We start from the raw sequence: 57,671 nt of genomic DNA, 5'->3' as shown, positions 1-57,671 counted from the left end.
GGCTATATATCACTACAAATATCCTAATAGAAGTACTACTGATCCATTTAGTGCTACAGCACATAGTTCTGGATATTTACCTGTGGCTTGTTTAGCAACTACTGCTCATCCTGGTACTGCGGCAACGATTAATAACAGTACAACATTTAATAGAATTACGATCAACGGTACTTCTAGAGTTAATACTGATTTCCTAACAGGTAATGGTACTAATGGTTGGGAGTTTAACTCACCAGCAAACGCGACAACTAATGAGCAATTTGAGACAGCGATCGCAGCCGGACAACCTCTGAGAAGAGCATTAACTAATCTTGCTTATTTTGCTGGCGATCCTTTTGGTGCTTTTCCTGCTAGACAAGATACGACAGCAAGTCCAGCCGTACCTTCAGCAGGGCGACAAATTCATCCGCATCCGGTTTTGACTCAGTGGGGCAATTTTTCTGAGTTGCGAAGAGTCATTAGTTTACTCAACAGTGGGACAACCTATGCAGATCTCAGCCTTGCAGATAAGACGACACTGCATACAGCTTCCTGCATGATGGGAATGTTAAGTTACAACTTACAGAATATCGAAGATGCTTACCTAGAATTCGCTAATAATAATGGTTCTAATGGCATGAATTCTTTAGGAGTGCATTTATTTCAACTGATGGATGGTACTGCTACCCCTGGAAATCCAGAAATTGGTAGACCAGCTGACGGTACTAACCTATGTACAAAAACTGAAGAAGCTGGTTGTCCTCCTAAGACATACGATCCTAATTATTACAGCCAATTTACTATAGATGAATGGATTAAGGCTTACAGAAATGATTCAAAGGCAGGTAAAACAGAAGATAAAGCTGCAATTCTCGCAAGATTACCAGACCTAATAAATTATCAGCAAATATTACGCGATCGCTCACTTGGTTTTGCTGAAGGTGCTTTACCTGGAGATGGTATTGGTTATGACCCTAAAACAGGTACATATACAACTCCAAAAACAATAGGTGGAGATGTTAAAGGTGGTATTACATTCAGGGTAGGTTGCGATCCAAATTCGTTTGATGTTTCGGATAAAGGTCAGTTAGCTTTTGCCGTTACTTTTTGTTCAACACCTGGAAAGCCTAAATATCCTTCATTATTTTACCTGTTTCCAGTAGCAGAACACGATCATCTTGGTGTAGCTACGCCTACTGTGCTCAAGGCTAATCCTAATGCGACTGTACCTCAGCCTGCAAATGATTATGTGAGTAACAGATATATTTTCAACAATGATGTTGCTGTTACCGATGATGTAAATCACGGCTATTTCTACAAAGTTATTGGTGATACTAACGCTAACGGTATTGAGAATGGTACAGAAGATAGTATTGCGGCGATCGCACTTCGTCCACGACTCCGAAATAATTGGCTACTTCCCAATACAACAACAACCACAAATCGAATTAACATCATCAGAGACAACACTACTGCTGTAGGAATTCCCTTCCTTGATAAAGGAATGTTCAACGGTAGGGAAATGATGGGCTTACGGGTTTTAGATATTGATTTAGATCTGTTACGTATAAATACAATCAGTGGTGTGACTGATGATGCTTGGCTACCCAAAGGTGGTATTGTCTACGCCTTCCGCACAGATGCTGTTAGAGAAGATGGTATTTCTAGACCTGCTGGAAGCTTCATGAATGCTAATACACCACAAGATCCGCCAATTACTGCGGCAAATGGTATAACCATTAAACCAGTAGATTACTATGCCGATCCAGATCGTCGTCCTTATGGTTTTCGTCTGCGTAATGGAATTGATTTGAGAAGAATTAATCCTTCTAACAATAGCTTTAATATTCCCGATAATGAGAATGTTCGCGGTATTTCCTTCATTTCCGATAACCCTGTTTACATTCAAGGTAACTTCAACTTACACAGACTTGCTAGCAACACTGGAACGCGATTAGAAGAGTTTACCCAAACACTAAACGACAATTACAGCAATTTTTATTCCCGTAACACACTAGATAGCCGATTTGCCAGACCGAATGATGATGCTTGGCGTCCTAGCGAAATTTTGGCAGATGCGATTACGATTCTTTCCAACAACTTTTGTGATGGCGGTATTCAAGATAGTTTTACAACGGCTGGTAGTGGTAGCGGTGCTCAGATAACTTCTGCTGAATCCACAGACTATGGTTGTCCTTCTGGTAGCAGCCGTCGCACCTCATATTTAAATCAAAACCGCCCTAGAAATAGCCTCGGAGCAGGACAGTATTGGCTAAGAGAAAATAATGAGGCAAACTCGCCTATTAGGATTTCTGTCAATGGCAACCCAATGTACTGTAGTACTAATACTTCACCTTGTCCTGATAGTAATGTCAGAGACTACAGTATAGGCGATAGTAGAAGTTATTACCCCTTCTCGGATGGTAAGTCTCGCAATGATGCCAGTAATGACGATATACGTGTCAATGCAATTATCATCAGCGGTATTGTCCCTTCACAAGCACAGCAATCTTACGGCGGATTGCACAACTTCCCGCGATTTATAGAAAACTGGAATGGTCGAAACCTCTATATTTCCGGCGCTTTCTTGCAGTTAAACTTTAGCACTTATGCAACTGCTCCCTTTGACCAAGATGATTGGGAGTCAAAGCTTGTCAGAGATCCTCAATCTGCTGAACTTATCCAATATTACGCCGCACCTAATCGTCGTTGGGGTTATGACGTTGGTTTGCAATATGCTCCCGCAGGTCCAGTATCGCGGCGATTTGTTACTCCAGGTACTACACGTAGTGAATTCTACCGCGAGTTGGATGTCAACGATCCTTACATTAAACAACTACGCTGTGCTAGGGACAAAGACAAAGAATATATCAATCCGAATGCTAATAGCGTTTGTTCTTAATTCACCCCAATATTTAGTGTAGGACAGCAAAATGCGATCGCCCCTATCTCAATTTATGCATCGTTCTTCTGAAGAAGGACTTACTTTAATTGAATCACTTGTTGCCATTGTGATTATTGGTATTGTGCTTGCGGCGATCGCCCCACCGCTCCTGATCGCCGCAGCCACTCGCGTTCAAAACCAAAGAACCGAGCAAGCAATGCAATTAGCTCAAGGGGAAGTTAATCGAGTTCGGCTAATAGTAGGAAGTGGAAACTACAAAAATACAGATTTACCACCAGTTGTTAGCGAGGATATTAAAAAGATTGAGGATACTCCCGCACCTGCTAAAGGTACTAACGGTTATACACTTGACGATACTCAGGTATCTATAAATAGAGGACTAGCTATCAATGTTAATCGTGAAGTAAAAGGCAACAAACTTGACTGCAAACGCGATAGTAGCAACCAATGTATTCCTGACTTTGTTGTACAAGTTTTCCGCGATGCAGGAGTCACGCCCACAGGAGAAAGTGTTCCAATTGCTTTTCGTATGGGAGTACGGGTATATGACTATCAATCTTTGGTGAATGGCGCAAGTTCTCCACTAAAGAACGAACGTGCTTCTTTGGGACTAACCTCACAGAGAAATTTAGAACGTCCTTTAGCCGTTTTATACACCACAGTATCTAATAGTGAACGTGGAAATATTTCTTTAGAGCAATATCACCAACTTTTAAAACCTTCTAAATGAATTATTTTCAAAAAATATATTTACTTAGTATTCTGTTAAAAATAATATGTCTCATTTTTTATCTAAATATCAATTTCATCAATCTCGTTTCTTTTTACAAAGGCATAGCAATACGGGCTTTACTCTTATAGAACTTTTAGTATCTGCGGTAGTAGGTAGTACTGTTGTTTCAGCTCTTTTAGGTTTAGTAATTAATATACTTGAAACAGATCGACAAGATTTAGTTAGAAATCAGCTTCAGCAAGAAATGCAAAATGCTTTAGACTACATCAGCGAAGACATAAAAGAATCTGTATATGTTTACTCTGGCGAATGCATTCAAGGTCAAGGAACTGCTGCTGATCCTTCTACTTTTTGCCCAGGGATTATCAATCATATTCCTGTGTCTGATAAAAGCGTTCCTGTCTTAGCTTTTTGGAAAGTTGAACTTTTACCAGACGGATGCCAAAGTACATTAGGATTGAGTGAAGTGAATGACCCTTGTTATAATTCCCGTATAGCTAACCGAACTTTTAGTTTAGTTGTTTACTACCTTAGACAGAATCAAGCAAGCGAGTCCAATTCTCCTTGGCAAGGAAAAGCTCGAATTACTCGTTACGTTCTCAGCCAATTTAATTCAGAGTCGCCTCCCAAGCAAAACGCTGGGTACTTCAATCCATTACAAGCTGGTACAAGTTTTCGTTTTTGGCCTTTTACTCGAAATACTAGTGGAGTATTAGAAAATCAACAAACATCAACAAATTTTCCTACTGCTAGTGGTATTAATCCTGCTGTTTTAGTAGACTTTGTTGATGATACACCTGATGCTGAAAATAGTACAACAATCTGTCCTAGTGAATATGTACTCACTCCTAGTAATAAATCACTTGAGGATCGGGGTTTAGCAAAAGTGAGAGGCTTTTATGCTTGTGTAAGAGAACAGCAAAATCAACAACCAGATGTTATTGTCCACCTTAGAGGTAACACACACCGCAGACAAGGAGGTTATGGTGAAGTAACACTTTCTAATTTAAAAGTACACGTTTTAGGTAGAGGAGTTATAGATAAAAAACCTGGCTAGTGTAATTCGTAATTAATTATTCTTTCTATAAATTAGTAGATATTTTATTTCTGTATTTACATAATATCTGACTCTTGAATATGAAAAATAAGATAATTAATAAAAAGGAATTATACGCAAAACTGAATGTCAAAAGTATTTTTATAATTAAAAACAAAGAATTTAACCAATCAGAATTTGGATTTACACTGATAGAAATATTAATTGCTATATTTGTACTAGGAATCTTAGCGGCGATCGCTGCTCCTAGTTGGTTAGAATTTGTTAATGCACGTCGCCTTAACATAGCACAAGAACAAGTATATCAAGCTATGCGTACTGCTCAAAGTAGAGCTAAGCAAGAACGGCAAAATTGGCAAGCAAGCTTTCGTGAAAGGAATAGAAGTGGTGTCATTAATTTAGAATGGGCAGTTCATCCGGCTATTATTGATGTAGATAATGATAATAACGATAGTAATGATTTAGTGAATTGGAATAGTTTTGATCCAAATATTCGTTTTAGCACCGTAACAAGTTTGCAATCAAGAAATAATGTAAGATATATACAATTTAATCATAAAGGTCATGTAAATGGTTTACTAAGACGAATAACAGTAAGCACAGAAAATAGCAGTAGTAAGCGGTGTGTGTTTGCTTCTACTTTATTGGGTGCTTTGCGTACAGCCAAAGATGCTGCTTGTTCGTAAAGTTTACTTGTGTTCAAGTAGTAAATAGAAGTGTAAAAATAGCAATCGCATATTTATTGCTGATTGCAACGTTGGTAAGAACCCAATTATCTACTAAGTTTCGACGAACAGCAAATTTGGAATCAAATTGTCGAAACTTAAATGACTGAAGATCAACGTTTATCTAGCAAAATTACCCCAGTTGTGCAAGCTGCGATCGCCCAAGCAATTGAACGTCACCGTAGGTTAGGAGAATCTATTGCTATCTGGCGCGACGGTAAAGTAGTTATTCTAGAAGCAGATCAAATCCCTGAACTTCAAGTTGAACAACGTCAGGAAACTAGCGATCTAGATTGATGCGGGGTGTTGCATTCATCATTAATGTATCAAACTTACAATAGTTGAAGACAACGATTACCTATGCAAACTATTACACTACACTCTCACGTCGGCGAAGACGGAATTTTGCATCTAGACGTTCCTGTAGGATTAACAGATGCTGACATTGAAGTTACATTAACAGTTCAAGCTGTAAAATCATTACCAGAAGGTAGTTGGTCTCCAGGGTTTTTTGAAAAAACCTTTGGTGCTTGGGAGGGAGAACCATTAGTACGAGAAGACCAAGGCGAATTTGAACAGCGGGAGTCATTTGATTGACTTACTTGTTGGACACTAATACTTGTATCGGATATATTAGTCGCCGTAGCTTACCCATTCTGCATCGATTGACTTCGCTTGCGCCAACTGAGGTGATGCTTTGCGACGTTGTTAAGCTAGAACTATACTACGGCGCTTATAAAAGTTCGCGTAAAGAAAGAAACCTAGAAATTTTGCAAGCCTTTTTTAGCGAGTTTGCTAGTTTGCCTTTTGATGGACGTGCAGCTAACATATGCGGTCAAATCCGTGCTAAACTTGCAGCAATGGGGACACCAATTTGACCATATGATTTGCAAATTGCAGCGATCGCACTAACAAATAATTTAACCTTAGTAACCCATAATACCCGTGAATTTAGCAGATTATCAGATTTAAAACTGGAAGACTGGGAAGCGCAATAAATGTGCGAGAACCCTTATCATACACTCTACAAATTAGGTAAATCCAAGCTTGGCGAATGAATTCGCACACTATAAACAAAGTCCACCTGCGTGGACTTACTAATAAAACTCTGATGAGAGTGTACGAAGGTACACTTTGCTTGGATAGCCCCGACTTTAGTCGAAGGGCTGCGATTTATCTATAGCCAGGAATCGAGCCATTTTGGATTACCTGGATTGATTACGCTTAGCAAGCAGGCGATCGCATATTTCAATCAGATTAAAACTAAGTGTGAACTTCATCTAGCACACTCGTCAAGTTCTTCGTGCTGCGCTTGGAAATAAATCAGCAACCTTTAAAAGAAAATCTGGTAGCAAAGGAGTGATAATTATGCTATCAACCCAAAAAGTCTGTGGTAAGCAATCGCGCTCGAAAACTGTAACTGCTTGCGCCTTAGTATCTACAATCCAAATTTGATCTACCCCAGCAAGTAAATAATCGGTTGCCTTTTGTGTCATTTCCCCGAATGTTTGACCAGGAGAAATAATCTCTACAACTAACTCTGGAATTCCTGGACAAGGTCCCTCTCCATTCCAATCGGCTGAAATTCGACTCCAAGAAATATATGTCAAGTCTGGTACGGGTGCCCAATCAACTCCATAACGTTTTAGGACAACAGTCCATTCAGGGTTAACTTCACCCTGGTGGGTTTGTTCGCACCAATCATCAATAAATCTCAGCAGTCGCTTTTGTACGCGGCTGTGAGGAGTCGTTGGAGCCATTTTGAGAATAAGTTCTCCATCAACAAGTTCAAACCGCTCGTCACTTTCTGGCAAATCCAGAAACTCTTGAAGGCTGAGTTGATTTGCAGTGCGACTCATAGCTTGGCTAGTGTTATGTAGCTACTATTATGCCACCAGCAGAACTAATACTAATTTAAAGCTGAGCAAATTTATTCGCTATTTCTTTATAAACAAAGTCCATCTTTGTGGACTTACTGCTAAAAGTCTTATTTTAGTGTACGAAGGTACACTTTGGTTGGATAGCCCCGAAGGGAGTCGGAGGGCATCTGGAGGTCTAATGTAATGGCGTTGGGTATCCTCTGTTTATTTCTGTAGTTCGTTCAAATCCTCAAGCAAAAATAGATCCCTAAAATACGTATATCTACATATTAAAATCGTAATCAAAAATACACTACGTTAGTGGGGTAACTTAAGTAAAAATACTCTGTAAAGATTTTGTATAAATGCGATCGCACTCACAGCACTTCTTTGTTAAACGCTACAATAACTGTGATTTTCTCTAGCACTAATTTATACTGTTCGATGTAAAGCTCAACATCCCAAATCGCCTTCACAACACACTTGCTATTCAATTCAGCGGTAGAATATTCAACTTGTGGCAAGGAAGCAGTTATGTCAACTGGTAAGCACAACAATGCCATCTTAAATCAATTAAAGCATGGACAGCGGTTGCGCATAGCGCAGCGCCAGAGGCGATCGCAACTGCTAAGACAATGGCTGCTACGTAGTCTAATAGTGATGCGGCATACTACCGCTGGATTTGTCTTGCCAACTGTAGCGATGGTGTCGTTGGTAATTGTTCTGCTGACAACAGCAATTTTAGTGCGATCGTTTGATCGATCGCGTACTGCAAGTAACTTGAGAGTAAGTGAAGCCGCTTTAAATGCTGCAACTCCTGCACTTGATCGCGCTAGGGCAAAAATTGATGCGTTGTTGCTCGATCAGACACTACCACAAGTCACGCCGACTGATGCCGAACTAGAAAACGCCTTAAACCGTAACAGTTACACTCTGGGTGATGAAACTCGTTTAACACTAGCGCAGAATACGAATCGTAACCAAGGTAACACCTTAACAACGGCTTGGAAATTTCCTGTTGATACTGATGGTAATGGTAGATTCGATAGCTATACGCTTTATGGTATCTATTTTCGTAGTAGTACTGCAGAAGAATCCAGAAACCCTTTACAAGCAAGAACGCCACCCATGCGGGGTGAGTTGCTAGGCAGAGAATGCGAAAATGTATTTAATAGTAGCGATCGCTCTTTAGGTGATTCTGGATGGTATCAAGCTGGGGGAAACCTCAGTAAAAGTTTCTTTGTTTACACTGCAACCGTTCCTATTACTAACCCGCTTAATGATAATAATTATGAAGCTTATCGCGGAAATCGCAGCTTTTATGCCTTAGAATTTCAGCAAGATCGCAGTCGCACTCCGTTAAGAAATCATGCGGCGCTGTTTCAAAACGATCTAGAAATTACTCCTGACTCGACGTTTCGCTTGAATGGCAGAATTGCAACTAATGGTAACTTATTAGTTGGCAGTCACAATAACGAAATTACCCGATTTTATCAAGTTAGTAGTCCATATTCTTGTTTTTACGACGAAGAAAACGGCAAAATCACCGTCGGGGGAAATGTTGGTTTAGGAAATGCTGCGGATACCAACGATCGCACAGCAGTCAATATTGATTTATTTAATGGATTTGGCAATAATCCGACAACAGCAGCACTCGATCGCAACGTTAAATCGTCAACAACTCAAGGTGGGACACAAGTTAGTTACAACGATGTGGCTTATAATCACCGCATTGCTCTCATGAAGCAGACAGCGTTGGATTACCACCCAAATTTTGAACGCCGCAACACAATCAATGAGATTCCACCAACCGTAGAAAGTGTCAACTCTGTTAGACAATATCCACCAGAAGTTAAAGCAGGATTTCAAGCAGCGATCGCGGATAGTAATAATCAGCGTGGAAGTAGTTTAAATGCTTGGGAAGTCTTGAGCGAACAAATCGAGACTTATTTAAAAAATATAACTCGTCGCGTGCCTTATGCTGAAGTAGCAACAAGCGATCGCCAAAGTGCTTTAGAACAATATGATTTTGATGATGATGGTATCGATACCAGCGTGTTTACTCGCGATACGATTGAACCACCGCTAGAGTGGCGCGAACCGACACAAACGAATACTCAATTAACACTCAATCAGTACAATTTACCGCAGACGCAACCAGAAAAACAGCAACAAGAAGGTAAAGAAAGTTATATAGGCGATCGCATTGCTGTTGGTAATAATCTGCCAACTTTTTGGAACAAGACAGGGAACTTCTTTTTAGGCTTTAATGAAAAGCAGTTATTTGCTAACGGCGTCAATTGGAATAACCCCAACACTCAACCTCGTTATCGCACAACTCAAACTTTACCACTTCCTGATAGCAGAATCATTGAACGAAATGGTTTTTGGGAAAATGCCGCAGCACAACAACTTTCTACAACTTTAACAGGTGCTGGTGGTTTGCGTATTATTACAGGTGCTGGAATTTACAATGTTACAGACACAGGTACATATGACCGTAATGTTTCTTTTTTACCTGAACCAAGGATAGAAGCAGGTGTCACACAACCACCAGTTTTTACAACTCGTTCTGTCAGAAGTAACAATAGTAATATTATTGTTTGGTCTGATTTGCTACCGATGACGGGAAATGCTGACGATGGCAACAAAAAAGGCGATCTTCAGATGCGGGCGACAGCAGTATACCATTACATAGACTCAAGTTATACCGGCACAGATTATGTTGAAAGAACTCCTACAGCGTGTGTTAGTAGTTACTACGATCCTACAAGTGCAACGACTGCAAGAAATTTAGCTGATCTACCTGATGTTAGTGGGGTTATTAATGGGGTGCAACCTGCAAATGGTAGATCGAATAATGGAGTAGTTTATCCGTCTCCGTATAATGATACTGGCGGTCGAGAAGCCGCAATTAATCAATATCGAGAACAACTGAATATTCAAGCAAGACTAATTTTTCCGAATGGACGAGTTGTTAATCAACCTTTACGCGATGCTTTAGTTAAAATCGATGATAATCAAACGCGATCGCTAGCGGATAATTCAGCAATTGATACAGCAATTTGTGCAATTAGAATTTTAGATAATAGTCTTTCTCCTGTAGGTAATCCTATCATTCCACATGGAGCAATTAAAGAAGCTACTTTTCTAGACGCTAGAGAAATTAAAGCGATTGATCAAGCTCAATCGCTAAGAAACTACGACTTAGAACTAGAAAAACGCCAACCCTTAGAAGTTCGCGTTACTGATATCGATTTAGGTTTACTTGCAGAAACAGAAATTGGTAACGAAAGAAACCCTCAAGAATACCTTTTACCTAATAGTGGTATTATCTATGCCAGCCGCGATGATGCCTTAGCAGATAGAAGTGATATCAGTAACGAATCAAAGTTACTTAGCCCTCATGATTTTATTCTCGATTCAACTCGTCGCCCAAATGGAATTCGATTAATTAACGGTAGCAATCTATCGAGAGACGAGAATTACCGAGAAGTAGAAAAAGGGTTAACTTTTGTCACTAATTTACCTGCATACATCTTGGGAGACTTTAATTTACATCAACAGCCTATTACCCGAACTCCTACCGAAGAATTTTTAGAACGGCTAACATCAAACTGGACGAATTTTTATACTCGTAATACAAGTTTTGATAGAAATTTTGCTTGTAGAAGAGGACAACCTGGGTGTGGAAATACTGGCGATCAATGGCGACCTGCAACTATTGTTTCTGATGCAGTTACAGTATTATCTAATAGCTTTGTTGACGGTTTTCGGAATGATGGAGACTACGATTTAAATAATCATATTGGCAATTCAGTCACTACACAACGTAAGAAAGTTGGCTTTGTCGATAATAGCTTTGCTACCAGTGTTAATAGACAAACTGATAATAGAAGTAGAAATTCTTATTTAAATAATGGTGTGACTCCAATTCAACGCCGGACAACTTTTCCTGAGTACGTTATGGAAATTTGTCGTAAAATTCCCGTATCAGAGTGCAAGCCCGATGATTGGGTAGTAGGATATGAAAATGATAGAAATCTAAAAGCTGCAAGTTTACCTGAAAGAGCAAAAGCCGCTAGCTTAATTGCAGGTACCACAGCTAGACCTGCACTCAATTCTGAAGATAGACGCTATCCACGGCGAATTGCATTTCAACGCAATGAATTAGGGACGTTAGAACTATCAGAATTTAGTAATATTTCTACTCCTATACCAATAGGAATTAATTCTTCTGATGAAGTTGATTTCTTCCCTTATAATACCTACAATACTAAGCGTCCAAAGTCTGTAAACAATGCTTTGTGGTTTAGAGCAACTAGCGCTCCTGAACAACCTGATAGTGCACCGAGTTATCAAAGCGATCAACCATTAGCATATACACCAAATACTCAACTTATTTCACCTTCTACTCCTGAAATTCCTGGTGTTCCTAGTCTCAATCAACCAGAAAATGATCCTGCTTCTAGCTATACAATTTGTACAACGTTAGGTAGATACTTCAATCAATATGAATTTGTCAGTGGAGAACCTCTACAATTACTAGCAGGCGAATGTGGACCAGATGTTCAAAACCAAATTCAAACTGTATATGCGAGTTTAAGAAGTCTCAATCCAGATATTGATGTAACTGATGATATTGTTAAAGCTACTCAACAGGGGAACTTTGAACCAGGAAGAGCAACAATATTAACTGCTAATGATAATATACCTATTAACGTTGTAGATATAAACGTTGAGAGAATACCTACTAATAATGTAGCTGCAACAACAATTAGATTAGTTGGTCAAGAAGACTCAATTTTTATTATTAGAAATGATACAGGAAATTTGCAGTTTGGTACAGGGGGAGAAGATCACCATGGAGTTAATATTGAACTAGTTGGAGTTAGTCCTAATAATATCTTTTGGGTAGTCAATGGAAATTTAGTTTTCAATCAAGTTGCTAATGATAATCGTCATTCGCTAGCAGGAACTTTTTTAAATAATAATGCTGGTACTCCTGTATTAAAAAATGTCGAAATCAACGGTCGTTTACTTGGATTTCAAAACCTACCTGAGAAAGGAGAAAACTTTACTGAAGGAAGCAAAATCACTGCAATTACTTCAGACGAACAACCTCTAGTGATTCCCGTTCTACAAGTTCATAGCCCTAATGGTTCTCCTGGGGGAAGAAACTTAGATCGCGGAAGTGCAGATTTACAAGATGCGTGGTTGCAAACTCCAGAAAATGATACGACTGTCAATGCTGTCTTTGTCTCAGGAAATAGCCCTAGTCGCCCAGGAGAAGAACCCGCAGGTTTACAAAATTTTGTCCGATTACTAGAAAATTGGCGCAATAGAACATTAAATATTAAAGGTAGTTTTATTCAACTACATCGCAGTGCCTATGCTACAGCACCATTTGCCCCTATATTAGCAAGTAAATCTACAGCAAATGACGGCAGTTTAAGCGTTTTTGATTACAACTTTACACAGTATAGAACGAATAATGGTCAATTTGTCGGTACACTACCTTATTTCACTGCACCGAATCGACAATGGAGTTTTGATGTTGCACTTTTATCGCAGTCGCCAGATTTATTTACTCAAAAGTTTACACAACCGCGCTTGAGTTCAGCTAACGAATTTATTCGCGAAGTTAATCGCGACGATCCTTGGATTGAAACGCTGCTGTGTGCAGCAGAAGCGTCAGGAAATAATTATACATATGTTGTAGATGAAAGCGATCGCCCTCGTAGTTGTCCTGCATTAAATGCTTACCAAGACACCCAAACTAACTTCACGCCATGATTTCTCGTTCACAAGATGGGTTCACAATTGTTGATTCTTTAGTCGCGATCGTCGTTGTCGGAATTTTGATGAGTGCGATCGCACCTGTCATGGTACTTTCTGTTGGCAACCGCGTACAAGCCCGTAGAGTGGAACTCGCAACTCAAGCTGCAAAAACCTATCTTGATGGTATCCGAAATGGCACAATTCCACCACCTAATCACACCATTGTGCTAAACGAAGTTGATTCTACCAGTGCTACCCAACAATTCAACGCTCAGCGCGTTACTTTTAACGATGCTGTGGTTCCACCTGCTAGTAGTTTAACAAATTGTACTCCCACAACATCAGATTATCCATACTGTCAAAATTCTCCAAATTTGAGTTTGTACTGTATTAATTTCGATGAAGCAGCAGGTTGTAGTAGCAACAGCGTACGCGATTTGGTTGTTCAAGCATTTCGCAGCGCTACGCCAACATCTACAGATGCAACAAAAGGTTATTTATTAGGTGTGAGAGTTTATCGCGCTGATGCTTTTAGTGATAGTTTATCTCTTGTTAAAAGTGATGCGAATACCCGACGCACCCAAGCAACCTTTACCGCAGGATTAGGCGATCGCAAAGCCCCATTAATGGAAATTACCACCGAAATTAGTACTTCAGAAACACGATTACAAGATTTGTGCGATCGCCTTGGTGGTTGTCAACTTTAGTAGGAATACGAATGGCGATGATAGGACAGCTATGCCATGATTAATTTACCGAAACTACTGCACATTCACACAAAACAAAATTGTGGCTTTACCTTAATTGAACTGCTAGTCGGTATTGTCCTAGCAGGATTAGTTGTTACGCCATTGATGAATTTTATGCTCAATATTCTAGCAACACAGCGACAAGAGGAGGCTAAAGCTAATACCGATCAAGAACTGCAATCAACTATTAATTATATTACACAAGACTTAAGACAAGCAATTTATATTTATGATGCTGATGGTTTAAACAATAACTCAAATAATATATCGCCAGGAATTAGAAATCAAATTCCTCCTTTAGCGCCTGCGCCAGGGTGCGATAATGAAGCAAATTGTACTCCAGTTCTTGTTTTCTGGAAGCGCGAATTTAAACCAGAAGCTTTTTCGCGATGCACAAGTGAATCAATAGATTGTGTAACAAATACTCAACTTGATGATACTTTTGTTTACTCATTAGTTGCCTATTATTTAGTTGCATCTGCTGATTCAACTAATTCTACTACGGCTCGCATTGCTCGATTTCAAATTAATGATGGTGTCAAAGATCCGAGAAATTCTAATAATTATACTGAACCACCACACGATGGTTTCCAGTTTTTTAATTTAAGAGTTCCTGGAGCAACTTTAAAAGATAAAATGAACCGCTGGCAAAAAGCAAATGAAGACTATACTAATAGCGTAGCTACACTCGTTGACTTTATTGATACAAGTGTTAACACAAAGCAAAATTGTCCAGACAATACACAGCAAGTTCCCGCTGTCGCAAGTGGCTTTTATGCTTGTGTAGATTCAACAAATACAACAGCACAAGTTCACCTCAGAGGAAATGCGATCGCGCGGATTAGAAATGATGCAACATGCGATCGCGCTTCTGTATATTGCCCTACTGTCAGCGTGCAAATCCAAGGACGAGGATTACTAAGTCGTAACTAATGAGCCTATAAAAAAGGAACTACAACCCTCATTTTTGTTATTAATACGCAAATATTACCAATTACCAATTACCTTATTTATGATTAAAATATGCCAAATGATAAATTAAATTCAGGTTTTACATTAATTGAAGTTATTGTTGTTACCTTAGTAATTGGCATTTTATCGGCGATCGCAGTACCATCTTGGCTAGGTTTTGTGAATCGCCAACGGATCAGTACTGTAAATGAATCCATTCTACGAACTCTACAAACAGCACAGCAAGAAGCAAGAAAGCAAAAAATTAGCTATAGCGTCAGCTTTAGAACTAACAATCAAATTCCTCAAGTAGCAATTTATTCCAGGGGAACTACACCAAGTAATACAGATTGGAAATCAATAGCTGAAGATATAAACATTAACCCGCAACAAATTCTGCTAAGAACGAATTTAAATGGTGACAGCCAAGTCAATACTAATCCTGATGTCGCAGCTACAGAACAAACAATTAGTTTTGATTTCAGAGGCAATTTACCACGCGATGCTAGTTTTAGCGAAACTAATCCTTTAATTGTCACTGTAGCCTTACCCCGCCCCAATAATGCTACACAACCTCTAGCAGGAACAAGTCGATGTGTGGTTGTCAGAACTCTTCTTGGTGCTATGCAAACAGGGAGGGAAGATCAATGCAACTTTTAATCAAGTGGCGTCAAATTAAAGGAAAACCGAGAAAAAACTTAACATCACTCAGTTATGTGTTACTCAAACGTCAGTAATCTCCACTATGCGATCGCATAGCAGTATCATGTTTGGCAAGTGCGAACTTGAGCTAACTTTGTGTATGTGACATTATTTCTATCTCAGATCCTTATTAAAAGTAAACAAATGGCTCAGTGACATGATATTGATATTAGAGCAGCTTAATCTCTAACTGTCACTTAACTAATCATTCATTATGGGTTTTGCAGATGTGTCCATTGCAGAATTAGCAGCGGACTACAACCTCACAGTAGAAGAAGTATTTTCTTTGTGCGATCGCCTAGGTATTGCTTATAAGTCTTCTAAGACTCGTCTACCCTTAGAGGATGCCAAAGCAATCATCTCTCATGCGATTGAGAAGAATAACTCAGATTCTCAAGGAGAGGTTAGGTCATGACATCACATCAGAACCTAAAATCAAGCAGTTGGAATTTCGCCTTCGCTATGAGTGAAAGTACAAGAAGGGATTGAGTTACCGCTATAAAGCTGTGTTGAGGTCGAAATTTTTAAGAGGAAACAATGTTTAAAAGATTGATCGGGCTTGCGGTGGCTACTATGTTGTTGACATTCGGGTTGATTGTTAACAGTGCAGCCGCAGTGGAACTAAGCGAAGCAGTGCGAACAGTACCGCTGAATGATCAAGGTGATACCACTGTGCTGAGCCTCAAACAAGTCCAAGAAGGTAAACGCTTATTTAACTATGCTTGTGCGCAGTGTCACGCAGGAGGTGTAACTAAGACAAACCAGAACGTAGGGCTTGATCCTGAAACTCTTGCTTTAGCAACACCATCCCGCAACAACATTGAGGGACTTGTAGATTATATGCATAACCCCACCACCTATGATGGTGAAGAAGAAATTGCGGAGTTGCATCCTAGCACCAAAAGTGCGGATATTTACCCAGCAATGCGCAATCTCACTGAAGATGACTTAACGGCGATCGCCGGTCATGTTCTGCTGCAACCAAAAATTGTGGGCGATCGCTGGGGCGGCGGCAAGATTTACTATTAAAATCTTGTCAAGCTAAACCATACTAAAAGTCAGATGCATAAAACTTAAGCACTGTCAAGAAATGAGCGTTCAATTAGCTCACTAAATCTAGACAGTGAAGTTGAGGAGACAGGAGACAGAAGCAGTTAATCGCACTTTCTTTCTCCTAATCCTCTTTTACAGCAATGGTCAATGTTGTTGGAACACTATAGAAGTTCAGAGTCACTACCGAAATCTTGCTTTTAACCCTGATTTCTGACCTCTGAACCCTGACCTCTGTCATAATTATTCTTCAAGTTTTAGTCTAAATAAATGTTAAGTACAAGCTGTGTGCGCCGTTTAGTTATACTTTTGTCTATTGTTGTCGTTTCGTTGTTACAGATGACTCCCTCAGCGACTGCTGCAGGTATTGACCCTTATCTTGCTCGGTATTTGCGTCTGACAGAACCCATCGCCCTAGAAGTGGACGAACAAGGCGCTACTCGCGAGTTTTCCCTCGAAGAAATATCTCAAGGTAAAGTGCTGTTTGAAAACAACTGTTTAAACTGTCATGTAGGTGGTGCGACTCTTCCAGATCCTCAGACATCGCTTGCACTAGACAAGCTCAAAGGAGCAAACCCTCCGAGGGATAATGTCGGCAATCTCGTTGCTTTTCTGCGCCAACCTATGGTATATGATGGCTCGGAAGAAACGTACTGGTGTCGCCAAGTCCCAGAATCTTGGATGACTCAGGAGGAAGTAGAAAGCTTAGCCGCGTTTGTCCTTACAGCCGCACAGAAGGCTAGAGGATGGGGTACAGAAAGCTTTTAACCGCATTTTTTTGATTTTTTTTGATAATAAAAAATGTATCTATGACAACTCGTCGTACTTGGTGTTTGTTTTTATTTAAAATTAAATAGCGACAATAAACCTCTTTGGAGAAAACTATGAAATCTATTGCTGCAACTTTGCGGCGCTTCGGTACAGTTGTCTTAGCACTCGTACTCGTTGTCGGTAGCTTTGCGTTCTTTGCTCCTACAGCAGCAGCTGAAACTTACCAAGTTAAACTAGGCTCTGATAAAGGCATGTTAGTTTTTGATCCGGCAAAACTCACAGTCAAGCCTGGTGACACAGTTGAATGGATAAACAACAAAGTACCTCCCCATAACGTTGTCTTCGATGCAGCTAATAACCCTACTAAGAGTGCAGATCTAGCGAAAGGTCTGTCTCACAAGCAGTTGCTCATGACTCCTGGTCAACAAGTTAAAACGACCTTCCCAGAAGACGCACCCGCAGGCGACTATACCTACTACTGCGAACCTCACCGTGGTGCTGGGATGATTGGCAAAATTACCGTTGAAGGCTAATTATGCTGCTTGCGCGTTCAGTGGCATAAATTAAACCTGCCACATCGCTGTCGGTGCCTCAAGAGTCACAAAATCAACTCTTGGGGCATTTTGATTGCTGAATCAAGCCTGATGAGGAATGACTTGAAAAAATTACTATCGCTTGTCGTGCTAGCGATCGCCATTTTAATTTTTGGTGCAACGCACGCCGCTCTAGCAGAAACTAACGGTGCTAGAATCTTTCAAAATTACTGTTGGGCGTGTCATATGGGCGGTGGTAACGTGATTATTGCCTACAAAACCCTAAAGTTACCAGCCCTAGAAAAATATAAGATGAACTCAATGGCTGCGATTGTGAACCAAGTTCGTAATGGTAAAAGCGCTATGCCAGCCTTTAGAGGTCGATTGAGCGAGCGCGAAATTCAAGACGTTGCAGCCTATGTTCTGATCAAAGCTGATACAGGATGGTAAGGAAATCAGCCTCATGATTATACTTTGTACCATTAGTAGGTTACAGGGTAATCTAACTGCCGACTCGATATACGCAAATGTGCCTTTTGCAAGATCTCTATTCACCAGCCACTAGCCACTATCTACCGGTTACTTACTCTTAGTGAATTGCCAAATCCATCCACTAGTTAGAAGATATAAATTAAAAAATTGGTTATTGTGATTGCCAGTTTCTCACAACAAATTGCATGGTTCCTATTCGAGATAACAATCCTACGTCAATTACGCCTTATGTTACCTATGGGCTAATTGCTGCAAACGTTCTTGCTTTCTTATACGAAGCAAGTTTGCCTCCACAACAACTTGATGCTTTTTTCCATTTAGCTGCAATTGTACCGCGTGAGTTGTCCGCCAGCTTGGCTGGAATTCCGGTAAATCAGCCTGTACCAGAGTGGGCAACATTAATTACATCGCAGTTCCTCCACGGTGGTCTTCTACACTTAGGAGGCAATATGCTGTTCTTATGGATTTTTGGCAATAATGTCGAAGATCGTTTAGGACACTTTAAGTTTTTGTTTTTCTACCTAGTTTGCGGTGTTTTAGCAGGCTTAGCGCAGTGGTTCTTCTCTCAAGGTTCGACAGTGCCTTCTTTGGGTGCAAGTGGCGCGATCGCAGGTGTCATGGGAGCCTATATTATTCGCTTCCCAAAAGCTGAGGTATTGACGTTAATTCCTTTAGGATTTTACTTTCCTGCCGTGCGACTTCCGGCATTTTATTTTCTCGGTTTCTGGTTTCTCCAACAAGCTATTTATGGAGTTGCGAGTTTAGAAGCCCGCACAAATATCGGTATGGAAAGCGGTGGTATTGCTTACTGGGCGCACGCTGGTGGTTTCGTGTTTGGAGCAATTTTAGGTCCAGTATTAGGCTTATTTAAAGACGATTCGCAGCAAGAATATCTCTAAACATAAAATAGAACTCTTGCAAAAGTCGAAAAATTATGAATGTCATTCCCAGCGGAATGTAATGTAGCGCAGAATCTCGCGAGATGTTTCGCTTGGCTCAACATGACAGTTTAAGTACTTTTGCAAGAAGTCTAATGTAAAGGAAACCGTTTTCCTTTTACTTCTGTAAGCAAATTTGAGAAAACACTATAGAGAATAGCTGTTGCAATTGTTGCAGATAGAGAGCATCACAAATAACAAATATATACTCGCTAGCAACAAAGAGGTTAGCTTTTAGTTATTATGACTAAATAGTGGTGGTAAAGGGGCAGACGATACATTAGCATTTGTATTTGACGAATAGGAAGCAAATCTGTGGTACCACTGCGAGATAATAATCCAACATCGATCACGCCCTATGTAACTTATGCGATCGTTGGAGCAAACATATTTATTTTCTTATATCAAGCAACGCTTTCACCGCAAGAACTACAAGCATTCTTTAGCCGCGCAGCAGTCGTGCCATGTCAATTATCCTCAACCTGTCCTGTGCCTGTAGCTCAAGGAATACCAGAATGGTTGACTTTAGTAACATCACAATTTTTGCACGGCGGTCTCCTGCATTTAGGAGGCAATATGTTATTTTTGTGGGTTTTTGGTAATAATATTGAAGACCGTTTAGGTCATCTCAAATTTTTCATTTTTTATATCAGTTGTGGCGTTTTAGCTGCATTGGCGCAGTGGTTTTTCTCGCAAAATTCTGGGACTCCAATGGTGGGTGCGAGTGGTGCGATCGCAGGTGTTATGGGCGCATACATCCTCCGCTATCCTAAAGCCCAGGTGTTAACTTTGATTCCTTTAGGATTTTTCATCACAACATTTCGCATCCCTGCCTATTTTTTCCTTGGATTTTGGTTTGTTCAGCAAGCGTTTTATGGTTTAGTTAGCTTACCTGCACGCACAAATGTTGGTATGGAAGGGGGTGGTGTTGCTTATTGGGCACACGCGGGAGGTTTTGTTTTTGGAGCAATCTTAGGTCCAATGTTAGGGTTAATGCGGCGTGATTAGCACGTACATCGCAATAGAGATGCCCTCCGACTGGCATCGGGGCTACCAAAACAAAGTGTGACAACCGCACACTAAAATAAGAGTTTTATTGGTTAAGTCCACAGCCGTGGGCTTTATTTATCTGGCAACAAATTTATTCGCTAAGCATTCAGACAACACCTTCAAATGAATGTAAATCGCACAAGGCAAATTGCTAGCATTGTAGAAAAACGCCGTCCTTTAGCAGAAAAAATTACCACAGTAGTCGCAAATCTAGAAACTCTTGCTCAAACCCTGCGAGAACTTGAAGCGCATCGCCAACGTATTCTCACAAAAGTTGATGATGTGAATAGCTGGGGACGTTTACAGGAAATCGATCTTTCATCGATACAGAGTCACATTGCAGCGGAACTACAAGCACTAAGACAACTTCAGCAACGTTTTGCGCGTGATACGCTGAATATTGGTGTAGTTGGACGCGCTCGACAAGGTAAGAGTCGCTTACTACAAAGCTTGACAGGACTTACTGCTGCCGAAATTCCTGATGGCGATCGCCAACACTGTACAGGTGTTCGCAGTACAATCCACCATAATCCTAGTATCGATGTTTATGGCGAGGTTTGGTTTCATTCTGAGCGATCATTTTTAGATGAAGTAATTGCGCCCTATTATGAACAGCTACGGCTAGGAACTAAACCAATTACCCTAGCTGAATTCACTAATAATCCGTTACCATCCTTACCCCGCGAACTTCCTGGCTACGCTGAACCAGGAGCAATGCACGAACATTTAGGAAGGTATCACGCCCATATCGACAAGTACCGTCACTTACTGCGATCGCCTTCTCCACAAAGAATCTCAAGATCAGAAATTCGCGAATATGTTGCCCAAGATACAACTGATGGTCAACGCGTGTTTTTCAATTATCTCGCAGTCCGTGAAGTTAAAATTGTTTGTACCTTCCCGCATGCGGATGTCGGACAAATTGCCTTAGTTGATATGCCAGGATTAGGCGATACTGGCGTTGGTGATGCTGAACGACTTGTTAAAACGCTAGGAAACGATGTCGATGTGGTGTTATTTGTGCGCATGCCAAAATCCTCCGGCGACTACTGGGCGGATGTTGATGTGCGGTTGTATGATACTGCACGCGCTGCATTAGTTGACTTGCCACTCGAATTGTGGTCGTTTATGGTGCTAAATCGCACTGATGCTCACTCAAAAAATGGGGATAACTCCAATAACTGTCAAGATTTAGCCGACACATTAACCGAAAAACATTTGAAAGTGGTTGATTGTGTTATTGCTAATTGTGCGGATGCTAATGCAGCCAATCAAGTTTTAGATCAAATTCTTGACTATTTAGCAGCACATATTACGACTTTAGATCAGCAGTATGCAACATCATGCCAAGAGCGATTAAATAGACTTCAGCAGACAGTAACCCTTGAGTTAGAGAAAGCGAATAAAGCTTTAGCGCAGGTAACAGTAGGTGATAGCTGGTTTCCTTTATTTGTTGAGTTATTTGAGCGCTTGTGGAATGAACTCACAAGTGGTTTAGAAGCACTGCTACGACATCTTAAAGCGCAACGCAATGAACAGAATATTGATTTTAAACAACAAGTAGCCGCAGCAATTGCAGCGTGTCGTCAAGATACAGGAATTCCTGAACTTGAACAAATTGAAAAACGGCGCGATCGCACAGGTGGTTATCCTAATGCTTACTATCAATACTTACATGAAATTCGCGCTCATCTGTCACAGCATTTTTTAGCTTTGGATGTTGGTTTGCAGCGATCGCTTATACGAGTGAAATCGCAAGTTGCGGATGTTTTAATTCATCAAGGGCGTTTGGGTGACATCACACCTGCAACAGGTGTAGAATTTCTCCAGGAAATTGCCCAACAGCTACCCGAATCTTTACCGAAGCTACGACTGGGGTTTCAAATTTTGGCTGAATTTGAGATTTCCTATCGAGGGCTAATTCAACACCGGATTCGCAAACATTTAGATGGGTTAACTCCTGATGAAACAACGCTGCAACTTTCTAAATCACCCACTGCAAAAGAAATCTTCTCTAACTTAAAAACACTGCATGCAGAAGCTGTATACGGTTGCGAAACAGCGTTAGAAGACTTACTGAGTGAACCAAGTTTAGCTGCATTTGCCATTGTTGAAGAGTTTGTCGATCGCATTCTGCGCGCTGAAGGTGCAAAATCAGAGTGGCGGATCTTTTTGGAAGAAGTTAGGGCGCAAGTTTGGCAAACAGAGTTTACTGCGTTGGGCGATCGCACGCGACTGCGGCGTGAATGGGTAGATGCGATCGCGCAAGCTACCGCAGCAAATCAATCGAATGCTATGCAATTTTTGAATTAAAGTCAGAGCGATCGAATGCACGAAATTAAAATTACTATGTTAGGTCCTAGTGGGGTGGGTAAAACGACATTACTCACGGCAACTTATGAGCAATTTGAAAGCAATATTGGTAAAACGGATTTACAACTGACTCCTGATGAAGAAAGTTCTGCAATTCTGCAAGAAAGATTGGTGGAACTTAAGACTTTACTTGACGATTTTGAAGCAACTGGGGGAATTCAAGGAACTGAGGGCGAACCTGAAGAGTTGCGATCTTTTATTTTTGGTTTAGGGCAAAAAGGGCAAAAGCCTTCTTTACAATTACATTTTCAAGATTACCCTGGTGGATATCATGCTGCAAAAGCAACAACAGAAAAAAGGCAATTTGTCAAGAATTTGCTGACTGATTGTGTTGCAGTTCTGATTGCGATTGATGCGCCTGCTTTGATGGAACAAAACGGCAAATGGCATGAGTTGATTAATCGTCCGCAACAGATGACTGACTTATTTAAAACTGCATATCAAGATTTAGATTCACCGCGATTAGTGATATTTGCACCAGTTAAATGTGAAAAATATCTCCAAACTGAAGCCTCGGCTAAAGAACTATTGCAGCGAGTTAAAGAAGGATACAGCCGCTTAATTGACTTATTTAATTCAGCTAATTTGTTACCTAAAGTTGCTGTCGTCGTTAATCCTGTACAAACGGTAGGTAGTGTTGTTTTTTCTAGAATAGATACTAATAGTAGCACCCCGCATTTTCGCTTTCGTAAAATTAGTCATGATGCTGTATATAATCCTCAAGATAGCGAACAACCCTTGCGGTATTTACTGCGGTTTATTTTAAAGTTGCATATTGATACGCGATCGCGTAGTTGGGGCTTATTTAGTTTTCTTCGCGATTGGCTAGGAAGAGATTATCATCTCAAGCAAGCTGTGAGTCAATTTGCTAGTGAATGTAAAACAAATAACGGCTTCGCCTTGTTGCAAGGAGAAGACTTATTAAAAATTAGCTAGGGCGTGTAAAAATTTGGATTTCAAGAACTATGAATATTTACGTCCAAAGTCGCGGTGATGCGCCAGATGATGATTATTGCTGGCAGCCTGAAGTTCCCTATATTCTTAAAAAAAATCGCATTAACGAATTGATTCAGAGTGAATCACCATCAGTTATTTTAGCTCGTTTTGATGGTGCTTTATTGTTACTTGTCACCGGTTTAGAATCAAGTGAAAGAAAAGATTTTCAAGGACGTACTATCCGTAATTCTGTTGCTTGGGTAGGTGAAGATACAGAATCAAATGAAATAAAGTTACGCGCGATCGCATCTTGCGCTTTACGTGACGAATTGCGAGAAAATTTAAGAACAGAAATTGACCATGCTGTAACTTTTGGTGGCGATTATGGATTTCAAGTGAACTTTGATGTACTAACTCATTTAGCTATTGAAGAAGTTATTAATGTTTATAATTTTCCGGCTAATTTAGACAAAAAACTTGGCAAAAATTCAAAGCAGCAACGCGATGAACTAGCATACGAACTCGAACAACATAATCTACCAAGAGAGAATGCTCCTTTATTAGTTGTTACAGGGATTAAATCTGAATCAACTTTAATTCAAGCTGGAGTTTGGCGAGGATTATCTAATCTTGTGCAAGCAGGAGGTTGGAAAGACCCTTATAAAAAAAGTTACCCATCCGAAAAAACACTTGCGAACAGTCACCAGGAAGATCAGAAAAACAATAACGTAATATTACTAATTTTATTACTTGTCGGGATAGCGATCGCCATCTTACTTTTATTTCTAGTTGCTGAAACTAAATTACAGTCGCAACCAGAACTTAAACCAACTTCTCAATATATTTCTTATAGATTAAATAAATTGATTATTCTGAACTGATGCTCTTCGACTAAAATCGGAACTACTCAAGCAAAGTGCACCTTCGTACACTAAAATGAAGATTTTAATAATACGTCCATGTAGGTGAAAATTTTATTTAATAGTGGGTAAAAGCTAGTTTTTATAAAAGGATAGAAAAATGTTATTAGAACTAAAAAAACTAAGCGTTCCGCCAGGACAGCACGTGTTATTTCATGAAGTCAGTTGGCAAGAGTTTGAGCTGATTTTAGATGAGTTAGGAGAACATCGCTCAGCACGAGTTGCTTATGATAATGGGACTTTGGAGATTATGACGCCCCTACCAGAACACGAGGCAGCCAAAGAAATTATTGGCGATTTAGTCAAAGCTCTATTAGAAGAATTAGATATTGAATTCTTAACGCTTGGCTCAACAACTTACAAAAATCAAGCAATGCTTAAAGGTATTGAACCAGATCAATGTTTTTATATTCAAAATGAGCTAGCAATTCGCGGTAAGAAACGCCTTGATTTAACTGTCGATCCTCCACCTGATTTAGCATTAGAAATTGATATTACTTCTCGGACGCATCCAAATATTTATCAAGCACTTGGGGTTCCTGAACTGTGGCGCTTTGAGCAAGGCAAATTACAAATTAATTTACTCCAAGCTGGTAAATATATTGTCTCACCAAACAGCATGAATTTTCCAAACATACCTCTAGTTGAGGCAATTCCTCAATATTTAGAGCAAAGTAGAACTGCGGGGAGAAATACCACAATGAAAGCTTTTCGCCAGTGGGTGAGAGTTGCGGGCGATAGTTAATAAAAACCTTTTACTATTTATTCAGGTTGCTGCTAAGTTTTCATAGGTGCAGCTAGCACTTTATCAACGCGATTACCATCCATATCAACAACTTCAATTCGCATCCCTTGCCATTCAAAGTAGTCAGAAGCTGTGGGAATGCGCCCAAGATGGGTAATCACAAAACCACCTAAAGTTTGATAACTACCGCGATGTTCTGCAGGGATTTCTTTAATTGCAAAAAGTTCAAAGAATTCATCGATTGATAACATACCATCCAGCAGCCAAGAACCATCTTCGCGTTGTACGGCTTGGGGTTCTTCTTGATTGTCGTCGGAAGGAACATCACCAACAATTTCAATCAGAATGTCATTGAGTGTGACTAATCCTTGAATCACTCCGTATTCATCAACAACAAGGGCAATATGCGTCCCAGTTTGCTTAAACATTTCCAAAACTTTCAACCCACGAGTACTTTCTGGCACAAACACGGGCTGACGCAGCGAAACGGTTAAATCTAAGGGTTGGTTTGACAAGCAACGGGCAAGTAAGTCACTGACAGGCACAATTCCCAGAACGTTATCTAGCCCTCCTTGACATACAGGAAAGCGCGAGTGACCGCCATCGATAATTCTATGACGATTTGCTTCAAGAGAGTCTTCCAAATCAAGCCAGACAATCTCAGGACGAGGTGTCATCAATGCACTTACAGGGCGATCGCCCAGCCGAAAGACACGCTCAACCATATCTTGTTCAGCAACTTCAAAGGTTCCCGCCTCAGTACCTTGTTCGATTAAAACTTTAATTTCTTCTTCAGTTACCAGCGGTTCAGTTGAAGGACCAATTCCTAAAATACGTAAAACAAAATCAGTCGAAGCACTCAAAAAATAAACAGCCGGAGAAACCATCGCCGCGATCGTACGCATGGGCATTGCAATATTGGCAGCAATTCGTTCAGGGCTATGTAATGCTAGGCGCTTCGGCACAAGTTCGCCGATAATTAGGGAAAGATACGTAATAGTTAAGACGACAATAGCTAATGCGATCGCTTGACTATACGGCGCAAGCCCAGGAATTTGCTGGAGATAATTTGCGAGATTTGTGGCGATCGTCGCCCCGCCAAAAGCACCTGTAAGAACCCCAATCAGTGTAATTCCCACCTGCACTGTTGATAAAAAGTTATTCGGCGATTCGGCAAGTTTTAATGCCGCTCGTGCTTTAGCATTACCTTCATTTGCCAATTGTTGCAACCGTGCTTTACGTGAGGAAACGACCGCTATTTCTGACATAGCAAATATGCCATTAGCGACGATCAGCAGAAAAATGATCAGAATTTCAAAGTTCATGGAGGAAACTTAGAGGAGCTAGGAGCGAGGAGCGAGGGACGTTAGCGCAGCGGGACGAAGTCCGGAGCGAGTGAATCATAAATGTCATTATTATGTCTGAGTTGTCAAGTCGTGGGAAGAGAAAACTGATCAACATTCTGAGTTGACTCAAGATTGGTCTTGTTATACCAATTTTAAAAATGATTGCAATTGATCATAGCTATTAAATCTTAAATCTCCTCTGCACCTGAAGCCCCCCTGCTCAAGCCAGTTTGACGCCACTTGCTACAACGGGGGACACCCCCAAGGGCGCAGTGGCTCACGCGGAGTTCTACAGGGCGCGGGAACCTCCGCAACGAATCCGCTCCTCAATGGGGAAATCCCCGCACGAAAAAAGCGGCTCCTCTGCTTAGCCGTAGCAACATCGAAAACAAAACAGTATAGAGTAGGGAAATCCAACCCTTGCTCATAAAATACCATCGCGTCAGGGACTCTAAAATAGTCAAAGAACGTATGTTCAGCGCATTGTGTTAAGCAGAAGACATCAATAAGACAGCGGAAGCTATGGCATTTTTTTCCATTGTTCGTGCTTTGGGGCGATCGCCGCTCACAACAGAAATTTTAGCTAAACTTGAGCGACAGCGCGTCTGTCGTTTAAACGGCATTCCTCGCCTTCCTAAAGGATTGGTGGCTTCAGCTTTGGCACAAGAGGCGCAATCGCATCTTTTGGTTGTGTGTTCCACCCTCGAAGACGCCGGACGCTGGACAGCACAGCTTGAAGCAATGGGCTGGCAAACAACACATTTTTATCCGACTTCTGAAGCTTCTCCCTACGAACCATTTGACCCTGAAACGGAAATGACGTGGGGACAAATGCAAGTTTTAGCAGATTTAATTAGAGGTAATGGGTCATCGGTAACAGGTAATGGGCAAGAACAATCACCAATGGCAATTGTCGCGACTCAGGCGGCGTTGCAACCACATTTACCACCCTTGGAAGCGTTTCAGCCGTATTGTTTGAGCGTGACGCAGGGGATGGAGTTAGATCTAGATGATTTTGGTGACAAACTAGCACAGTTAGGCTACGAACGAGTACCGCTCGTAGAAACTGAAGGACAATGGAGTCGGCGCGGAGATATTGTCGATGTGTTTCCGGTGGCTTCCGAGTTACCCGTGCGTTTAGAGTGGTTCGGGGATGAAATTGAACAAATTCGCGAATTTGACCCAGCTACACAGCGATCGCGTAGTTCTAATGGCAGTGCTTTAGATAAAATCGATTCACTGGTACTCACTCCGACAACTTTTGCACCGATTATCATTTCCGCCTTAGCTGACAAGAAGCAACAAGTCAATACCTACTTATCACCAGAAGAACAAGAACAATTTGAGACAAATCACACTTTAGAAGGTAGCCGTCGCTTCTTAGGTTTAGCCTTTGATAAACCTGCATCTTTACTTGATTATTTGCCTGAAAATACACTCATTGCCATTGACGAAATTGAACAAAGTCAAGCGCATAGCGATCGTTGGGTAGAAAACGCAGAGGAACAGCACGCTGCACTCAGTCATTTACCGCGCATTCATCGTGCTTTTGAGGAATCCCTAGCAACCGCCAGCAACTTTCGCCAACTCCATCTCTCAGAACTTGTCGTAGAAGAAAATTCCGCACCTACAGCCATCAATCTCGCTAGTCGTCCTGTACCCGTAACACCGCATCAATTTGCCAAGATTGCTGAGACAATTCGCACTGAACGCGATCGCGGTTTTTCGGTATGGTTAGTTTCAGCGCAGCCTTCTAGATCTGTTTCGCTATTACAAGAACACGATTGTCCTGCACAGTTTATTCCCAATCCGCGCGACTTTCAAGCAATTGATAAGCTGCAAATATCGCACACGCCGGTCGCTTTGAAGTATTCGGGTTTAGCCGAACTCGAAGGCTTTATTTTACCAACGTTCCGACTCGCACTCGTGACAGATCGCGAGTTTTTCGGTCAGCATACTTTAGCAACACCAAGTTATGTTCGCAAGCGCCGTCAAGCTACATCGAAGCAAGTTGATTTAAATAAGCTACGCCCTGGCGATTATGTTGTCCATCGCAATCATGGTGTTGGAAAGTTTCTCAAACTCGAAAGCTTAACTCTCAATAAAGAAACCCGCGAATATATTGTTATTCAATATGCTGATGGTTTATTGCGCGTCGCCGCCGATCAACTCGGATCGTTATCGCGATTTCGCAGTACAACTGAGTCACCCCCACAATTAAACAAAATGACGGGGAAAGCGTGGGCGAATACTAAAAATCGCGTTCGCAAGGCAATTAAGAAACTTGCTGTTGACTTGCTGAAATTATACGCCGCGCGATCGCAACAACAAGGCTTAGCATATCCCCCCGATCAACCTTGGCAAGAAGAACTTGAAGATTCGTTTCCGTACCAACCGACAACAGATCAGCTAAAAGCGGTACAAGACGTTAAACGCGATATGCAAAGCGATCGCCCGATGGATCGTTTGGTTTGTGGTGATGTCGGTTTTGGGAAAACTGAAGTGGCGATCCGCGCCATTTTTAAAGCTGTCACTGCGGGTAAACAAGTCGCCCTACTTGCACCGACGACGATTCTCACACAGCAGCATTACCACACGCTCAAAGAACGTTTTGCCCCCTACCCAATTCAAGTGGGTTTACTCAATCGCTTCCGCACTGCTGAAGAACGCCGCGATATTCAACGCCGCCTCACTACAGGAGAATTAGATGTTGTTGTGGGTACGCATCAGCTACTCGGTAAAGGTGTAAACTTCCGCGATTTAGGTTTATTAGTAGTAGACGAAGAACAGCGCTTTGGCGTCAATCAAAAAGAGAAAATTAAGTCACTCAAAACGCAAGTTGACGTTTTAACGCTGAGTGCAACTCCGATTCCACGCACTTTATATATGTCGCTGTCAGGAATTCGCGAGATGAGTTTGATTACAACACCACCCCCAACGCGTCGTCCAATTAAAACGCATTTAGCACCGTATGATTCAGACTCGGTACGCAGTGCAATTCGCCAAGAACTCGATCGCGGCGGACAGGTGTTTTATGTTGTTCCGCGTGTGGATGGTATCGAAGAAACGGCGACAAAATTACGGGAAATGATTCCAGGAGGCAGAATTGCGATCGCTCACGGGCAAATGGATGAAGGCGAACTTGAATCAACGATGCTCACGTTTAGCAACGGCGAAGCAGATATTTTAGTTTGTACCACAATTATTGAATCGGGATTAGATATTCCCAGAGTCAACACAATTTTAATTGAAGATGCACACCGTTTTGGATTGTCGCAACTTTACCAGCTACGCGGTCGTGTCGGTCGTGCGGGGATACAAGCCCATGCCTGGTTATTTTACCCGAAGCAACGCGCCTTATCGGATGCAGCACGGCAACGTTTACGCGCAATTCAAGAATTTACGCAACTCGGTTCAGGTTATCAACTGGCGATGCGCGATATGGAAATTCGCGGTGTGGGTAATTTACTCGGTGCAGAGCAATCGGGTCAAATGGATGCAATTGGTTTTGATTTATACATGGAAATGCTCGAAGAAGCAATTCGCGAGATTCGCGGACAAGAAATTCCCAGTGTTGATGATACGCAAATCGACCTCAACCTCACCGCATTTATTCCCACCGACTATATTCTCGATATGGATCAAAAAATGAGTGCCTATCGCGCCGTCGCTGCGGCAAAAACGAAAGAAGAATTAACACAAATAGCAGCAGAGTGGAGCGATCGCTACGGTACGATTCCGAGTGGTGCCAATCAACTGTTGCGGGTGATGGAACTCAAACAAGTTGCTAAATCTTTGGGATTCAGCCGCATTAAACCTGAAGGAAAGCAACACATAATTTTAGAAACTCCAATGGAAGAACCCGCGTGGAATCTACTTGCAGCCAACTTACCCGAACACTTGCGATCGCGTTTTGTCTATTCCCCTGGTAAAGTTACTGTACGCGGTTTAGGTGTCCTCAGCGCTCATCAACAACTCGAAAACCTGATTGACTATTTAAGTAAAATGCAAGGCGCACTGCCCGAACCTGTACTGACATGAATTGGGAATTGGTCATTGGTAACTGGTAATCGGAAAGACTATTTATTTCTCCATTCCCTGTCACCGACCCATTACCAAACCTTCTTGACTTCTCATCGGTGAATTGCGGTTATTGATAGCAAGTCTTAGTAAATTTATGATACGCTTTCAACTGAAAAATGCCTTCTGTGTCGATGCTACAATGCAGACAGCGTATTGTTAAGCGGGTACAATGCAAGAAATTGAGGTAATCGGCACAATCGACGAGCAAGGACAATTGCTGCTGCTGCAACCGCTTAACTTCAGTAAGCACGTCAAAGTTCTTGTGCGAATCACCTTACTTGATGAGGATGTTGATTCAGACTTTGACCCACAGACAGACTCCAAAGCTCAAATTTTAGCTGACTTAAAAGAGTCATTCCGTCAAGCCGAAGCTGGAGAAACCTTCCCCATTTCTGAACTTTGGCATGGCATTGATGTCTGATTCTCTTGAATCTCTGGTACAACTTACATTCACGAGTCTGTTCAAACGTCGTCTTAAAGGACTCGCCAAACGCTACCGTCGAATCCAAACAGATATTCAACCTGTCTTGGACAATTTGCATCTGGCTAATTTCATCGGCGAACAAGTTTCAGGGACAAAGTACACTGTCTATAAAGTTCGTGCTAGAAATAGTGATGCTCAATCCGGTAAAAGTGGTGGTTATCGTCTAATTTATCAAATCGAATCTCCTGCGAGTGTCATTCTCCACCTAATTTATGCCAAATCTGAACAAGCCACTATTACTGCCGAAGAAATTCAACAGCTAATTGAGTCATACCAAGAATGTAAAAATGATTAGGACATTGACTGTGTAAACGCTTACACTGTAGCTGCCGAGTGAAGAGATCGCTAACTCCCCATATCTAAAATTTCTCTAATTACAAATTACAAATTAGTGTTGACTTCTCATCAGCAAGCTGAGATTATTAGAATTAATTATCATTAAAATATCCTGTAATCTCCTCGTCTCCGATGAGCCTCGACCTCACTGCACAGCAGGTAGATGAAATCTTAACGGAAGCTAAGCAAGATTGTCCTCCCGCTACCTCGATTGATGGTCTAGAAACGATTCATACTGTGCCGTTGCAGTTGGGTAGTGGCTACGCTCAAGTAATGGAGCTATATCCTGATTTAGAACTGTGTATTTTTCATGAAACCTATAAAGATCTAACAGTTCGAGAGATAGAAAATCAGCATTTAGTGCAGTTCAAAGTGCAGTTATCAGGAGTGGAAGATAGTAGCGATCATGTGTTAATCGATGCCAAGCGCAGCTACATTGGCGGTAGTGGCATTCAACGCCGCCTAACGGTCTTCACGCCGCGATCGCAACCCAATATTGGAGTCGGAATTCATATGCAGCCGTACTTGTTGAGGCAATTTTTTGCAGCACCGACAGGAGAACTCCCCGCCGAATTAAAACCATTGGTGCGAGGAGACGATTGGCAACAAGTATTTTCGCCGAAAACAACCGAAGCAATGCGATTAGTCGTACAGCAGATCATCGACTGTCCATTTTTGGGAACAACCAAGCGGGTGTATTTGCAGGGTAAAGTGTTTGAGTTGATGGCACTTCAGCTAGAAGGCGTTGTGGACACTTCCGCTATGGGGAGGTTGCACCAGCAACAGACAGCATCAGCCCTCAAACCCAGCACGATCGCCCGAATTTATCATGCGGCAGAAATTTTGCGATCGCATCTAGAACATCCCCCTTCACAAATCGAACTCGCGCAGCAAGTAGGAGTTGGTCATTGTACGCTGCATAAAGGGTTTCGCTCGCTGTTTGGACTCACGCCCTTTGCTTATCTCACTCAGCAGCGGATGAAACAGGCTGAACGCTTGTTACGGGAACCTTACTCTACAGTAGCTGAAGTGGCAAATCGTGTCGGCTATGCAAACCCTGCTCAGTTTGCCGCAGCGTTTAAGCGTCACTTTGGGATCACTCCCAGCGATTGCATCCGTGGTAGAAAAATTGCTTTCTGAATCAAAAAATCTTGAAAATAGAATCTTGGGGTGATGGTGTAGGTTTGGAGTAGATTTGGCGATCGCCTTCTGCTTACACTCAGTTCTACATAAATAAGAACTCTTTGCAATTGAGAGAGCCGAGTGAACTGGGTGAGGACGAATATGGCGATGAGTCAGGTTTGGGTAACGGTTCAATGCGTATTGGCACTAAGCTTGTTGGGTGCTGCAATCAATGTAGAGATACCAGCCAGGGCGCAGGAAGTACCACAGTTAAGTGAAGAACAACCTGCAACTACTGTCGAAGCCTCGCCGGTGCAAATTACTGGAGTACGGGTAGAGACGACCGAGGCGGGCTTGCAAGTGGTGCTAGAAACAGCAAGCGCTCTAGAAGTCCCTGAAACTCGAATCGTCGGCAACACTCTAATTGCAGAGATTCCGAATGCGGCGGTCGAAGAGTTTTCGCAAATAGATCCAATTGAGGGCATTGCGTTGGTGCGCGTGACAAGTTTGCCAGATAGTCAAGTGCAAGTAGCGATTACAGGAACCGATGCGCCACCTGCTGTGGAAGTGCGATCGCTTACGCCAGGATTGGTGTTGGCGGTGACGTTGGGTGAGGCTGATACAGCAGAAGACGATGCAATTGAAATTTTAGTGACAGGTGAACAAGAGGAAGGTTATCGTGTCCCCGATGCCAGTGTGGGAACCAGAACCGATACACCTTTACGTGATATACCTCAATCGATTCAGGTAATTCCGCAGCAGGTGCTAGAAGAACAGCAAGTGACAACCTTAAATGAAGCACTGCGAAATGCCCCTGGGGTGATTCAAACCGCACCAAGTTACTATAATCAATTTGCCACATTTACAATTCGAGGATTTGAAGCTGCCGACAGTACGGGTAATTTCACCAGGAATGGATTTAATTATTCATTTGGGGGTGGTGTATCAGGAAATTTCGCTAACATCGAACGAATCGAAGTTCTCAGAGGTCCTGCTTCTGTTCTGTTTGGTAGGGGTAATCCTGGCGGTACAATTAACATCGTGACTAAGCAGCCGCTTGCTGAACCCTTTTACTCGGTTGAAGCCACAATCGGTAGCTATAACTTCTACCGAGGCGCGATTGATTTAACAGGTCCACTCAATGATGAAAGCACAATCCGATATCGATTAAACGCATCTTATGAGAATGCAGATAGTTTTGTTGATTTTTTAAATCGAGAGAATCCGTTTTTATCGTCTGCATTCAGTTTTGACCTGGGAAGAAACACAACGCTGACACTCGATGCAGAATATAACAAAGTCAATCAAAACGATGATAATGCGCTTCCGGCAATTGGCACTGTATTACCGAACGTCAACGGCGAGATACCACGTAACCGCAACAGTGGAGAAGAAAACACCTTCTACGGTCCAGAAGTTTTTAGAGTTGGGTATAACTTAGAGCATCGAGTCAATGAAAACTGGTTATTGCGCAATGCCTTTTACTATGGGCATTTTTATAACCGAGGGAGAAGCACATATTTTAATAGAGAACTCGATCCCGATCAACGCACGATACAGCGCGGCACTGGAGACCAGGATTATAAAGCAAGAGCTTATGAACTCACGACAAATATTGTCGGGAACTTCTCAACAGGTTCCATTCAGCATCAACTTTTGTTTGGAGTTGACCTAAGCCGACTTGATAACTATCTGTATAAGGCGCAGTACCGAGAAGCAGCACCGCTTGATCTGTTCAATCCAGTTTATGGATTATCAGCCAATGGTGCAATCTTAGAAGAAAGTGATAGTGCTGGCTTGACGGATTCTTTGGGTATTTATGTTCAAAATCAGGTGACATTAACGGAAAATCTCAAGTTATTGGTGGGCGGACGATTTGATGCTTTTGAGCAGACAAACAGAGATTTCCTCAACGATACCGAAGAATTTCAATCTGGAAATGCCTTTAGTCCGCGTGTGGGCATTGTCTATCAGCCAATTGAGCCGATTTCACTCTATGCCAGCTATAGTCGCTCATTTGCGCCAAGCATTGGTAGATCTGTTGATGGCGAGCAATTTCAGCCAGAACGCGGTACGCAGTATGAGATTGGGGTTAAAGCAGATATTAACGATAGAATTTCTGCAACGGTTGCGCTTTACGATCTGACTCGATCCAATGTCACGACTGACGATCTAAGCAGTCCAGGGTTTTCGATTCAAACAGGCGAACAAAATAGTCGTGGGATTGAATTGAACGTTGCAGGCGAAATTCTTCCTGGATGGAACATGATTGCAGGCTATGCTTATACCGATGCGCGGATTACAGAAGACAACACATTTGAAGTTGGTAATCGTTTGAATAATGTGCCAGAACATAGCTTTAATTTATGGACAAGCTACGAATTGCAACAAGGTGAATTGCAAGGACTAGGTTTGGGAGTAGGGTTTTTCTTTGTGGGCGATCGCCAAGGCGACTTAGACAATTCGTTTATCTTACCAAGCTATTTTCGTACAGATGCAGCTATTTTCTATAATCGCGGACAGTTTAGGGCAGCACTGAACTTTCGGAATTTGTTCAATGTGGCTTATTTTGAATCGGCTTATGATGATTTGAACGTTTTTCCAGCGGAACCGTTTACGGTGCAGGGAACGATTTCATGGGAGTTTTGAGTAATTAACTTATGAAAATCTCTCTACGTCGCTTCATCTATCTACTGCTTTTGGGAGTTTGCACCGCATCACTACTGGTCGCTTGCAACAACGTTAACAATACTCGCGGAACAAATTATCAGCCGCAAACGGAGAATTGCCGCGTTGTGAAACACACGATGGGTGAAACTTGCATTCCCCGCAATCCTCAGCGAGTTGTGACGCTGAGACCTGATACTTTCGTCAATAGCTGGGTATTGGGAATCAAACCTATTGGATCGGCTGATGAAATCGGCGCTCCACTTCCTCAATATCTTCAAGGTAAAGTGACTCAAGTACAGTCTGTTGGTAGCTATGATTCTCCTGAGTTAGAAAAGATTTTGCAACTTAAGCCTGACTTAATTTTATCTAACTCCTACATGGAAGCTATTTATGGACAGTTGTCACAAATTGCGCCTACAGTTGTATTGGACTATCCTTGGCCTCCGCTCGGTTGGAAGAAGCAACTAGAAGAACTGGCGCAGGTATTAGGTAAAGAAGACGTTAGTCAGCAATTGATGAATGATTATTCGCAGCGGATTGAGGCGCTCAAACAAGCTTTGGGCGTTGGCACAGCCTCTCCGAAGGAGAATCGCCGCCGCACTCTTAAGGTATCGGTTGCTGATATAACTGAAGACAGTCGATTTACAGCATACGGAGAAAAGCATTATTCGGGAACGGTTCTTAAAGATGTTGGATTGCAACGTCCGCGATCGCAAACGGGAGATTTGTTCTATATAGAAAATATTTCGGAAGAAACTATTCCTGATATTGATGGCGATGTTCTGTTTCTTGTACCTTTGGATTTTGATCAAACAAAATTGAAGAATTTGAAACAAAAACCCTTATGGCAACAACTCAACGTTGTTCAACGTAATCAAGTTTATTTAGTCGGCGAACATTGGCACGAATCAGATATTTTGGCAATTAATGCGATCATCGATGACTTGTTTAACTATCTCGTCAACACACCTTAAGCCATATTCAAAGTCACCCTTTTCATATGCTAATCCTGCCATCACTTTGAACGCCTTAAAAATCAACCTGCTGATAGCACTTGTTTACTCAAACAACTCAACACATTATCCAGCGAACAACACCAATCAGATAACGACCTTTGAGTACCTTGTAGACAAGCGGCATTTGCACTGTCATCGGATTCCACAGATAGAATATGACTAACTTAGTCTTAACATCAATTGATGAAAGTTTATCAGTATGACAGCAGTTATTTTGTCTAAACAGTACGTTGAACAACGTGAAGCAGGCTATTGGCTTTCTGGTAGTCGAGTTTCTTTAGATTCGATCGTTTAACTCGTTTGTTCGAGGTGAACTACCTGAGCAGATTGTGCAAAGTTTTCCGACGCTAACGCTTGAACAAGTTTATGGTGCGTTCGCGCAGCGTATGCAGAGCATAATCGCGTTTTATCTATCCAATCAAGAAGTGATAGACGCTTACTTAAGAGAGGGAGAGGCAAAGCTTCATCAACTCCGTCAAGCTTCTTTAGAGGAAAACTCTCAACTGTACAAAAAGCTCTCATTTGCTACCAAAAGCCGATGACGATTCGCTTTCAAGCTGATGCGGATCTCAATCATAATATTGTTGTGGGTGTTTTGAGACAAGAACCATCGATCGATTTTCAAACTGCTTTAGTTGCCAAGTTAGAAGGACTCCCCGATCAAGAGGTGTTGGCAATCGCTGCCAAACAAGGACGAATTTTGATATCCCACGATCAACGAACGATGCCGCTGCATTTCGCTGATTTTATCACCACTCAAACCAGCCCAGGAGTTTTAATTGTGCCTAAAACGATCTTGATTTCGGAAGTCATTGACTCTTTGATCCTAATTTGGGCTGCATCCACCACAGACGAGTGGACAAACCGAATTATCTTTTTACCGTTTTAGTTTGAGATCGAGGCATTTACTGCTACCAAATCACTGAGTGCGATCGCATTTTATCTATTCATTTGGTAAAGTTACCGTACGCGGTTTAGGTGTTTGAGAGCGTCCATTGACAACGATTGTAAATTTTAGTTCTGATCAAGAGTTAATATTTTAGGCAATTCACTTGCTTTCAATATGACTAAAGAAATTCAAGAACAAATCTCTTACTATGATGCTAGAGCTAAAGAATATGATGAATGGTTTTATCGCATTGGTCGTTATGATCGCGGCTGGGAACTGAATCAACGTTGGTTTGACGAAGTTGCTGTTTTAAAAAATGCATTGCAGCAAGTAGGCAAAGTTGAATCAATTTTAGAATTAGCCTGCGGTACAGGAATCTGGACACAAGAATTACTCAAGCTAGGCGATCAAGTTACAGCAATTGATGCTTCTGCTGAAATGATTGCGATTAATAAAGAAAAACTAAAGAGTATAAATAAGGTTGATTATCATCAATTCGATCTATTTTCTTGGCGACCAAATACACAATATGATTTAGTCTTCTTTTCTTTCTGGCTATCGCACGTTCCTCCCACGCAAGTTGATGAGTTTTTGCTCAAGGTTTATCGTGCTGTACGTCCTGGTGGAAAAGTCTTTATTATTGATTCTCGCTTTGATTCTACTTCAACAGCTAAAGATCATCGTTTTGAAAATGAAAACGAGATTTATCAACAGCGTAAGCTAAATGATGGTCAAAAATATAAAATATTTAAAATTTATTATCGACCAGATAATTTATTACAGAAATTAACTCAAGCTGGCTTTCAGGCAAATGTAAAGCAAACAAATAATTATTTTATTTACGCTGAAGGTCAAAAAAGATAAAACGCAACATTTCACTTGAAATCAAAACTAACTTAAATAATTTGCTGAATCTACTATTCTAGCTTGCAGATTTTGTCGGTAATTATATTTTAAATCTGATAGCTAATTAATTTAGCTGGAACTTGCTTAACAGGATTATCAGGTGATTTAATTTGGACACTTTTAATACTTAAATTAGAATTGATTGACGTTTCAAGTCTTTCTCTATCTTCCAAGGCAAAAGAATAATACTTAGTTTCTCAAATAAGAGCGAACAATCTCAATGTTTTATTCGCTTGATAATCGATATTAAGATAACGATAAGCCTTATTTGGGTGTTCTATATTCCACATACCTCTTATTCTTAAATGGGTAATACCTAAAGGATCTACCTTATTAACTCGTCCTAATTCTTTTGTTTTACTAAACTCAACTCCTGGAATTGCAACGACCCCATCAGCAATAATAGTTCTTATTCTCTCGTAAACTTCTCTACTTGCTGCATAACAGTCACCATAGATGAACCACAGTAGTGATAGCTTATTCTTTTTTATTGAACCAATAGCATATATTAAATCCCTTTCGTACCAACTCTCGCAATTACGGCAATTAGCTGTAATCATTGGGCCATCAGCAAACAGTTTTGCTGAGGGATAAGAACTATTTAAAGCAATTTGGCTATTTTCTGATTCAATCTTTTTAACTTCTATTGCATCTCCTCCATTAATCAACATTAAGTCAGGAGGATTGTTGGCATTACCAAAATACGAAAAAGTTTTTTCATATGCTATATTCTTCTTATTTTCATCAGTTTCACTTAACGTATTAGCAAAAATGTCTTTAACAAAATATTCTAAAACATCACCAACAGCGTTAATTCTATTTTTACTACGATAAAAACTTGCTATGTCAGCCATTGAATTTTGAGTAGCTGTATAAATAGCTCGGAGAAAGTTTCCCATAATTTTACATTCCAAGGCATGATTAAACAAGATTTAAACTTAATTGTAGTGGCTCTTGGGTTGTTTGCCCTAGATATTGCTCTTGAGGCTCTTGTAAATCATCCTTAATCACTTTTGCAACAGCATAAGCAAAATTAACAGGTACAGCATTACCAATCATTTTGTAGGCAGAAGTTAAGTTTTTATAGTAAAAAATAAATTCGTCAGGGAAAGTTTGAGTTCTCGCACACTCTCTCACAGATAATCTTCTATATGAATAAGGTGAGTTTGGATCAAAAATCCATTTGTCTTTATCAACATGAATCATTCTATTTGCTTGTGGATGAATTGGAGCATGACGACCACCTGCTTGAATTGTAAATGATGGTTCGTTCCAAAGGCGGACACGATTTCGTGACATATAAATACTAGAAAAGCTTCCCTGCATATATTCATGATTTGGTACAGCACAAAGTTGGGGATGTGTGTTATTTTGTGCAGGTAAAGCTGAATCTTTTAAATTCCAAATAGCTTGCTTGAGTGTAGGTATAGGAAGTGTACGTACAAGACGATTAAAATCGAACTGCTTTTTTAGATCGTAACGGTAGCCGATGAAAATAACTCGCTTTCGATCTTGTGGAACGTTGTAATAGAGTGCATTCAGTAATTTATAAGAAGTATTATATCCAGCTTCTTTAAAGGCATTGAGAATATTAGTTATGGCTTGAGAATGTTTTTTGTGCAACATTCCTGAAACATTCTCAGCTAAAAAAAATAAAGGTTGTTTAACTTTAAGAATCTGAATATAGTCTAAAAAGAGTTGACCGCGCTCGTCACTTATCCCTGCTTGATTACCAGCTTCACTCCAGCTTTGACAGGGAGGACCACCAATAATACCAAGACAATCTGGTATGTCTGCATAGAAAATGTTTTTTATATTCCTTTTTTCAAGAAAAGTATTAACATGATTTTTCTCGTAAGTTTCCCAGATATCTTTATCAAATTCATTCGCCCATACGATATTAAAACCTGCTTTTGAAAAACCTAAATCAAGTCCGCCGCAGCCTGAAAAGAGTGAAACAACACTGGACACTTTCTTTATGTCGGCGCAGCCGCTTACAAAAGTGTCCTCATTAAGCTTTTCCATCCAATTACCGAAAATGCATCATATTTACGTCTTTTTCTTTATTTTATTGCTATTGAATGTTGATTTGTTCAGCATAATCTTATCAATATAGAAATCATGCTGTACGTTTAAGTACTTAACTCAAAGAGGAAGCCAGACGATCGCACTTTTCTCTCCATCAGAAGCGATCGCATACTTCCCCTTGTTTACCGTCAAGCTTGTCTTAAAGTATCAGCTTGCTGCTGAGTTGTAATCACTGCGTTTTCAGGAACGCGCACGCCGTTACGCAGCGTGACACCGACGACGATCGCCTGACTACCAATTGTGACGTTGTTACCCACTTGCGAGCGAAATAAAATCGCATCATCACCAATAGTTAAATTGTCACCAACTTCCAATGGTCCATGAAAGACAATATTGTCATCACTATCTAAGTTTCTACCAATGCGAATGCTAGTACCTTTGAGTGCATGAAAGGTGACGCGATCTTCAATTTCTGCATTATCACCAATCACGATCGGAGTCCCTTCATCCGCCCGAATTGATGTTCGTTGACCGATGGTACTGTTATCACCGATTCTAACATCGCCTACCACCCGCACAAATTCAGCAATTTGCACATTTTTCCCTAAAGTTGGTTTCACAGGTTTGGGGTTCCAAGAGGTTCTTGGTGCTACACTCGCGCCAACAACCGCATCAAATCCTTCGCTGTTGTAGAGTTCGCTATAGTGTTCCGCAAATTCCTCATTAACTTCGAGTACTTCAGTCTGAAACTCAGAATTATCATCAGTTTTGAGCGGTAAAGCATCTGCTTGCGCTTGAGTTGTAATCACTGCGCCGATTGGTACAAGCCGATTTTTACCAATCTTGACATTCGTGAGTCTCGCACCGTGTAAGACAAATGCACCATCTTCTAGCACGACATTATTCAGATATGCTCGAAAACCGATGAAGGTGAAGTTACCAACATACGAGTTTTCAATCTTGGCTTGATGCGCAATGCTAACTTTTTCACCCGTACTACTTGTTATCCCCGTAGCTCCCAATCTACCGCACCTTGTTGAGCGCGGAGATGGCAAATTTCGCAATGCTAAGAAAAGAATGTTGTCTTGCAGGTTAGTTTCACTCTCTAAGCAAATACTCGTACCAGGATCTGCTCTAATAACAGTATTACCAGAAATAAACACACCCCTACCAATAGAAATATCGCCAAACAATTCATCGAGTGGACTTAAGAAACTGGAGTTTACCGCAATTGTTGTTGGGCGGGCTAAGCTAAACAGTTCTGTTTCCGCAGAAAATGCTATTCCTCCAATTGTTAAGGTACTTAAGATGAGTGCAATGAGTGCCACCCTGACTTGATTTCTAATTCTACGCACAATCAACCTTTAATAGTTATTCAGAACAAAATGAGCAACGGTATATTCAACTACCATTACTCATCGCTGGATTATAGAGTTCGGCTGGTGTTAATTTCTCTAATGAAAACAAAAGTATGCAAATGATTTCTTACGATAAGTAAATAGATTCATTGACTGCAAGAAATTATGCTACTCCATTTGAGCACTTGGTTAGAAGTCGAAACGTATTTAGAAAAATCTCAGGGAATTATTCTTCCTATCGGTTCTACCGAACAGCATGGACCAACGGGATTAATTGGTACTGATGCAATTTGTGCAGAAGCGATCGCGCGTGGTGTTGGTGACACGACTGGCGCACTTGTTAGCCCAACAATCAATGTTGGTATGGCACTGCATCACACCGCGTTTCCTGGTACGATTAGCCTGCGCCCTAGTACGATGATTTTAGTCATCCGCGACTATATTACTTGTTTAGCGAAAGCAGGATTTACCAAGTTTTTCTTTATCAACGGACATGGTGGTAATATTGCCACACTCAAAGCTGCGTTTGCGGAAACTTATACTTATCTTGCAGAAATTGGTGTAAGCAACGCCGATCAAGTCCAGTGTCAGATTGGTAACTGGTTCATGTGCGGTTCGGTGTATCAGTTAGCCAAGGAATTATACGGCGATCGCGAAGGTTCGCACGCTACTCCAAGTGAAGTTGCAGTGACTCAATATGTTTATCCTGAATCGATCAAACACGCGCCTTTATCTGCTGAAGTTGGTAAAGGACATCCCATATATGGTCCTGTTAACTTTCGCCAGCATTATCCTGATGGACGTATGGGTTCCGATCCGGCGTTAGCGACACCCGAACACGGGTTACAGTTGTATGATTTGGCGGTAAAAGAGTTGAGTAACAATTACTTAAAATTTATTGGTAAGGCGATCGCATAAAAGCGCACAATTCTATCTCACCTTTGGTAGTGTAAATATTCTCTTGTTCTTACTGCGGCATACTTGTGAGAGGTAGAAGATTGTTTTCAGCAACTCCTTGTTCAGGCTAGTTCATGCCAGAAACTCGAATCAGATCTTCCTTAACTCTTGGGCAAATCCTACTCTACAGTTGTGCTTCTGCTGGTCTTAACATCATTAGTATTACTGTCTCGACTTGGTTGCTCTACTTTTACGCGCCACCACCCGACTCAGGACGTACTCAATATTTATCTGTTACTCTGGCGGGGATACTGCTAGTCGTTGGTAGATTATGGGATGCCATTATTGACCCGCTTATTGGTTATTGGAGTGATGTTAACCACAGCCGTTGGGGTCGTCGTCGTCCCTTTCTTATGTTTGCTACTCCAGTTTGTGTCATAGCGCTGCTTTTACTTTGGACGCCTCCAGTAACTAGCCCCAGTCTACTGAATGCAATCTACTTTTTTTTTGTGACAACTGCTTTTTATACATGCTTGAGCTTGATCAGCATTCCTTACGATGGTAGCTTGCCAGAAATGGCAGCAGTACCTGCTGAGTATGTCACTCTCAGTATGTGGAAAAATATCTTTGGCACAACGGGTGTACTGCTTGGGGCGTTATTAGCTTCGCCACTATTTAGTCATGCTGGTGCTCTAGCAATGGCTTTAGTAGTCGGTGGTATAGGGCTAGTTAGTGTTTGGTTGACGTTGTTTGGATTGCGAGAAAAACACCGCTCCACAGGTGGTTCGCTGAGCTTGTGGTCAAGTCTGCATCTCACGTTTAAAAACCGCCAGTTTTTAAGTTTGTTTGCTTCCACTTTGATCATTCATGTTGCTTATTCCATGCTGCTTGCGAATTTGCCCTACTTTGTCACATTGGTAGTCGGTAGGAGTGAAGCTGATGTCAGTATCTTTCAAGCTGTAGTGGTATTGACAATGGTTGTGTCTGCACCTACATGGAATTGGTTGAGTCAACGATATGCTAACCGCTCGTTACTGAGGTTCGCCATGCTGGGTTTGGCTGTGGTTTCCAGCCTCACCTTTACCGTTGGGCTGCTACCTGGGATTGGAGTGATGGCTCATGCTCTGCTGATGCTGGCGCTGCTTGGACCGCTTTTAGGGGGATATTTCGTGCTTGTATTTGCCATGATGGGAAGTGTGGTCGATTATGACGAATTATTGACTACTCACCGTCGAGAAGCAATTTATTACGGCACGTTTTCGCTAGCAGTTGGAGTTGGACCTTCTGTGGCGGCTTTAATTCTGCCATTTATTTTTGAGAGCTATGGATATACAGCAACTAATCCGCTTGGTGTACGAATTGCTTTCTTGGTTACTGGCTTGTTGGCAATGCTAGGAGTTATAGCATTTCTCGGTTATCAGCTGGGCGATACTCCACAAGAACAACATCTTTTCAATTCTAAGCAGGGCGATCGCACCCATCGTTAGTGTCATTGCACGAGGTAGCATATTTGATTTTGCCTGTGGTGTAACAGAGCATTACAGTACAATTTCCAAGCTCGATTGAGACAGGCTGGGAGGATAGAATTATTCGCAGAACCAGTTTTGCTTCTTAGCTGCGTCATCGAGATGACTATCAACTCCACTTCGCTTAAACCGTTTAACCCCCAACAGATTAGCCCCCGTCGGATAGCTCTCCAGTTTGATTCTCAGACTCCTCGTCTTTGGTTTCAAAATAACTCAATCATAACCCAGTTGTTTAACGGCACAAATCTGTTCTTGCCAGCATTTGAGGCTTACATGGTACGAGCAGTTCAAGGTCAACTCCGGCATCTCCAAGATCCAGTGCGATCGCAGGCGAGTGGGCTAATCGGGCAGGAAGCCAACCATAGCCAAGCACATCAGCAGTATAACGAGATCCTCCGCAATCAAAATTACCACTTTGAGACCTATTTGAAGCTCATCCACTGGTTCTTTGGGCAACTGATGCCGCAGTTGGGACTCTCTTTTCAACTGGCAGCGATCGCGGGGTTTGAACATCTCACAGCATCTCTATCGGAAGTTACCCTTCGTCACAACATATTAGCGCCAGCCCACCCAGCAATGAAAGCCCTTTGGGAATGGCACGCTGCTGAAGAACTAGAACACAAGAACATTGCCTTCGACCTGTTGGAGACAGTTGACGGATCTTATTGGCGAAGAGTCTTAGGGGGATTATGGGGAATGGCGATCGTTGTGAGTTTTATGGTGATTGGAATGCTGCTTTTGGCTACTCAAGATCCCAGATTTGTGAGTTTCAAAACACTCTCTGATCTGAACAAGTTGTTTTTAACAGAATATTGCTTGATTCCTCGAACTGTGCGACATATCATTCCCTACTTCCGACCTGGATTTCATCCCTCCCAGCGAGATGACCGTTACTACGGAGAACAGATTTTTCCACCATCGGCGATTAGTTAAACAGAGTACTGCAAGCGCTACCTGGATGGTTGCTGCTCATGCTTGGGATATTGCTGGTGCTGTTCGCGCTGGTTTGAGAACTGTCTTCACTAATCAATAGGAGAAAAACTACCTTATTTAGTTGCAGTTGCAAACAAGATTATCGAGGTTTCTTGAGAAGTTGCTTGAAGTAAGGGTTGTGTTGCCAAAAAATATAGAGCAATTGTTGTTATCTCAGTTTAGTAATAAAATTTAATGCTAGAATTTTGCATTAAGCAAAGTGAGAAGTTAAATTCCGAGGCTGCTATGTGAGCGATCGCCAATTTAAAGATGGATAGAGTCATCACACTGACAGATTTTTGTGAATTAAAAGCGGAACTACAAAAGAAGGGGGAAGCCGCCTATCACTCTGATGGATTTGACAGCACTGTAGAGTGGAGACACCCCCTTCGGTAAAGCCTGTTGGAGAGATTCTGTTGCGTCCTGGACTTTATATTTGTACCTATGATGAGGAAAATCAATACAGTTGGAGTTTGAAGGAGCAACATTGTGAGCGAAGCAAGCTGATATTAGGATTCCAGTTATTAGGAAATCATCAAGTACGGCAAGAGGTGTTTCAAAACGATGTATTTGATGAAGTTGCAGGTGAAGGATATTTGTGCTGTGTTCATGGAGCTACAGAGATTGAAACGTATGCTGCTCGCTCGCGTCTACTGAGAACTAGAATTCATATAGAGCCTGATTTTTTAAGAACCTTCAGCATGGAGTCGATCGACTCATTTCCCTGTGCTCTGAAAGCGTTCATCGAGGGCGACGAAAGAGTGTATTTCAACCGTTCTGTAGGTAAGATGACGGCTGTGGTGCAAGTGGCTTGGCAGCACATCTTAAGTTGCCCTTATCAGGGTATGATGACACGTCTTTACTTGGAAAGTAAGGTTTTAGAAATTATCACCTTGCAGTTTGCGCAGTTGACAGAACAGAACATCAAGGAGTGCAATAGTCTTCGAGCAAGGGATATTGCTTGTATTTATGAAGCAAAAGATTTACTGAATCAATGCTTGGAGAACCCACCATCTTTAATTGAGCTAGCACGGCAAGTTGGGTTGAATGACTACAAGCTTAAAGTAGGCTTTCGGCAAGTGTTCGACACAACGGTCTTTGGCTATTTGCACGAACGCCGTATGGAGCGGGCTGTACACCTGCTACAAGAGACTCAACTCAGCTTAACCGAAATTGCTTATGCCATTGGTTATGCTTGTCCTGCATCATTCAGTACTACATTTCGGAAAAAATTTGGCATGAGTCCTCGTTCCTATCGAGTAATGACAGAAAAAAGATCCAGCTAGAAAAAGAATGATCCGGTTAGAAAAAGATTTACTAGTTCACACCTTATATTATTTTGTTTGACTCTTCTTATGAGAAGTTTTCTCACTTAGTGTATAGAACGAGTAGGTGTGAGGGAATAGTATGAGACAACCACAGCAGTGGAATGGTATATGGACGATCGCTTTGATTGGGTGCTTAACCCAAGCTGTTTGGTTACTTGTGACACAACCAGTTCGGGCAGATACGAACCTGGAAGCAACAGAATCTGATGCGTTGTCAACGATTCCCGCCGACTAAATCCCTCAACTCAGTGATGTGGAACAGCCTGCCCTCACTGTTGAGGAGTGGGCAAGCTGGCTTGCCCACTCCTCAACAGCAGTACAAATTACAGGCGTGCAATTGAATTCTACCGATAGCGGGATAGAGATCATTTTAGACAGCACAGGAGAACTAGAACAACCGTCAACATCCGCTGTAGGCAATGCCCTGATTGTAGATATCCCTAATGCAGTGTTGAACTTACCAGACGGTGAGGAATTTCAAGCTACCAATCCATCAGAAGATATTGCCCTAGTATCTATCACCCCTTTGCCAGGAAACTGGGTTCGGATCGCCATTACAGGATTGAATTCACCTCCTGTTGCTGAAGTAAGACAGGCGGAACCAGGCTTGATTGTAAGTCTTTCTCCTGGTACAGAAGTTAGTGAAGAAGACAATGATGCGATTCAGGTTGTAGTCACGGGTGAACAAGAATCGGGATATGCTGCTGACAATGCGACAACAGCAACCAGAACTGATACACCGTTGCGAGATATTCCTCAATCGATCCAGGTGATTCCGAAGCAAGTCCTGGTAGACCAGCAAGTTATTCAACTGAGAGATGCTGTTCGCAATATATCAGGAGTCGTAGAAGCAAATACATTTGGTAACACTCGTGACACCTTCATTATTCGTGGGTTTGAGCAAGGTGTTATTCTACAAGATGGCTTGAGAGGATTCCGAAATAACACCCAAAGCAGTTTCATAGAATCTGCTAATGTTGAAAGGATCGAGGTTCTTAAAGGACCTGCTTCCGTACTATACGGCACACTTGAACCTGGTGGGGTCATTAACGTTATTACAGAACAACCATTAGAGTTCCCTTTCTACTCCATTGAGCTGCAAGGAGGAAACTTTGGTCTGATTCGACCCAGCATTGATCTGTCAGGTTCACTAAACCCAGACGGAACGTTGCTCTATCGACTCAATGCTGTATATGAAAATGGAAATAGTTTTCGTGATTTTGATCAAAACATTGAGCGGATCTTTGTTTCTCCGGTTGTTGCTTGGCGAATTAGCGATCGCACCGACTTTGCTCTTAACTTTGAATACTTAAATGATACTAGACCCTTCGATCGAGGAATTCTTGCGTTCGGGACTGGTATTGCAGATATTCCCTACGATCGTGTTCTAGGTGAGCCAGACGATCGCATCACAGCCGAAGGGTTTAGTGCCAGTTATCGTTTGGAGCATCGCTTTAGTGACAACTGGTCACTTCGCAATGCGTTTCGCTTCTCCTCAACGAATGGAGGTTACAGGGCGGTGGAACCTGATAACCTTGATGAGAATACAGGCATATTAGCTAGAACTTGGACTGACAGTGAATCTCACATTGAAAGCTATTCCCTCCAAACAACTCTAGCTGGTGAGTTTAGAACGGGATCAGTCGGTCATACACTTTTGTTCGGGGTTGATCTAAATCGAGATACCAATGTCTACAATAATTACTTTGATTTTGGTGGCGCTCCCAGTATCAACATTTTTGATCCAGTCTATGGTCTTGCTTCATTTCCTGATCGAGAAGACCTGCAAGACCGCTTCTTCTTGAATACTAGAACCGACTGTAACAGCAATTCTGTACCACCATGTTCATCTAGAATTGATTGCACCTGTTCTCCAAAAACAGCATTATCCTGAGTTTCTTTGGCTTTTGTAGATGCTTTTAATACTCGCCCAAAAGTAGCCAATAACTCTGATGTTTCCGTCAAATGTTTGTCACGTAATTCCTGCAATCGCTGTTTAGCATTATTTTGAATCTTGAGGATATGTTTATTAAACATATCAACAAGATAATCGCGGGTGTTAACCTGTGCTTCGTACAATAGACATAACAGCAACGTCCGACGTTTGGGTAAATTGATATTGAAATTCCAAGATATCCAAAGCCCTAGCCTGTGCCGCAAAATGTCTAACTTTGGTGATAGCAATACTTTGCAGCAGTCGCTTGGCATCACCAAAGGTCATAAGAATATCAAATTTATTTTGTATGAGTTTAATCGCACTAAGTTTGGCGCTTTTAGGTGGCGATTTCAGTAAATTAAGAGTGGCATTTTCATCTACCTCATTATTTGTAACCACTAGCAATTGGTCTAGATAAATCTGCTCATTGATGGAAAGACCCTCAGAACAAAGTGCAAACAGGCGATTATTAACCATTGAACGAATGTGACGAATTAATCGGTCAAGAGTGCTAAATGCTGGTAACTCGTATCGTTCTTTAACTAATTCTTCAATTGCTACATTGATTAAATCAGCAGGGTGGTCTTTTACCTCAGTAGCTTCTGCAACTAATGCGGCTATTAATCTTTGACCTGCTTTATCGTACTGTTTAACTTTCAGGTAATCCCGAATCGTCTTTTGGTAGGAGTAGCGTTGACGATCTCTTGGGATTGCTTTTACCCAAGAATGTAAATTTAAACACGACCGTAGATGTCGTCTTACCGCGATGGGAACCAGTTCTGGATGAGGAAAATAACCAAGCCGTTGAAAGGATTTTAACATGACAATGAAGCTGAGAAACCCTTCGTGGCTCTTGGTTTTAGACTTTGCTAATTTAATTTCTTCTGGCGTTGGTGTATAAAGTTCTGCAAGCTCCTTGGCATCGGGAAATTGTTTAAATCTGGGATAAGCTGTACGGTCTATTAAGGTCATTCCAGTGATATTTACAACACAAAACAGCAAGAAGTGACTGAAAATACATTTATCCCTCACTGTTTAACCACACAGTATTTTATATTCTTTGTGGTAAACATACCTAATCAAAGTACCCGAAAACTGTCGAGTGCTTGAGCAAAGACCGAACGGCACTGCTGGCGTTTTACAACTTCCCGGCAGAACACTGGTTACACATCCGCACCTCGAACCCAATTGAATCGACCTTTGCCACCGTGCGCTTGCGAACCGACAAAACACGCGGGTGTGTTTCACAACCCTTGCATTCTCTCGTTGGTGTTCAAGTTGGTGCAAAGCGCCCAGCAACGCTGGTTGCGAATTCAAAAGTTCGACCGCTTGGCACAAGTGATTGAGAAAGTCAAGTTCACCGATGGCGTGAGAGTCGAAGCGCTACCCGATCACGCTCGTCAAAACGAGGCCGCCTAATTTTCCCCATACACCAGACTTGACAATATCTCAGAAAACTCGCGAAGCAAACTGCGCTCATCTAAATCGAGGTTTATAATCTCCGTTCTTCTTACGATTTCCAGGGAAGCGGCGATCGATAGGGATTCTCCTGCATATCCAGCACCTCCCACGTCACAGGGTTGACCTGCCCTGTAACGGGGATGTTGTAGCGTTGTTGTAAGTTTCTCACCGCAGACTCTGTAATCACACCAAATGCGCCATCAACAACGGCACCACTCGGATTTCTCAACCTGACTCCGGCGGCACCTAAGAAACCATTGTCTGAGAGAATTTGCTGCAACATTTGCACACTTCTGCCGCGATCGCCCCGCCTCAAAGTTGGCAATGTGAAATTCGTATAGGCAGTAGCAACCAGTATGGGAGAGGATTAGACTGAGGGAGTGGCGATCGCCGAATTCGTTTGCACAGCCCCAATCACTCCTGTTGTGACTACGATTGACAGAGTGATTTTAGCAAGCATGGCAGTGATTTCAGAAATTGAGCGTTGTGTCGTGATCGATTTCATTATCTTTCTCCTGTTTGTCGTTTGAACGTACCTTTGCTTGCTGTTGGCGTTTTACTTGCTTAGTGCGAAGCTCTGCGAGCGCGCTAGCGCTATCGCTTGCCAATTCTGTTGTTGTATGTCTGATGCAAGCTGCATTGGATTCTCGTCTGATCTAACTTGAGTGTAATGATTGTCAACGCTCAACTTCTTTCAGATTCTTATGGGGTTAGCGAACCTGTTTGGAGGTCATTTTGCGAAGCAAGGTTCCCCAGAGATAATCGCTAAGTCTGTTTTCCGATAACATCAATATCGACTGATTCGCTGACTAGTGCTACCAGCCATTAACTAGCTCTTGAATTTTAGATTGTGCTTCGTCTAGCCCCCGTTTTCGTGCCTCGTCTCCCATATCTAGACCATTGGCATGAATGAACTGAATGTCGGTCACACCCATGTATTGAAAAGCATACCGGAGCGCAGGTTCCTGACTATCCCATCCTTCGTAAGGAGATCCTGCTTCAAACTCAACGCCTCGTGATGTGATGAACAAAACTTTTTTACCGTTCGCCAGTCCTTTGACTTGACCATTCTCCTCTATGAATGTGCGACCCACACGAACCACTTGATCAATGTAGGCTTTGAAATTGGACGGAATGCTGAAGTTGTACATTGGCACACTGAAAACACATCGATCGGCTGCCAAAAACTCATCCACTAACTCATCAGAAAACTTCAGCAGTTCAGCTATTTCTGGAGTCAGTGCTTCTGGCGCAGTAAAAACAGCCGCAATCCAGTCTTCGGTGACATGAGGAACTGGCGTTTGTCTTAAATCACGATAGGTGATCACGTCATCAGGATGTAAGTCATGCCACGCATCGATAAACTTCTTTGCCAACTGGCGAGATTTGGAGCGATCGCCTCGTGGACTTGAATCAAGATGTAAAATACTTGCCATAGTGCCTCAATAAATTTGGGCTTATTCATTGTGTTCCTTGGGTCGGTACGTTTGACTCTATTTCACGTTGCTGAGACAGCTTGCACGCTCTGATTGACTTGAGGAGGTGCTAAGACCCATGCCAGCGAACACTATCACCGGAACCGTTGGCAGGTTGACAACAACGTGAACGATGACGGCAGTCCAGACCGATCCACTGCGGCGGAATACCTCCCCAGCGATCAGACCGACCACCAAGGCTACGGGGAAGGCGGTGTTGATACCGTGAGCGAGAGCAAAGATTAGGGCGCTGCCTACGACCCCAACGAATGAACCGTAGCGCAGCAGGGCGTTGGCGACGACACCCCGCAAGAGCAACTCCTCACCGACGGGCGTGAGGATGCCGAGAAACAACGTCGCCAAAACCAGAGACAGTACTCCACCCCTACCGCCCTCTGTGTACATACCCTGGATATTGGTGGCATCCCCGGTGATCCGAATCCAAGCTAGGACTGCCAAAATCCTGAGCACGAAAGCAACCACTCCCGCTCTGACCCCGATCCGCAGCCAGCGCTTGGAAACTGGGCGTACACCGAAGGCGCTCAGGGAACGAATCCGCAGTAACACAGCCGCGACAAACCCGGCAGTTCCGGCGATGCCGGAGAGCGCAGCGAAGATCAGACCGTAGATTACGGGGTCAAGACCGAGCCGCTTGAGTTATGAACCACCCCCGAATCCAACGATCGCTAAGACGACAAGACCAACAATGATCTCAGACCAGCCCGGACGGGAATCTTTGTTGGGTGCGATCGCGGCAGGGGGCTTCTGCGGGTGGTTTTTAGAAGACATTTTAGACATGGTGATGAACTCCTTTTTGTTACCTGGTGCTTAATCGCTTCGTCTGATGGGTTGAACAACAATCTCACTAACATCCACTTCTGCGGGCTGCTCGATCGCATCTGCCGGAATCATTGTCTTGCGAAATTCCTCCACCCACTCCGCCGCTTCAGTATCAGTGATTGTGCTGGGCAGTTCAGATTCAGTTGGTCCAGGTGAGATGACCGTGACTCGGATATCGGTCGATTCCTGCCGCAGTCCCTCAGAGATTGCCCAGACTGCGAATTTCGTAGCGCAGTACACGGCTGCGGTCGGATAGACGTTGTGCCCCCCAGTTGAGGATAGATTGATAAACTGCCCCGATCGTTGCTGCTTGAAGAGAGGCAAAGCAGCAGCAATACCATGAAGGACACCCCGAATGTTCACATCAATCATGCGGTTCCACTCGTCGATTTTTAAGACCTCTAGCTTCGAGAGCGGCATCAAGCCTGCATTGTTCACAATGACATCAAGACGACCAAATTGATCTTTAGCAAACTCGACAAAGGCTTGCATGTCTTCGAGGTTAGTGACATCCAGAGCGCGATATTCTGCTTCGCCGCCTTTCTCACGAATTTCAGAAGCGATCGCTTCAAGTCGATCAGTTCGTCTTGCTCCCAACACAACCCGTAAACCCTTCTGAGCAAGCAATCTAGCAGTTGCTTCACCAATACCGCTACTGGCTCCAGTAATCGCAATAACTTTGTTCTCAACAGTTGACATCGTAGTTCTTCTCCTATGGTTGATCAAAGCTGATTTACAGTTGGGATGCCTCAGCAGCACTTCGATTGGCATTATGACCTGAAGATTAACTTTCCTGTTGCAGAAAGTTTAGCAACGCGGGATTGACCTGATCGGCGTGAGTCCAGTTGATGGCGTGCGGTCCGCCAGGGATGACAACAAGTTGACTGTTTTTAATCAGCTTCGGGAGTCTTGCTGCGGTGGACTCAAGCGGCAAAATGCGATCAGCATCACCATGAATGATCAGGGTTGGTACATCAATGCGGGGCAGATCATTGCGGAAATCGGTGAGCCAGGACGGTACACAATCTAAAGTCGCTTTCGCAGAAGACGCTACAGCCACATTCCAACTTGCCTGAATTGCTTCATTGCTAATTCGATCGCCAAGCAACACATCCACATTGAAGAACGCTTTGAAAAATTCAGAAAAGTAAGCTGGACGATCTTCAACGATCGCTTTCATAATGCCATCGAAGACACTTTGGTCAACGCCCTTTAAATTGTCGTTCGTCTTTAACAAAAATGGTGGGACAGAAGCCATTAGCACCGCTTTCTGCACCCGTTCTGAGCCATATTTGCCAAGATAGCGCGTCACTTCACCTGTTCCCATTGAGAAGCCAACCAACACGGTATTTTGCAAGTCAAGCTGGGTCATGAGTGTATTCAAATCGGCGGCGAAGGTATCGTAGTCATAACCAGATGAGGGTTGACTAGAGTTGCCAAATCCACGGCGATCGTAGGTAATGACTCGATACCCTGCATTCAGCAGCACTAAGGTCTGCTTTTCCCAGGAATGACCGTTGAGGGGAAATCCATGAATCAGAACAATCGGTTGACCTGTGCCAAGATCTTCGTAGTAGAGATCAATGGTTGCAGAATTTTCTTGACCGACAGTAACGTAAGGCATTGCAATCTCCTATGAATGCTGAATTTGAATTGTTAGCTGGCTGTGGACACAGCACCCATTTAGATTTGTGCCATGCCACCATCTACAAACAGCTCGATGCCGTTGACAAAGCTGCTGTCATCAGAAGCAAGAAAGACAACAGCTTTGGCGATCTCGTCGGGCGTGCCGACTCGTCCCAATGGAATATTTTTAGCTTGGCTCTCCACAAATTCTTTCGCCTGCTCTTCACTGAATCCAAACTGATCGTAACCAGGAGTCGGAGTGACACCAGGGCTGAGCGCATTCACTCGAATCTGGCGGTCTTTAAGGTCGAGTGTCCAGTTGCGGGCAAACGATCGCACGGCAGCTTTAGTCGCGCCATACACGCTGAAGGCTGGAGTACCAACGATAGAAGAAGTTGAGCCAGTCAGGATGATGGAAGCACCCTCTGGTATCAGCGGCAGTGCCTTCTGCACAGTGAAAAGTAGACCTTTGACGTTGATGTTGAATGTTTTGTCAAAGTGTTCTTCGGCGATCGATCCGAGCGGGATGGGTTCTCCAATGCCAGCATTGGCGAAGATCACATCCAAGTGACCTTGCTCTTGCTTGATCGTGGCGTAAAGACGATCGAGTTCTGCCAGATTTGATACATCGCCCTGAATGCCCATCACGTTTTTACCAATCTCGTTTACCGCAGCATCAAGTTCAGTCTGACGACGACCCATGATAAAGACATAAGCACCTTCAGCGACAAATCGCTTGGCAGTAGCAAGACCGATGCCGCTGGAGCCGCCAGTGACAAGCGCAACTTTTCCTGAGAGTTTTTGTGACATGGTATTTTCCTGGTTGAGTTTGGGGATTGTTATGAACGACGATGATTTGTCAGAGCCTTACCGTGTGAGTGAATGGGGTGCGAGATGTCCGATCGTCGATCGAAACACATCATCTGGATCGTATTTCTGCTTAAGATCGAGCAATCGCTCATAGTTCGACCCGAAGGCAAGCCGAACGCGCTCCTGTTCTTGCTCATCTAGGAGATTGATGTATCCCCCTTTGAAAGCATAGGGTGCTAGTGCCTGTGAGAGGTTCTGTGCCCATTGGATATACCGCTGCTCGTCGTCCTGTGGCTCCCAAGCTGCAATTAGCTCAACCATCAGATGATCCTGACGCAGCGCAAAAGCAGTCTCAGATACACCTACCCGACTTGCGGCTCCATGAAAGTGATGGATGTTAATCGCCGAAAACGGAGAAGGCAATGGCAGTCCCTGTTCAATCAGTGCCTCGATCGTCTCAGTCTGTAAGCCGTCAAGCGACTGAGTTTGAAGGTAGCCGTGACGACCCTTTGGAGTGAACGCATCGTTACTATGAATTAATTCGTGATAAGAAACAGATTGCATCTGATCGACCAGCACTGTACCAAAAGTCCGCAGAGGTGCGATCGCTTGTTCACCCGCTTCAATAGAACCACAATAAGTCGGTGAGAGAAACAGCACCATCTGACCATCGGGGATCTGAAGGAATCCAGACCGAATCGTCAATTCATCAGGAGCGGTGGCGATGAACTCGTTAAAACGGTGTAACACAGTTCTAGCTTGCTCCAAAGGATAGAGCAGTAAGCCCGATAACACGGTTGTGAGCGGATGCAGGCGAAACTCCAGGGAAACAACGACACCAAAATTGCCACCACCACCGCGCAGTCCCCAGAGTAGGTCGGCGTTTTCCTCGGCGTTTGCGGTGATAAGCTGCCCATCAGCAGTGACCACTTGTGCCGACAGCAAATTATCAGCAGCCAGTCCATAGGCACCGTTCAGAGGACCATAGCCGCCCCCCAGAGTCAGTCCGGTCATACCAACGCTAGAGATTGTTCCCGTGACGGTTGCTAACCCGTATTGCTGTGCTGCCTCAATCAGGTCGCTAGCCGTTGCTCCAGCTTGAATTTGAGCTGTGCGCGTGTCTGGATCAACGGTGACGGCTCGCATCTGGGACAGATCGATCACCACACCATTCTCGATCAGCGATCGTCCGAAAATCTCATGTCCAGCACCTCGAACCGAGAGAGGTAGATTATGCGATCGTGTCCAGCGAATCGTATGAATCACATCTTGTACAGTGAGACAACGAGCGATCGCAGCGGGTTGTGTCTTCACCCTGCCATTGAAGAGTTGACGCACCTGTTCATAATCAGCATCTTGAGGAAAAAAAAGCTGTTCTGTGAGCAGTGCTGCGAGATCGTTGAAAGCAGCACTGTGACGGTATGTAGTTGTCATGATTTCTCCTTAATTTGTCAGAGGCTTACCGTGTGAGCAAATGGGGGGCGAGATGTCCGATCGTCGATCGAAACACATCATCTGGGTCATATTTCTGCTTCAGATCGAGCAATCGCTCATAGTTCGACCCAAAAGCAAGCCGAACACGCTCCTGTTCTTCCTGATCCAGAAGGCTGATGTATCCGCCTTTTAAGGCATAAGGTGCAAGGGAGCGTGAGATGTTTTGTGCCCATTGAAGATGCCGCTGCTCGTCGTCCTGTGGCTCCCAAGCTGCAATTAGCTCAACCATTAGATGATCCTGCCGCAGTGCAAAAGCAGTTTCCGACGCCCCGACGCGGCTCGCGGCTCCATGAAAGTGATGCAGCGCGATGAACGAAAAGGGGGAAGAAAAGGGCAGTCCCTGTTCGATCAATGTGTCAATGATTTCAGGCTGAAACCCTTTGATCGACTGTGTTTTAGCATAGTAGTGACGCCCCTTCGGTGCATTCGCATCCCACTGATGAATAAATTCGCGATACGTCATCGATCGCACCTGATCGAATAGCACAGTCCCAAAGGTTCGTAGGGGGGCGATTACTGGCTCACCTGCTGCGTCACCACAGTAGAGCGGTAAGAGAAAGAGAACTGTCGCGCCCTCTGGCATCTGAATGAACCCAGACAGAATCGTCAATTCATCGGGGATAGTCGCCATGAAGTCGTTCAAACGGCTTAACACGGTTTTAGCTTCCCCTAGCGGATAGAGCAGTAACCCAGATAACACGGTCGGGCGTGGATGCAGGCGATACTCCAGCGAGACGACAACGCCAAAGTTGCCTCCCCCACCGCGTAGTCCCCAAAGCAGATCGGGATGTTCTTTGGCGTTTGCGGTGATAAGTTGCCCATCGGCAGTGACCACTTGTGCAGACAGTAGATTATCAATACCCAGCCCATAAGCCCCTGTAAGTTCGCTGTATCCTCCTCCCAGGGTAAATCCAGCCATGCCAACGGCGGAGCAGGTTCCTGTCGCTGTCACCAACCCATATTGGGTGGTTGTCTCGATCAGATCACTGATCGTTGCTCCAGCTTGAACGTGCGCTGTGCGTGCAACAGGATCAACGGTGACAGTTCTCATCTGAGACAAATCAATCACCACGCCCTCAGACAACGCTCGTCCAGCAGTATCGTGTCCTCCCGCTCGAACCGAGAGGGGTAGCCCCTGCGATCGTGTCCAGCGAACCGTATGAATGACATCTTGTACCGTGAGACAACGAGCGATCGCAGCGGGTTGTGTCTTCACCTTACCATTCCAGATCTGACGCACCTGTTCATAATCAGCAGCTTGAGGCAGAAAAAGCTGTCCTGTGAGCAGTGCTGCGAGATCGTCGAAAGCAGCACTGTGACGGTATGTAGTTGTCATGATTTCTCCTTTTCAGTGGTATTGGCGATCGCAAGTTTTGTAGACTCGTGAGCCATGATGGATTTCCTCCAGGAATTACTGTGCAGACTCTTTCAAAGGAGTGACAAATTCAATCAGATTGCCGTTATTGTCCTTCACCAAACAGAGCCGAACTCCAGCACCAGGGTCGCTGCGCAGTTCAAAAAAGGTTGGGACACCGCGTCGATTCAATTCAGCCAGTACCGCATCCACGTCATCAACACGGAAACAAAAATGTCCAATGCCACTCGTGCGTACTCCTTCACCAAGGTCTTTAGCTTCGGGCATCCCAGAGCGTGACTGAGTGCTGCCGATAATTTCGATCCGGAATCCATAGACTTGTAAATAAGCCAGTTTCAGGTCGGGGAAGACATCAACTGTCCATTCTCGATCGATCGTCGCATCGAGCTTTTCTTGATACCACTGAAGCGTTTCCTCATAGTTCGGGACATTCAAGCAAACATG

The 57,671-nt window shown here is 42.8% G+C and carries 52 protein-coding genes and 2 pseudogenes (2 of these 54 cut by a window edge); 38 read left to right on the top strand and 16 right to left on the bottom strand.

Annotated elements, in window-relative coordinates:
* The 7 genes and pseudogenes from hpsA (CSQ79_RS22145) to vapC all read left to right on the top strand — a co-directional run.
* On the top strand, positions 1-2,881 hold the 3' portion of the coding sequence (hpsA, locus tag CSQ79_RS22145) for a hormogonium polysaccharide biosynthesis protein HpsA (RefSeq protein ID WP_289501424.1). 1,745 nt of this gene lie to the left of the window's left edge; only the last 2,881 of its 4,626 coding nucleotides appear in the window; its start codon lies off the left edge, out of view; it ends in the stop codon at positions 2,879-2,881.
* Positions 2,882-2,912: 31 nt separating this feature from the next.
* Entirely contained in the window at positions 2,913-3,614 is a 702-nt protein-coding gene (locus CSQ79_RS22140) for a prepilin-type N-terminal cleavage/methylation domain-containing protein (protein ID WP_099703292.1), read from the top strand.
* A gap of 46 nt (positions 3,615-3,660) precedes the next feature.
* Positions 3,661-4,674, top strand: coding sequence for a prepilin-type N-terminal cleavage/methylation domain-containing protein (locus tag CSQ79_RS22135; RefSeq protein WP_099703291.1), 1,014 nt, complete (start codon positions 3,661-3,663; stop codon positions 4,672-4,674).
* A gap of 80 nt (positions 4,675-4,754) precedes the next feature.
* The gene (locus CSQ79_RS22130; protein ID WP_099703290.1) at positions 4,755-5,360 is read left to right on the top strand and encodes a pilus assembly FimT family protein; all 606 of its coding nucleotides are present in this window, start codon (positions 4,755-4,757) and stop codon (positions 5,358-5,360) included.
* Positions 5,361-5,501: 141 nt separating this feature from the next.
* Entirely contained in the window at positions 5,502-5,696 is a 195-nt protein-coding gene (locus CSQ79_RS22125) for a hypothetical protein (RefSeq protein WP_099703289.1), read from the top strand.
* A 63-nt stretch (positions 5,697-5,759) separates the two neighbouring features.
* Entirely contained in the window at positions 5,760-5,996 is a 237-nt protein-coding gene (locus CSQ79_RS22120) for a hypothetical protein (RefSeq protein ID WP_099703288.1), read from the top strand.
* A pseudogene (gene vapC, locus CSQ79_RS22115) lies at positions 5,993-6,397 on the top strand (type II toxin-antitoxin system tRNA(fMet)-specific endonuclease VapC). Before CSQ79_RS22120 ends, vapC begins: the two are co-directional and overlap by 4 nt.
* Positions 6,398-6,691: 294 nt before the next feature.
* On the opposite strand, the gene CSQ79_RS22110 reads toward vapC, so the two are convergent.
* Positions 6,692-7,258: a Uma2 family endonuclease gene (locus CSQ79_RS22110; RefSeq protein ID WP_099703287.1), complete on the bottom strand. Its 567-nt coding sequence runs from the start codon at positions 7,256-7,258 to the stop codon at positions 6,692-6,694.
* Positions 7,259-7,792: 534 nt separating this feature from the next.
* On the opposite strand from CSQ79_RS22110, the gene hpsA (CSQ79_RS22100) reads away from it, so the two are divergent.
* The 15 genes from hpsA (CSQ79_RS22100) to CSQ79_RS22030 all read left to right on the top strand — a co-directional run bounded on the left by hpsA (CSQ79_RS22100) (position 7,793) and on the right by CSQ79_RS22030 (position 25,249).
* Entirely contained in the window at positions 7,793-13,054 is a 5,262-nt protein-coding gene (gene hpsA, locus CSQ79_RS22100; protein WP_099703285.1) for a hormogonium polysaccharide biosynthesis protein HpsA, read from the top strand.
* Positions 13,051-13,746, top strand: a complete 696-nt coding sequence (hpsB, locus tag CSQ79_RS22095; RefSeq protein ID WP_099703284.1) for a hormogonium polysaccharide secretion pseudopilin HpsB — start codon at positions 13,051-13,053, stop codon at positions 13,744-13,746. The genes hpsA (CSQ79_RS22100) and hpsB overlap by 4 nt, the downstream gene beginning before the upstream one ends.
* A gap of 36 nt (positions 13,747-13,782) precedes the next feature.
* Positions 13,783-14,721, top strand: coding sequence for a hormogonium polysaccharide secretion pseudopilin HpsC (gene hpsC / locus CSQ79_RS22090; protein WP_099703283.1), 939 nt, complete (start codon positions 13,783-13,785; stop codon positions 14,719-14,721).
* Between the two features lie 90 nt (positions 14,722-14,811).
* A complete protein-coding gene (locus CSQ79_RS22085; RefSeq protein ID WP_099703282.1) occupies positions 14,812-15,399 on the top strand; it encodes a pilus assembly FimT family protein in 588 nt (195 codons plus the stop codon).
* A 256-nt stretch (positions 15,400-15,655) separates the two neighbouring features.
* Positions 15,656-15,856, top strand: coding sequence for a translation initiation factor IF-2 (locus tag CSQ79_RS22080; protein WP_099703281.1), 201 nt, complete (start codon positions 15,656-15,658; stop codon positions 15,854-15,856).
* A 122-nt stretch (positions 15,857-15,978) separates the two neighbouring features.
* On the top strand, positions 15,979-16,470 hold the full coding sequence (gene psbV / locus CSQ79_RS22075) for a photosystem II cytochrome c-550 (RefSeq protein ID WP_099703280.1): 492 nt from the start codon (positions 15,979-15,981) through the stop codon (positions 16,468-16,470).
* 291 nt (positions 16,471-16,761) lie between these two features.
* Positions 16,762-17,259, top strand: coding sequence for a photosystem II cytochrome PsbV2 (gene psbV2 / locus CSQ79_RS22070; RefSeq protein ID WP_099703279.1), 498 nt, complete (start codon positions 16,762-16,764; stop codon positions 17,257-17,259).
* Between the two features lie 116 nt (positions 17,260-17,375).
* Complete coding sequence (petE, locus tag CSQ79_RS22065) at positions 17,376-17,795, top strand: plastocyanin (RefSeq protein WP_099703278.1); 420 nt, start codon at positions 17,376-17,378, stop codon at positions 17,793-17,795.
* Between the two features lie 111 nt (positions 17,796-17,906).
* Positions 17,907-18,245, top strand: a complete 339-nt coding sequence (gene petJ, locus CSQ79_RS22060) for a cytochrome c6 PetJ (protein ID WP_502693954.1) — start codon at positions 17,907-17,909, stop codon at positions 18,243-18,245.
* A 227-nt stretch (positions 18,246-18,472) separates the two neighbouring features.
* The gene (locus CSQ79_RS22055; protein ID WP_099703277.1) at positions 18,473-19,186 is read left to right on the top strand and encodes a rhomboid family intramembrane serine protease; all 714 of its coding nucleotides are present in this window, start codon (positions 18,473-18,475) and stop codon (positions 19,184-19,186) included.
* A 354-nt stretch (positions 19,187-19,540) separates the two neighbouring features.
* Positions 19,541-20,233, top strand: a complete 693-nt coding sequence (locus CSQ79_RS22050; protein ID WP_099703276.1) for a rhomboid family intramembrane serine protease — start codon at positions 19,541-19,543, stop codon at positions 20,231-20,233.
* Between the two features lie 165 nt (positions 20,234-20,398).
* Positions 20,399-22,588 (top strand): hypothetical protein, encoded by a 2,190-nt coding sequence (locus CSQ79_RS22045; protein WP_099703275.1) that lies wholly within the window; start codon positions 20,399-20,401, stop codon positions 22,586-22,588.
* A 15-nt stretch (positions 22,589-22,603) separates the two neighbouring features.
* Positions 22,604-23,584 (top strand): hypothetical protein, encoded by a 981-nt coding sequence (locus CSQ79_RS22040; protein WP_099703274.1) that lies wholly within the window; start codon positions 22,604-22,606, stop codon positions 23,582-23,584.
* 29 nt (positions 23,585-23,613) lie between these two features.
* Positions 23,614-24,465, top strand: coding sequence for a hypothetical protein (locus tag CSQ79_RS22035; protein WP_099703273.1), 852 nt, complete (start codon positions 23,614-23,616; stop codon positions 24,463-24,465).
* Positions 24,466-24,604: 139 nt separating this feature from the next.
* On the top strand, positions 24,605-25,249 hold the full coding sequence (locus CSQ79_RS22030) for a Uma2 family endonuclease (RefSeq protein ID WP_099703272.1): 645 nt from the start codon (positions 24,605-24,607) through the stop codon (positions 25,247-25,249).
* Positions 25,250-25,281: 32 nt separating this feature from the next.
* Here CSQ79_RS22030 and CSQ79_RS22025 read toward each other — a convergent pair whose 3' ends face one another.
* Positions 25,282-26,574, bottom strand: coding sequence for a hemolysin family protein (locus CSQ79_RS22025; RefSeq protein WP_099703271.1), 1,293 nt, complete (start codon positions 26,572-26,574; stop codon positions 25,282-25,284).
* A 543-nt stretch (positions 26,575-27,117) separates the two neighbouring features.
* Between CSQ79_RS22025 and mfd the strand changes: the two genes are divergently transcribed.
* From mfd to CSQ79_RS21980, 8 genes are all read left to right on the top strand, one after another.
* Positions 27,118-30,636, top strand: a complete 3,519-nt coding sequence (gene mfd, locus CSQ79_RS22020) for a transcription-repair coupling factor (RefSeq protein WP_099703270.1) — start codon at positions 27,118-27,120, stop codon at positions 30,634-30,636.
* Positions 30,637-30,847: 211 nt separating this feature from the next.
* Positions 30,848-31,099: a type II toxin-antitoxin system RelN family antitoxin gene (locus CSQ79_RS22015; RefSeq protein ID WP_099703269.1), complete on the top strand. Its 252-nt coding sequence runs from the start codon at positions 30,848-30,850 to the stop codon at positions 31,097-31,099.
* A complete protein-coding gene (locus CSQ79_RS22010) occupies positions 31,092-31,457 on the top strand; it encodes a type II toxin-antitoxin system RelE/ParE family toxin (RefSeq protein ID WP_289501423.1) in 366 nt (121 codons plus the stop codon). The genes CSQ79_RS22015 and CSQ79_RS22010 overlap by 8 nt, the downstream gene beginning before the upstream one ends.
* A gap of 173 nt (positions 31,458-31,630) precedes the next feature.
* Positions 31,631-32,638 (top strand): helix-turn-helix transcriptional regulator, encoded by a 1,008-nt coding sequence (locus CSQ79_RS22005; RefSeq protein ID WP_099703268.1) that lies wholly within the window; start codon positions 31,631-31,633, stop codon positions 32,636-32,638.
* A 144-nt stretch (positions 32,639-32,782) separates the two neighbouring features.
* Positions 32,783-35,269 carry a TonB-dependent siderophore receptor gene (locus tag CSQ79_RS22000; RefSeq protein ID WP_099703267.1) on the top strand — a complete coding sequence of 829 codons (2,487 nt, stop codon included), beginning with the start codon at positions 32,783-32,785 and terminating at the stop codon, positions 35,267-35,269.
* Positions 35,270-35,280: 11 nt separating this feature from the next.
* Entirely contained in the window at positions 35,281-36,264 is a 984-nt protein-coding gene (locus CSQ79_RS21995) for an ABC transporter substrate-binding protein (protein ID WP_099703266.1), read from the top strand.
* Between the two features lie 580 nt (positions 36,265-36,844).
* Positions 36,845-37,195 carry a DUF5615 family PIN-like protein gene (locus tag CSQ79_RS21985; protein WP_099703265.1) on the top strand — a complete coding sequence of 117 codons (351 nt, stop codon included), beginning with the start codon at positions 36,845-36,847 and terminating at the stop codon, positions 37,193-37,195.
* Positions 37,196-37,369: 174 nt separating this feature from the next.
* Positions 37,370-38,059 carry a class I SAM-dependent DNA methyltransferase gene (locus tag CSQ79_RS21980; protein ID WP_099703264.1) on the top strand — a complete coding sequence of 230 codons (690 nt, stop codon included), beginning with the start codon at positions 37,370-37,372 and terminating at the stop codon, positions 38,057-38,059.
* Positions 38,060-38,298: 239 nt separating this feature from the next.
* Here CSQ79_RS21980 and CSQ79_RS21975 read toward each other — a convergent pair whose 3' ends face one another.
* From CSQ79_RS21975 to CSQ79_RS21965, 3 genes are all read right to left on the bottom strand, one after another.
* On the bottom strand, positions 38,299-39,000 hold the full coding sequence (locus CSQ79_RS21975) for an NgoPII family restriction endonuclease (protein ID WP_289501422.1): 702 nt from the start codon (positions 38,998-39,000) through the stop codon (positions 38,299-38,301).
* Between the two features lie 22 nt (positions 39,001-39,022).
* A complete protein-coding gene (locus tag CSQ79_RS21970; protein ID WP_099703263.1) occupies positions 39,023-40,126 on the bottom strand; it encodes a DNA cytosine methyltransferase in 1,104 nt (367 codons plus the stop codon).
* A 191-nt stretch (positions 40,127-40,317) separates the two neighbouring features.
* Positions 40,318-41,484: a DapH/DapD/GlmU-related protein gene (locus CSQ79_RS21965; protein ID WP_289501421.1), complete on the bottom strand. Its 1,167-nt coding sequence runs from the start codon at positions 41,482-41,484 to the stop codon at positions 40,318-40,320.
* Positions 41,485-41,652: 168 nt separating this feature from the next.
* Here CSQ79_RS21965 and CSQ79_RS21960 point away from each other — a divergent pair, with 168 nt between their 5' ends.
* From CSQ79_RS21960 to CSQ79_RS21940, 6 genes are all read left to right on the top strand, one after another.
* Entirely contained in the window at positions 41,653-42,405 is a 753-nt protein-coding gene (locus CSQ79_RS21960) for a creatininase family protein (RefSeq protein ID WP_099703261.1), read from the top strand.
* Between the two features lie 113 nt (positions 42,406-42,518).
* Positions 42,519-43,871, top strand: a complete 1,353-nt coding sequence (locus CSQ79_RS21955; RefSeq protein ID WP_099703260.1) for an MFS transporter — start codon at positions 42,519-42,521, stop codon at positions 43,869-43,871.
* Between the two features lie 141 nt (positions 43,872-44,012).
* Positions 44,013-44,843, top strand: a complete 831-nt coding sequence (locus CSQ79_RS21950) for a metal-dependent hydrolase (protein ID WP_099703259.1) — start codon at positions 44,013-44,015, stop codon at positions 44,841-44,843.
* A gap of 413 nt (positions 44,844-45,256) precedes the next feature.
* Complete coding sequence (locus tag CSQ79_RS21945; RefSeq protein WP_099703258.1) at positions 45,257-46,168, top strand: helix-turn-helix transcriptional regulator; 912 nt, start codon at positions 45,257-45,259, stop codon at positions 46,166-46,168.
* A 121-nt stretch (positions 46,169-46,289) separates the two neighbouring features.
* Positions 46,290-46,445 carry a hypothetical protein gene (locus tag CSQ79_RS28325; protein WP_289501420.1) on the top strand — a complete coding sequence of 52 codons (156 nt, stop codon included), beginning with the start codon at positions 46,290-46,292 and terminating at the stop codon, positions 46,443-46,445.
* Positions 46,446-46,463: 18 nt separating this feature from the next.
* On the top strand, positions 46,464-48,104 hold the full coding sequence (locus tag CSQ79_RS21940; RefSeq protein WP_289501419.1) for a TonB-dependent receptor plug domain-containing protein: 1,641 nt from the start codon (positions 46,464-46,466) through the stop codon (positions 48,102-48,104).
* A gap of 165 nt (positions 48,105-48,269) precedes the next feature.
* On the opposite strand, the gene CSQ79_RS21935 is transcribed toward CSQ79_RS21940, so the two are convergent.
* On the bottom strand, positions 48,270-49,118 hold the full coding sequence (locus tag CSQ79_RS21935) for a DUF4158 domain-containing protein (RefSeq protein ID WP_099703256.1): 849 nt from the start codon (positions 49,116-49,118) through the stop codon (positions 48,270-48,272).
* 107 nt (positions 49,119-49,225) lie between these two features.
* On the opposite strand from CSQ79_RS21935, the pseudogene CSQ79_RS21930 reads away from it, so the two are divergent.
* Positions 49,226-49,565, top strand: a pseudogene (locus tag CSQ79_RS21930) (transposase); the annotation flags it as partial.
* A gap of 91 nt (positions 49,566-49,656) precedes the next feature.
* Here the strand turns inward: CSQ79_RS21930 and CSQ79_RS21925 are convergent.
* The 4 genes from CSQ79_RS21925 to CSQ79_RS21915 all read right to left on the bottom strand — a co-directional run bounded on the left by CSQ79_RS21925 (position 49,657) and on the right by CSQ79_RS21915 (position 51,649).
* Positions 49,657-49,932 carry a peptidoglycan-binding domain-containing protein gene (locus CSQ79_RS21925; RefSeq protein WP_289501418.1) on the bottom strand — a complete coding sequence of 92 codons (276 nt, stop codon included), beginning with the start codon at positions 49,930-49,932 and terminating at the stop codon, positions 49,657-49,659.
* A 42-nt stretch (positions 49,933-49,974) separates the two neighbouring features.
* Entirely contained in the window at positions 49,975-50,112 is a 138-nt protein-coding gene (locus CSQ79_RS28320) for a hypothetical protein (protein ID WP_289501417.1), read from the bottom strand.
* 310 nt (positions 50,113-50,422) lie between these two features.
* Positions 50,423-51,043 carry an FMN-dependent NADH-azoreductase gene (locus tag CSQ79_RS21920; protein ID WP_099703254.1) on the bottom strand — a complete coding sequence of 207 codons (621 nt, stop codon included), beginning with the start codon at positions 51,041-51,043 and terminating at the stop codon, positions 50,423-50,425.
* A gap of 57 nt (positions 51,044-51,100) precedes the next feature.
* Positions 51,101-51,649, bottom strand: a complete 549-nt coding sequence (locus CSQ79_RS21915) for a CPBP family intramembrane glutamic endopeptidase (RefSeq protein ID WP_289501416.1) — start codon at positions 51,647-51,649, stop codon at positions 51,101-51,103.
* An 85-nt stretch (positions 51,650-51,734) separates the two neighbouring features.
* Here CSQ79_RS21915 and CSQ79_RS28315 point away from each other — a divergent pair, with 85 nt between their 5' ends.
* Positions 51,735-51,914: a hypothetical protein gene (locus CSQ79_RS28315; RefSeq protein WP_289501415.1), complete on the top strand. Its 180-nt coding sequence runs from the start codon at positions 51,735-51,737 to the stop codon at positions 51,912-51,914.
* Here CSQ79_RS28315 and CSQ79_RS21910 read toward each other — a convergent pair.
* The 6 genes from CSQ79_RS21910 to CSQ79_RS21885 form a co-directional block, all read right to left on the bottom strand.
* Complete coding sequence (locus tag CSQ79_RS21910; protein WP_099703253.1) at positions 51,911-52,621, bottom strand: SDR family oxidoreductase; 711 nt, start codon at positions 52,619-52,621, stop codon at positions 51,911-51,913. The genes CSQ79_RS28315 and CSQ79_RS21910 overlap by 4 nt on opposite strands.
* Positions 52,622-52,706: 85 nt before the next feature.
* Positions 52,707-53,546, bottom strand: a complete 840-nt coding sequence (locus CSQ79_RS21905) for an alpha/beta fold hydrolase (protein WP_099703252.1) — start codon at positions 53,544-53,546, stop codon at positions 52,707-52,709.
* Between the two features lie 59 nt (positions 53,547-53,605).
* Positions 53,606-54,358, bottom strand: a complete 753-nt coding sequence (locus tag CSQ79_RS21900; protein ID WP_099703251.1) for a glucose 1-dehydrogenase — start codon at positions 54,356-54,358, stop codon at positions 53,606-53,608.
* 57 nt (positions 54,359-54,415) lie between these two features.
* The gene (locus tag CSQ79_RS21895) at positions 54,416-55,792 is read right to left on the bottom strand and encodes an FAD-binding oxidoreductase (RefSeq protein WP_099703250.1); all 1,377 of its coding nucleotides are present in this window, start codon (positions 55,790-55,792) and stop codon (positions 54,416-54,418) included.
* A 25-nt stretch (positions 55,793-55,817) separates the two neighbouring features.
* A complete protein-coding gene (locus CSQ79_RS21890; RefSeq protein WP_099703249.1) occupies positions 55,818-57,188 on the bottom strand; it encodes an FAD-binding oxidoreductase in 1,371 nt (456 codons plus the stop codon).
* 75 nt (positions 57,189-57,263) lie between these two features.
* A protein-coding gene (locus tag CSQ79_RS21885; protein WP_099703248.1) for a VOC family protein crosses the window boundary here: on the bottom strand, positions 57,264-57,671 show its 3' portion. The gene runs 66 nt beyond the window's last position; the window shows 408 of its 474 coding nt (coding positions 67-474); its start codon lies beyond the right edge, outside the window; its stop codon occupies positions 57,264-57,266.

It is taken from the genome of Gloeocapsopsis sp. IPPAS B-1203, from assembly GCF_002749975.1.
GTDB lineage: Bacteria > Cyanobacteriota > Cyanobacteriia > Cyanobacteriales > Chroococcidiopsidaceae > Gloeocapsopsis.
Note: the sequence above shows the minus strand (reverse complement) of the source record. Positions and strands in the feature narration are given on the sequence as shown.

What these genes read in the sequence shown, in the direction of transcription:
- CSQ79_RS22085 (WP_099703282.1), top strand. Translation starts at nt 14,812, where the DNA reads ATGCCAAATGATAAATTAAATTCAGGTTTTACATTAATTGAAGTTATT.
- CSQ79_RS22035 (WP_099703273.1), top strand. Translation starts at nt 23,614, where the DNA reads ATGAATATTTACGTCCAAAGTCGCGGTGATGCGCCAGATGATGATTAT.
- CSQ79_RS22130 (WP_099703290.1), top strand. Translation starts at nt 4,755, where the DNA reads ATGAAAAATAAGATAATTAATAAAAAGGAATTATACGCAAAACTGAAT.
- CSQ79_RS22140 (WP_099703292.1), top strand. Translation starts at nt 2,913, where the DNA reads ATGCGATCGCCCCTATCTCAATTTATGCATCGTTCTTCTGAAGAAGGA.
- CSQ79_RS22120 (WP_099703288.1), top strand. Translation starts at nt 5,760, where the DNA reads ATGCAAACTATTACACTACACTCTCACGTCGGCGAAGACGGAATTTTG.
- mfd (WP_099703270.1), top strand. Translation starts at nt 27,118, where the DNA reads ATGGCATTTTTTTCCATTGTTCGTGCTTTGGGGCGATCGCCGCTCACA.
- hpsA (WP_099703285.1), top strand. Translation starts at nt 7,793, where the DNA reads ATGTCAACTGGTAAGCACAACAATGCCATCTTAAATCAATTAAAGCAT.
- CSQ79_RS21895 (WP_099703250.1), bottom strand. Translation starts at nt 55,792, where the DNA reads ATGACAACTACATACCGTCACAGTGCTGCTTTCAACGATCTCGCAGCA.
- CSQ79_RS22110 (WP_099703287.1), bottom strand. Translation starts at nt 7,258, where the DNA reads ATGAGTCGCACTGCAAATCAACTCAGCCTTCAAGAGTTTCTGGATTTG.
- CSQ79_RS21955 (WP_099703260.1), top strand. Translation starts at nt 42,519, where the DNA reads ATGCCAGAAACTCGAATCAGATCTTCCTTAACTCTTGGGCAAATCCTA.
- CSQ79_RS21935 (WP_099703256.1), bottom strand. Translation starts at nt 49,118, where the DNA reads ATGACCTTAATAGACCGTACAGCTTATCCCAGATTTAAACAATTTCCC.
- CSQ79_RS21970 (WP_099703263.1), bottom strand. Translation starts at nt 40,126, where the DNA reads ATGGAAAAGCTTAATGAGGACACTTTTGTAAGCGGCTGCGCCGACATA.
- CSQ79_RS22030 (WP_099703272.1), top strand. Translation starts at nt 24,605, where the DNA reads ATGTTATTAGAACTAAAAAAACTAAGCGTTCCGCCAGGACAGCACGTG.
- petE (WP_099703278.1), top strand. Translation starts at nt 17,376, where the DNA reads ATGAAATCTATTGCTGCAACTTTGCGGCGCTTCGGTACAGTTGTCTTA.
- psbV2 (WP_099703279.1), top strand. Translation starts at nt 16,762, where the DNA reads ATGTTAAGTACAAGCTGTGTGCGCCGTTTAGTTATACTTTTGTCTATT.
- CSQ79_RS21950 (WP_099703259.1), top strand. Translation starts at nt 44,013, where the DNA reads ATGACTATCAACTCCACTTCGCTTAAACCGTTTAACCCCCAACAGATT.
- CSQ79_RS28325 (WP_289501420.1), top strand. Translation starts at nt 46,290, where the DNA reads ATGAGACAACCACAGCAGTGGAATGGTATATGGACGATCGCTTTGATT.
- CSQ79_RS22010 (WP_289501423.1), top strand. Translation starts at nt 31,092, where the DNA reads ATGTCTGATTCTCTTGAATCTCTGGTACAACTTACATTCACGAGTCTG.
- CSQ79_RS21960 (WP_099703261.1), top strand. Translation starts at nt 41,653, where the DNA reads ATGCTACTCCATTTGAGCACTTGGTTAGAAGTCGAAACGTATTTAGAA.
- CSQ79_RS28320 (WP_289501417.1), bottom strand. Translation starts at nt 50,112, where the DNA reads ATGAAATCGATCACGACACAACGCTCAATTTCTGAAATCACTGCCATG.
- CSQ79_RS22040 (WP_099703274.1), top strand. Translation starts at nt 22,604, where the DNA reads ATGCACGAAATTAAAATTACTATGTTAGGTCCTAGTGGGGTGGGTAAA.
- CSQ79_RS21920 (WP_099703254.1), bottom strand. Translation starts at nt 51,043, where the DNA reads ATGGCAAGTATTTTACATCTTGATTCAAGTCCACGAGGCGATCGCTCC.
- CSQ79_RS22125 (WP_099703289.1), top strand. Translation starts at nt 5,502, where the DNA reads ATGACTGAAGATCAACGTTTATCTAGCAAAATTACCCCAGTTGTGCAA.
- CSQ79_RS21905 (WP_099703252.1), bottom strand. Translation starts at nt 53,546, where the DNA reads ATGCCTTACGTTACTGTCGGTCAAGAAAATTCTGCAACCATTGATCTC.
- CSQ79_RS21900 (WP_099703251.1), bottom strand. Translation starts at nt 54,358, where the DNA reads ATGTCACAAAAACTCTCAGGAAAAGTTGCGCTTGTCACTGGCGGCTCC.
- CSQ79_RS21985 (WP_099703265.1), top strand. Translation starts at nt 36,845, where the DNA reads ATGACGATTCGCTTTCAAGCTGATGCGGATCTCAATCATAATATTGTT.
- CSQ79_RS21995 (WP_099703266.1), top strand. Translation starts at nt 35,281, where the DNA reads ATGAAAATCTCTCTACGTCGCTTCATCTATCTACTGCTTTTGGGAGTT.
- CSQ79_RS22000 (WP_099703267.1), top strand. Translation starts at nt 32,783, where the DNA reads ATGGCGATGAGTCAGGTTTGGGTAACGGTTCAATGCGTATTGGCACTA.
- psbV (WP_099703280.1), top strand. Translation starts at nt 15,979, where the DNA reads ATGTTTAAAAGATTGATCGGGCTTGCGGTGGCTACTATGTTGTTGACA.
- CSQ79_RS22005 (WP_099703268.1), top strand. Translation starts at nt 31,631, where the DNA reads ATGAGCCTCGACCTCACTGCACAGCAGGTAGATGAAATCTTAACGGAA.
- CSQ79_RS21975 (WP_289501422.1), bottom strand. Translation starts at nt 39,000, where the DNA reads ATGGGAAACTTTCTCCGAGCTATTTATACAGCTACTCAAAATTCAATG.
- CSQ79_RS22055 (WP_099703277.1), top strand. Translation starts at nt 18,473, where the DNA reads ATGGTTCCTATTCGAGATAACAATCCTACGTCAATTACGCCTTATGTT.
- CSQ79_RS22025 (WP_099703271.1), bottom strand. Translation starts at nt 26,574, where the DNA reads ATGAACTTTGAAATTCTGATCATTTTTCTGCTGATCGTCGCTAATGGC.
- petJ (WP_502693954.1), top strand. Translation starts at nt 17,907, where the DNA reads ATGAGGAATGACTTGAAAAAATTACTATCGCTTGTCGTGCTAGCGATC.
- CSQ79_RS22015 (WP_099703269.1), top strand. Translation starts at nt 30,848, where the DNA reads ATGCAAGAAATTGAGGTAATCGGCACAATCGACGAGCAAGGACAATTG.
- CSQ79_RS22045 (WP_099703275.1), top strand. Translation starts at nt 20,399, where the DNA reads ATGAATGTAAATCGCACAAGGCAAATTGCTAGCATTGTAGAAAAACGC.
- CSQ79_RS22135 (WP_099703291.1), top strand. Translation starts at nt 3,661, where the DNA reads ATGTCTCATTTTTTATCTAAATATCAATTTCATCAATCTCGTTTCTTT.
- CSQ79_RS21980 (WP_099703264.1), top strand. Translation starts at nt 37,370, where the DNA reads ATGACTAAAGAAATTCAAGAACAAATCTCTTACTATGATGCTAGAGCT.
- hpsB (WP_099703284.1), top strand. Translation starts at nt 13,051, where the DNA reads ATGATTTCTCGTTCACAAGATGGGTTCACAATTGTTGATTCTTTAGTC.
- hpsC (WP_099703283.1), top strand. Translation starts at nt 13,783, where the DNA reads ATGATTAATTTACCGAAACTACTGCACATTCACACAAAACAAAATTGT.
- CSQ79_RS21910 (WP_099703253.1), bottom strand. Translation starts at nt 52,621, where the DNA reads ATGTCAACTGTTGAGAACAAAGTTATTGCGATTACTGGAGCCAGTAGC.
- CSQ79_RS22080 (WP_099703281.1), top strand. Translation starts at nt 15,656, where the DNA reads ATGGGTTTTGCAGATGTGTCCATTGCAGAATTAGCAGCGGACTACAAC.
- CSQ79_RS21890 (WP_099703249.1), bottom strand. Translation starts at nt 57,188, where the DNA reads ATGACAACTACATACCGTCACAGTGCTGCTTTCGACGATCTCGCAGCA.